This window comes from Ruegeria sp. TASC047 (assembly GCF_059612445.1).
Genome location: NZ_JBXWQP010000058.1, coordinates 1 through 44,916, shown reverse-complemented (window position 1 = coordinate 44,916; position 44,916 = coordinate 1). Strand labels below are relative to the sequence as shown.

The window sequence follows — 44,916 nt, the reverse complement described above, 5'->3', positions numbered from 1 at the left end:
CCAAACGCATGTTCAATACCATGCATCTGCAAAACCTTAACAAAGGCCTCTTCCGTCGTCATCTTCATAGGGGTGTTTCCTTATCTTCAGAACGCCGAAGCGTTGGTAAATTACAGTATTTCGTCTCTGAGGTAATAGCCGACATAGGCTATGCGCTGGCCGAGGCGGCGGAAGGGTGTCAGGATGCCATGGCTGGGCAGCGGGGACGTGAAGATCGGCAGGGCAAAGGCCTTGTCTTTCTTGCCCGCGATCAGCTGTGCCATACGACGCCCGGCCTGAGCCGAGTACATCACGCCGTTGCCGCCGTATCCCATCGCGTAGAACACGCGCTGTTGCGGGTCTGGTTGAAAGATACGCGGCATCATATCGTGGCTGACATCGACCCAGCCCCACCACGAGTAATCGAGGTTGATATCCGTCAACGCCGGGAACTTTCGGGCGAGGCCCTTCTTCAGAAGCTCCAGGTGTTTTTCGTTCTCGGCATCCCGCCCCGTTACCGCGCTGCGGCTGCCGATCTGCATCCGGTTGTCGGGCAATAAACGATAGTAGTGGCGCAAGGTGCGGGTGTCCGTCAGGGGTGATTTGGTCTGAATGCCACACTCATCCAGTTCGGCCTGGGTCAGCGGCCGTGTCACCATCGAGTTTGACAGGATAGGCATCAGGCGGTGCTTTGTGCGCGTGTTCAGGCCCGGTGGGGTATAGCCCGCGGTTGCCAAGGCCACCGTTTTGGCGCGGACGATGCCGCCCGGTGTGCGCAGGTGATGCACGCCGTTTTTCGTCTGCCATCCCATGACCGGACTGCCGGTGTGAATTTTCACCCCCAGACGGCGCGCCATGTTGACGTAGCCGAACGCCAGTTTACCCGCATGGATGCAGGTCCCGTCAGGTTCCCACATGGCACCTGCGGCCTCCATATCGCGCACGTGCTTTTCGTGAAGTTCTTCCCGAGAGAGGATGCGCGAACCATAGCCGAACACGTCGTTGAGCAGCTTGCTCTCTTTCTTGAGGGACGGCATGACCTTGTCGCGATGCGCGATGTAGTAGTGGCCACCCGGTTGGGGGTCGCAATCGATATCGTCGGACGCAATCAGATCGTTGAACAGCTGAAACGCTTCTGTGACCTCGGTATGCATGCGCTTGGCCACGTCCGTTCCCCACCGTTCGATCCATTGCGACCGCTTGAGCCGCCCGGATGAAATCTGGGCCTGCCCGCCGTTACGGGTGGAGCAGCCCCAGGAGACGGTATTTGCTTCTAAAACAACGGCTTGAATGCCATGTTCCTTGGCAAGATGGATGGCGGTGGACAGGCCGGTATACCCCGATCCGATCACCACCACATCTGCATCCATATCGCTGGACACAGGTCCATCATCGGCCGGAGGTGTTCCGGCCGTTCCAATCCAATATGTGGGCGCGTGGTCGCGATTGTGACCCGGACCCGCATCAATGATCGGGTCATATTTGGGGTCATAGCTGGCCTTGGGCCAGTGACGCGGGATGCTGTTATCCACCATTCTTGTTTTTCTCCGAGGCTGCGCGCAGGGCGGCGGATCAGGCTTTGAACATTGGGCGCGTTTTGCGAAGCGCCTGTTTTACAACGATTTTACCGTCACGAACCGTGAACAGATCCGCACCTTCAGCTTCGATCCGCATACCGTTTGCATCGGTTCCCGAGAAGGTCCACTCGGACACCGCACGATCACCGTGGACAAAATGGCTGTGATGATCCCAATGGGCGTCTTTCATGCCTGCCCAGACGCCCGAAAACGCAGCGGCGATGGCTTCGGCACCTTCAACCTTGTTGCCGTATTTTTCGTCACCGGCCACGGTGTAGAACACGCAGTCGTCGGCGAAGTGGGTCATCACCCCGTCGATGTCGTGGCGGTTAAACGCGTCAAACGTATCCGCCAGGTCCTGCGCGGTCAGGGTTTTGTTCATTTTGTACTTCCTTGTCAGTGGGGTTGTTACATTTCGTCCGGGTTCGGAACGATCAGTGTCGGGATCCTCGAGCGCCGCAAAACGCGTTTTGCGACCGTGCCCAGAAAGGTGTGCGAAAAGCCGTGATCATGCGCGCCCAGCACGATCAGATCACAGCCCAGTTCGACCGAGCGGCGCAGGATCACTTCTGCCGGATGGCCATCAGTCACCTCGACCGAGGTAACCTGATCGCGAATTTTCCCGTCGTCGCCGTCGAACTGAGCCCAGAACTTGGCTTGCCGTTCGGCCAGAACCTTGCGCACCATCTCGTGACGACGCTCAATCGCGGTCTTGCGGGTCTCTTCGTTCATGATGAATATTTCCATCGTGATCTTGGCATCCTCCGACAGGGGTTCATTCACATGCAGCACGTGAATCTCCGCCCCGGTGGCCTGCGCGATGCTGGCGGCATGGCGCATGGCGTGACCCGAGTTTTCGGACAGGTCGGTGGCAAACAGGATGTTGGTGACCATCTGTTTCATGTCGTCATCCTTTCAGATCAGTAGCCAAACAGCCGTGGGAGCCACAGCGACAGTTCAGGGAAGAAGGCGATAACGAAGATCGCCACCGTGTTTGCAGCCGCAAAAGGCAGCGCGCGCAGCGAGATCTGTTCGATCGAGATGTTCGAGATACCGGATGCGATGAACAGGTTCTCACCCAGCGGCGGGGTCTGGAACCCGATGCCCAGCGTACAGACCATCACCACGCCAAAATGGATCGGGTCAATACCCACCGAATAGGCCACCGGCAGCATCACCGGAACAAGGATCAGGATGGTGGCCAGTGTTTCCATGAACATGCCGACGAACAGCAGGAAGAAGATGATCAGCGCCCAGATCACATAGAGGTTGTCGGTAAAGCTGAGCATCCCTTCTGCGATGATTGCCGGGATCTGGTTTTCCACCAGTAGACGACCAAACACCGTTGCTGTGAACAGGATCAACAGAACGCGGCCGGTCAGCCATGTGGTGGCTTCAAGCGACTGGAACAGCGACTGCCAGGTCAGTTCGCGATAGATGACAACACCCACGAACAGGGTGTAGAAGATCGCGACGATTGCAGCCTCGGTCGGGGTGAAAAAGCCGGTATAGATACCGCCCAGGATCACCAGCGGAGCCATCAGCGACCAGAACCCGCGATACATCTCGCACCCGACATTGCGGATCGACCAGCCCTCGGCGACGCCTTTGTAGCCGCGCTTTTTCGACATGAAATAGTTAAGGATCAGCAGGCTTGTGGCGATCAGGAAGGCGGGTACGAACCCGGCAATGAACAGTTTCGAAATCGAAACCGACTGGAAGGTGCCGAATTTCTCGACCGCTTCAGGCGGCGGGGCCATACCGAGCGCGGCAATGCCGAAGATCACCATCGGGATGGAGGGAGGAATGATAATCCCGAGGCCGCCAGAGGACGCAGTGATCGCCGAGGCATAGCCGCGCTCATAGCCGCGGTCGATCATTGCCGGGATCATCAGCATCCCAACAGCCGCGGTTGTTGCCGGGCCCGAGCCCGAGATGGCACCAAAGAACAGACAGGCCATGACCGTTGCGGCCGAAATACCACCGGTAAAGGGACCGGCCAGACTTTCGGCAACGTTGATCAGGCGTTTTGAGATACCGGCAGCCTCCATCAGGGCCCCGGCAAGGATAAAGGCTGGCAGCGCCATCAGCGGGAACGAGCCCACGGATGTAAAGGCGATCTGCACGAACTTGATCGGATTGTCGCCCAGATAGAGAAACGAGATCAGCGACGCGACACCCAGCGCCACCGTGATCGGCGCGCCAATGAGCAGCAAGAACAGAAATGATCCAAACAGGACCGTGACGATTTCGGATTCCATGGTTACCCCTCCCGGTCTCAGTGGTCTTTGGCCGCTTCGGCAGCGGCCTTGATCTCGTCCAGATCGATCTGGTCGGGATCGTGAATGTCCTCGCCTTTGACAAGGCGGCGGTAATTCACCTGAATGATGCGGAAGGTCATCAGCGCAAATGCGATGGGCAGCACCATGTAGATATACTTCATCTCGATGCCCAGTGTCTGGGATTTCCAGAACTTGTTCATCTTGTTGAAAACAAAGTCTGTCGCCAGATAGAGGAAGTAGACATTGAAGAAGAGCCAGAAGAGATCGGCAAAGGCTTCGACATATTTGATCGACCCGTCAGGCAGGAATTTGAACTGGAACGTCACGCGGTTATGCGCCCCTTTCAGGGCGGCGTAACTTGCACCGAAATAGACAAACCATACGAACATGTAGACCGAGAGTTCTTCGATCCAGCTGACCGAAAAGCCGAAGACTTCGCGCGCGATGATCTGCACGAACAAAAGGCAGACAAAGCCGGATAAGAGTATCCGGCAGATGACACTTTCTATGTTGTCCAGAAATTTCCAGAACATGTGGTTTCACTCCTCCCTGAGATGAGAAGAGCGCCGTGGCGCTCTTCCCGGTATCGCTCTGCGGCGATTATTGCTGCACCGGCTCGCGGCCGATGGCTTCCAGAACGGTGTTCAGCTTTTCGACGCCACCGATGGAGTCGTAGAACTGGGGCCATACGGCACCTGTCGCCAGTTCGATGAACTCGGCTTCGTCGTTTTCGGGATCGATGATCTCCATGCCTTTGGCGGTCAGCTCTTCCTTGATGGCGGCCTCGGAATCCCGCAGGAATTGTGCGGATGCCAGGGTGGCTTCTTGTCCTGCTTCAAGGAGGATTGCCTGATCTTCTGCGGACAGGTCCTGGAAGACCGCTTCTGAAACGATCAGCGGTTCAATCGAGAAGATGTAGCGCAGGTTGGTGACGTGGTCCTGAACCTCGTAGAACTTCATCGCGTTGATGGTCAGGTAAGGGTTGTCCTGCCCGTCGACCACCTTGGTTTGCAGACCGGTGAAGGTTTCCGACCAGGCCATCGGCGTCGGGTTGATACCCCATGCCTTGTAGGTTTCGATCATGATCTCGTTCTTGGGAACGCGGATGACCAGATCCTGAAGGTCAGCAACCGATTTGACCGGTTTTTTCGAGTTGGTCAGGCGGCGGAAACCGGTATAGGTCCAGCCGATGATGCGCACGCCGGCATCACGGATGGTGTTTTCGACCAGTTCCTGACCGATTGGGCCCTGGGTCAGCTTTTCGGCATCTTCCAGGCTGAGGATCACGTAAGGCAGCGTGAAAACACCGACCGAAGGCGAGAACGGCGTGATGTTGTTGATCGCCAGCAGAGACATATCCAGCGTGCCGATCGCCGCCTCGTTCACGGTGTCCTGTTCGGACCCCAGCTGACCGTTCAGGAACAGCGTTGCGGTATGTGCACCGCCCGACTTCTCTTCCAGCGCCTTGACGAAGGCGATGCCCAGAGCTTCCTGTGCGCTTCCTGCGCTATCGCCCACTGCGATCTTGAAGTTCTTCGCATCAGCCGTGCCCGCAACCATCAGTGCAGCAACGGAAACGGCGGCGCTGATGGTGCCGAGCTTTTTGATAAATGACATGGATGTCCTCCCATTTGTCGTGTTTCGAGGTGCGCGATGGCCTGGGGAGAAGGTGGCCAGTCCGATTCTGCCTCGGCCACAAGAGGCTATCTTGCCAACATGGTTTCGTCGTTGTTAATATTTGCGTGAAAGGTTTCACAAATGTCGAACTTTTAATATGAGACAGAACCCACTGGCCACCCGCATCGGGGACACGGACATCCGCCTTCTTCGGGTTTTCAAAACCGTTGCGGAAAGCGGAGGGTTTTCAGCGGCGGAAAATGAGCTCAACATCGGGAAATCAACAATCTCGAAACACATATCGGATCTGGAGCTTCGGCTGGATTTGAAGCTGTGCAACCGTGGCCCGGCGGGTTTTTCCCTGACTGAAGACGGCGAAAAAGTGCTGGCCGCGACAGAAGACCTGCTGATTTCGGTTTCTCAGTTCAGAACCGAAGTCAACGAGATCAAGCAGCAACTGGCAGGAAGTATCCGCGTGGCGTTGTTCGATCAGTGTACCACGAACCCAGAAGCGCGCCTTGCCCGCGCCATTCACAGGTTCAACGAAGCCGCCCCTGCCATCCAGATCGAGTTGTCGATCGAACCGCCCAACGTCATTGAGACCATGGTTATCAGCGGGCAGCTGGATGTCGGGATCATCGCCCTGCACCGCCCCTCGGCAAGCCTGCATTATGCGCCACTTTATGGGGAAAACATGTTTCTGTATTGCGGCCAGGACAATCCGTTGTTCAGCCAGTCCGCTGACACGCTGAGTTTGCGGGACATTCAGGCGTACAACTATGCGGGTCTGAACGTGAACTCGCCCAACCTGATCTATGGCCAGCAACTGGGGTTTCGGCGCGCTGCCAAAGTGCAGAACGAACAGGCCCTTGCAACACTTATTCTGTCAGGTAGCTATCTGGGCTTTCTTCCGGACCATCTGGCGCAGGAATTTGTTGATAAGGGGCTAATGAGGCAGGTGATGCCGCAGGAAATCAAATACAGAACGCGCTTTGCGGCGGTGACACGAAAACAGCCGGATCCGACACGCGCGGCCAAGCTGTTTCTGGAAACCCTGCTGAGCGTTCATTCCGAGACGCCTTGAACCCGGCCTCGCCGCCTGTTTGCGCGTGGCACCCCGCAAGAGGATTTGTTCACCGAAGGCATGCGCCAACCGGGTGCGCGCGGCCACGCTTGTCCTGTCCACTTGGGCGTAAGGCATGAGGAAAATGGGTCCAAAACGTCTGATTGAAAACAAGTTTGACTTGGCAATTCCAGTTTGATTTCAATCAGCAAAGACCATCACCTCTTGCCCCCAGATAACCGGAGAGCCGCATGTCATCCGACCCTGTAGCCGCCTTGCGCACTCAAACCGATCACGAGGCGCTATCATGAGCCGCGATGCCTTGCTGCAACCTTATCAGCTAAAGCACCTGACGCTGAAGAACCGGATCATGACGACCAGTCACGAACCCGCCTATCCCGAAGATGGGATGCCGACGGAACGCTATCGTGCTTATCACGAGGTGCGGGCCAAAGCGGGGGTTGCGATGACCATGACGGCGGGGTCGGCCGTTGTCAGCCGCGACAGCCCGCCTGCGTTCAACAATATCCTGGCCTACAAGGACGAGGTTGTCCGCTGGATGGCGGAGCTGACGGAAGCCTGCCATGCCCATGGCTGTGCGGTGATGATCCAGCTGACCCATCTTGGGCGGCGCACGGGCTGGAACAAGGGTGACTGGCTGCCATCCCTTTCGCCGTCGCACGACCGGGAACCGGCGCACCGGGCCTTTGCCAAGAAGATGGAAGATTTCGACATCGCGCGGATTGTGACCGATTACGCCGATGCTGCCGAACGGATGCAGGCCGCCGGGCTGGATGGAATTGAATTGCAGGCCTATGGCCATCTGATCGATCAGTTCTGGTCGCCGATGACCAATCGGATGGACGCGCCTTTTGGGGGCAATCTGGACAACCGGTTGCGCTTTGGCTTCATGGTTCTGGATGCAATCCGCGACCGCGTCGGGCGCGATTTCATCATAGGGGTCCGTTACACCGCCGACGAGGTGGAAAAGGGCGGCATCACCGAAGCGGAAGGGCTGGAGATTGCCCGAAGGCTGCGTGACAGTGGTCAGGTCGATTTCCTGAACATTATTCGCGGGCGTATTCACACTGACCCGGCCATGACGGACGTGATCCCGGTTCAGGGCATGAAAAGCGCGCCCCATCTGGATTTCGCCGGGCGCGTGAGGGTCGAGGTTGGGATGCCGACCTTTCACGCCGCGCGCATTCCCGATGTGGCAACGGCGCGGCATGCGGTGGCCTCGGGCCTGCTGGATATGGTCGGCATGACCCGCGCACATATGGCCGATCCGATGATCGTTGCCAAAATCCGGACCGGACGGGAAGATGACATCCGGCCTTGCGTTGGCGCCACCTATTGTCTTGACCGCATTTATCAGGCGGGTGAGGCGCTGTGCATCCACAACCCGGCCACCGGGCGCGAGCTGTCTATGCCGCATGTGATCCCCGCCGCTGAATCGCGCCGCCGCGCGGTGATTGTGGGCGCAGGCCCCGGCGGACTTGAGGCGGCGCGGGTTGCGGCCGAGCGCGGGCATGACGTCACGGTTCTTGAGGCCGCCCCCGAACCCGGCGGTCAGGTGCGGCTGACCGCGCAATCCCGACGTCGGGCCGAGATGATCGGGATCATCGACTGGCGCATGGCCCAATGCGCGGCGCGCGACGTTACGTTTCGGTTCAACACCTTTGCGGACGCCGATGCTGTAACCGCGCTTGCGCCGGACATGGTGGTAATCGCAACCGGCGGGTTGCCCGAGGTGACGGTTCTGGAAACGGGTAACGATCTGGCGGTTACTGCCTGGGATATCCTGACCGGTGATGTGCGCCCCGGCGACAATGTCCTTATCTATGACGATGCGGGGGATCACCCGGCCCTGATGGCGGCTGAGGCTATCGCACAAGCGGGCGGGCGGGTAGAAATCATGACCCGCGACCGAAGTTTTGCCCCCGAAATCATGGGAATGAACCTGGTGCCCTACATGCGGGCCCTGCAAAAGACCGGAGCCGTGTTCACAGTCGCCCGGACGCTGAAATCACTGGTGCGATCAGGCAATCAGCTGGAGGCAGCCATTGGAACGGATTACTCGGACCTGACAGAAAAGCGCCTGTATGATCAGGTGGTTGTCAATCAGGGTGTTTTGCCGCTGGATGATCTGTACTTCGACCTGAAACCGCTGTCGCGCAACCTGGGCGCCGTGGATTATGAAGCGCTGGTTGGCGGGTCCCGCCCCGTGTTTCCGCAATCTGTCCCAGAGGCCGGGTTTGATCTGTACCGGATCGGAGATGCCGTTTCATCACGTAACACGCATGCCGCCATTTATGATGCGCTGCGCTTGGGGCTTCGGTGGTGAGATCATTGAAGCACACCACAAGCAGCCTTTCACCTGACAGTCAGTCAAAGGACCGGACATGAGCAACACAGAGGTCATCGAAACCGTTTGGATTCCCATGTCGGACGGCGCAAAACTTGCGGCCCGGCTTTGGCTGCCCGGATCGGCGCGAACAACGCCCGTTCCCTGTGTTCTGGAATACATCCCCTATCGCCGCCGGGATCGCACCCGGATGCGGGATGAAAGCATGCATCCGCATTTCGCCGCGGCAGGCTATGCGTCGATCCGGGTGGATATCCGCGGTTATGGTGACAGCGACGGGATTCCCGAAGACGAGTATTCGCATCAGGAGATTCAGGATGGGCACGACATCATCCAGTGGATTGCCGATCAGGACTGGTGCGACGGAAATGTCGGAATGTTTGGCAAAAGCTGGGGGGCGTATAACGCCTTTCAGGTGGCCGCGACCCGCCCACCAGCGCTGAAGGCGATTGCGCCGGTGATGGGAACGGATGACCGCTGGCGCGAGGATATTCACTTTTACGGCGGCTGTCTGGCCAATGACAATTTCTGGTGGGGCTCGATCATGCAGCTGTACAATGCCATGCCGCCCGACCCCGAGATCGTGGGCGCGAATCGCTGGATCGACATGTGGCGTGCACGGTTGGAGGGGGGCGAATTCTGGCCCGCCAAGTGGCTGGAACATCAGACCCATGATGACATGTGGCGGCGCGGCTCGATCTGCGAAAACTATGCGGATGTCGATGTGCCGGTGTATTTCTTTGGCGGATGGATGGACCTGTATCGCGACACGCCGTTCCGCATCGCGGAACACCTGAGCGGGCCGGTCAAGATCCTGATGGGCCCCTGGGCGCATCTGTATCCGCAAGAAGGGGTGCCGGGCCCCCGGGTCGATTTCGTCGGCGAGGTAATCCGGTTCTGGGACCATTGGCTGAAGGGGATCGACACCGGCCTGATGAACGAGCCGCCCTTGCGGTTTTTCCTGCAAGACAGTGCCGCCCCGTCCGGGACACATGTGCACCGCGAGGGGCGGTGGATCGAAGAGCCGAGCTGGCCGTCGCCAAATGTCAAGGACCAGCGCTTGTGGCTGAATGACGGAACGCTGGACGCCTTCGCCGGGTCGGGCGGAGAGATGTCGGTTTGTTCGCCACAGTATTTCGGGGCCGCAGCGGGCGACATGTGTTCCTTTGCAATACCCGGAGATATGGCAGCAGATTGCCGGATCGAGGCCGCAGGGGCGCTGCAATTCAAAGCAAAGCCCTTGGAAAAGCCCATAGATATTCTGGGCCAGCCCTCGGTAGACCTGACAGTTTCTGCCGATCGGGCGCAGGGCTTTGTTGCGGCCCTGCTGGTGGATGAGGCCCCGGACGGCGCGCAGACATTGATTGCACGCGGGTTCTGCAACCTGACGCACCGGATCAGCGACACTGAACCGACGCCGATTACACCCGGCGAAGACATGCACGTGACTGTCCCGCTTTATGGAACCGGTTATCGGGTATTGGCGGGTCATCGCATCGTTCTGCAAATCGCGTCCGCCTATTGGCCGGTCCTTTGGCCAGCGCCGGAACCTGTGACGCTGACGGTTCAACCCGGCACGTCGCGGCTGATCCTGCCCGTGCGCAACCAGCGAGATGACGCGCCAGCTCCACGCCCGCTGCCCGAACCTCGGGGTTCCGACGTCGCCCCGCGGAAGACGAACGTCCGCTCCGGCTCGATGGAGCGTTCGGTTCACACCGATCTGACCAATGGCGCGGTGACACACAGGTATTTCCTTGACGGGGGTGTCTTTGGGCCGGTGGGCGATATTCGCCTTGACGATATCGGCACGGTGCTGAGCGATATGTCGGATCGACGCTACACCATCCAGCCGGGTGATCCGTTGTCGGCAGTGGCCACAATGGAGCAAACCGCCGGATTCGACCGCGAAGGGTGGTCAACCAAGATCTGGACCTGTTCCGAACAAAGGGCGACAGCGACCGAATTTCACCTGACCGCGCGCCTAAAGGCGTGGTCGGGTGACGATCTGATCTTTGAGGACGAACAGTCTTATGTCATCCCCCGCAACGGGATGTAGGCGCAGAATGGTTTACAGACCTGCCCGTCTTGAGGTGTGTGGGTTCACAGGATCGAAACTGTTCAGGGCGCTCATCCGGGGACAACTTGCATCAATCGGAACCGATCTTTGAGCGAGATTGCAAAATCCTGTAGCAAGGGCGCAAGAAAGCAGGATGAAGGAGTGTTGCCATGACGAGTTTTTCCGAAAACCTGCGCGCCCTGCGGCATGAGTTTCACCGTAACCCCGAGCTTGGCTTTCAGGAGGACTGGACCAAGGCCCGGATCGCCGATCACTTGAGAAGCCTTGGCATCGAGGTGCATGAAGGTGTCGGCGTTGTTGGTGTTCTGCGCGCGGGCCATGGCAACCGGTCCATCGGTCTGCGCGCGGATTTCGACGCGCTGCCCATTACCGAAGCCAACAGCTTTGCCTACAAGTCTCGGAACCCGGGCGTGATGCATGCCTGCGGCCATGACGGCCATACGACGATGCTGCTGGGCGCGGCCGAGCTTTTGGCCAGGGATCAGGGCTTTGACGGCACCGTTGTCTTCCTGTTCCAGCCCAATGAGGAGCACGGGCTGGGCGCGCGGGCGATGATTGAGGAAGGCGTCCTGCGGGATTTTCCGATTGACGAAGTCTATGGCGCGCACAATCTGCCGGGCGAACCCGTTGGACGGGTTTCAACCCGCGCCGGTGTCATTTGTTGCAGCGAAAGCCTATTCGAGATCACCATCACCGGTCAGGGCGGCCATGCCTCGATGCCCCATGTCGGGCGCGAGACAATCACGCCCGCAGCAGAGCTTGTTCTGGCCTTGCAAACCATCGTTTCGCGAAAGCTTGCCCCATTGTCTGGCGCGGTCGTTTCCGTGACCGAGTTCATCACCGATGGGCAGCGCAACGTCCTGCCGGGTCGAACAGTGTTGAAAGGGGACGCACGGGCGGTGTCCCCCGATGACCGCGCGCGGATTGAAAACCATATGCGGCAGATCGCGGCGGGCGTGGCGGAAAGCCATGGTGTCGCGGTGACGGTGGAATTCCGGACCGAATTCATCGAGGCAATCAACGATGCCGACGCCGCAACCCATGTGGTTTCAGCAGCAAAAACGCTGGGCCTTGAGGTTGACGGCGACCGGACCGCCATGTCGTTTTCCGAGGATTTCGCGGAATTTGCGGCTGCGGTTCCGGGGTGTTTTCTGCTGATCGGCAATGGAACCGAGGGGTCGAATGGCCGCCCCCTGCACGCGGACGATTATGATTTCAACGACGCGCTGCTGCCATTGGGGGCAAACCTGTGGGCCGAACTGGTGCGGCAACGTCTGCCAGTGACCACCTGACTGCGCAGAACGATCCGTGGATGTTTCGGATCGCTTCCTCTGGTCGCCTCAAACATTCGCCCACGGATGCCGGACTTTTCCAGAATGATCAGCGTGCAGCTTCGGTGGACACGCGTGCCGAACCCGACCATTCAGCACCGGATGCGCCGGTCAGGAACCCATCGCTTAGCCTTATACCGGGATCGTCCGTGCGCAGGGCATGTTCCAGATCGCCCCGGTCAAGTTGCCCATCCAGCCGCTGTCGGTAGAGCGCGCAGAGCCTTGGGAACCCCTGAGATTGTGGCGACAGGCGCAGGGCCGAGACGCCCGCGCTTTGCAGCAACTCGATCTGATGATCCGTGCAGGCATAGCTGTCTGACAGGGTCTGCACGCCGTTCATGGCCATGAACGGCTGTCCATCCCCGGTCAGCACGTCCAGCCCGTCTGGATCGTTTTCGCAGGCAAACTGGCAGTTGTCTTTGCTGCGCCCATGCAGGCGCGCGTGGTAACACCGGCCGGAGATGGCCAACGGCAGGCGACCGTGGCCCCAAACCTCGACCGCGACACCCAAACTGGCGGCGGCCTGTGCCAGAACCCTGACCGAGGCGATTGGCAGTTCCGGCGGCAGGCATATGCGACGCGCCCCGCGTGACGCCAGCCATGCCAATGTGCCTTCGTTATAGACATTGATCAGCGGTCCGACATCGAAATCGGTGTTTTCGGGCAGATGCGCCAGCGCGGTCAGATCGTTGATCTCGACCGTGACCCCCAGATCCGCCAGATCGGTGGTCAGCTTGCGTTCACGCCTGAGCGTCACCAGTGCAAGACTGGTCAGCGCAACCTGTTTGCCAGCCTCAACCAGCCGGGCAATCGCGTCGGGGATCCGGTCCTGATAGAACGGCAGGCGCTTGGAGCAAACCAGCTCACCCAGCACGATGCGGTCGACGGGGGTTTGGGCCAGATCTTCGTAAAAGGATGTCCAGTTCTCGGCAGGCCAGAAAAACTGGTTGGGGCCAACGGTCAGTTCCATCGCGCTATCTCCAGGTTTTTTTGTAGGCGCCGGTTGTCATGGCCTGGCCTTCGGACAAACGGGCCAGCATCCCCTCGGGCAGAGGGCGTCCGGCCTCAAGCGCGTCGACAGCGGCGCGGAAATTCCGAACCACCTGCGCGACGTAGGATTTCGAACGCTGGCGCCCTTCGATCTTCAGCGCGGTAACACCGGCCTTCTGCAATTGCGGGATCAGCCGTTCCGCGTTCAGGCTGACGGGGTCTTCGAACAGGTGGCCCGTCTTTTCACCTGCGGAAAAGCACCCTTTGCACAATGTCGGATAAGGTGCAGGCTGGTTTCGTTCGACCCGGTGGATCAGGTAGCCACCCAGGCGGGTGTTCAACGCGCCCTTGTCGTTCTGGTATTCAACATGGCTGGCGGGCGAACAGACGCCATTCATGTTCGGAGACAGCCCTGTGGCATAAGAGGACAGCGAACAGCGGCCTTCGGCCATCACACAGAGCCCGCCGAACACAAAAACCTCGGTCTCGACTTCTGTTTCGGCGTTGATGGCGGCGATTTCGGGAACCGACAGCACGCGCGGCAGGACCACGCGTTTGACGCCGAAGGTTTCGGAATAGAAGTTGATCACATCGGCATTTGCGGCTGCGGCCTGCACGGACAGGTGCCTGCGCAGCCCCGGATGATTGCACGCGGCATAATCCAGCAACCCAATATCGGCGAGGATCACGGCATCCACGCCGCAGGTTTCCGCATCGGCCACGGCGCGGTGCCAGATTGCTTCGTTGCCGGCGCGGGGAAACGTGTTGATCGCAACCAGCACCCTGGCCCCGTGGTCATGGGCAAAGGCAACGCCCGCGCGCATTTCGGCCCGGTCAAAGTTCAGACCGGGAAAGTTGCGCGCATTGGTTTCATCATTGAAGCCGCAATAGACCGTATGCGCCCCGGCCTTGACGGCTGCGCGCAAAGCGGCGGGCGTTCCTGCCGGGCAGACGATTTCCATTACCATAGTACAGCGTCTTCCGGTCGGGTCAGGTACAGGCCGGTTCGACGTTCCACCAACGCGATGAGCTGCTTGAGCGGGCGCGCAAGCGGGCCGGAGAGGGCTGCGGCCTCGTGCGCGAGGTCCAGTTCCGCGTCGTCGATTGCATTGCGCAGCGCCAGCGCCGCAGCCGTATCGCCCTCGATCACCAGATCACGTGAGAAGAACAGCGCATCGCCGTCAAACGCGCCGTGAACCAGCCCAAGAAGGGCCGCCAGAGGGCCGGAAATACGCGCAACCCCTGTCCCGCCGCGCCGGGTCAGTGTCACCTTTGGGGCACCGCCATTCGGATCAAGCAGCAGGACAACAGGCAAATCCGTCGGATCAAGAACGAAAACTGATCTTCCGTATGCGCCAAGCCGTTGAAACATTTCCGGGTTTTTCTTTGCCAACTGGCGCGTGAAGACCGTCAGCGACAGTGACAAGGGGGCAAGCGGCGCTATCCGAAGCATCGCCGCCAAAGCCGCGGGGCAGCGCGGTATCGTGTTCTCAGGAACGGGCAACGAGACCTCCTGCTGTCTCAACATTGTGACCTTGGATGCCTTCCTAGGGCGATCGCGTCAGGGGTGACTTGACGGTTGTCAATTCGACCCCTCGCTTTCGTTGCTAGAGGGTGGACACCACCGTCGGAGCAGCCCCATTCGCACCCTGCCGCAATATCCCAGCCTACGGCATTTCCTGAAATGGTGCGAGGACACCGGACAGTTCAGGCGCATCCCTGATCCGGTTTCCGTACGCCATCAGATGACCGCTGTTCACCGCGCCGTGCTTGAGGCGGGCGGACCGGTTCTGCAATTTGACCACCCGACAGACGTGTCCACTGATCGGCTCGATACCCCGGTCGTCGTCAACCTGTTCGGAACGGCAGAGCGGGTTGCCGCCGGGCTGGGTGTCACACCCGACGGGCTGGACGATCTGGGCGCCTTTCTGGCCGCGCTGCGGGCCCCGACGCCGCCGGACGGGGTGCGGGACGCGCTGGCCAGATGGCCGATGCTGAAGGCGGCCCTGTCGACCCGGCCGAAACTGGTCAGAACTGCCCCGGTTCAAAGCGTCTGCCACAGCGGGGCGGATGTGGACCTGACAGCGCTGCCGGTCCAGACGCACTGGCCCGGTGATGTCGGGCCGCTGATCACATGGCCCGTGGTCCTTACCCGGCCCTACGGCAGCGATCCCAACGCGGCGCAAGGCTATAACGCGGGGGTTTACCGCATTCAGGTGCTGGACCGGAACCGTGTCATCATGCGCTGGCTGCCCCATCGCGGCGGCGCGGCGCATCACCGAAGCTGGGCGAGGTGCGCCGAAAAGATGCCCGTCGCCATTGTGCTGGGCGCAAACCCCGCGACTTTGTTGTCGGCGGCCCTGCCGCTGCCAGAGGCGGTATCCGAGCTGACATTTGCCGGTGCCCTGAACCAGAAGCGCCCACATCTGATCCCGGCCAGAACCATCTCCCTGCTGGTCCCTGCAGATGCCGAGATTGTTCTGGAAGGTTGGGTTTCACCAAGCGGAACCGCCCCCGAGGGGCCTTTTGGGGATCATACCGGCTATTACAACCCGGCTGAACCCTTTCCGGTGATGCAGGTCAGCGCTGTCACCCATCGGGACACGCCACTGTATCTTTCGACCTATACCGGGCGGCCACCGGACGAGCCGTCGATCATTGGCGAGGTGTTCAACCGCCTGGCCCTGCCGACCATCCGCGCGCAGATCCCCGAAATCCACGATCTTTGGTTGCCGCCCGCCGCCTGTTCCTATCGTATGGCAATCGTTGCCATCGACAAACGATATCCGGGGCAGGCCCGGCGCGTGATGATGGCCCTGTGGGGAATGCTGCCGCAATTCAGCTATACGAAAATGATCATCGCGGTCGATGCCGATATCGACCCGCGAAACTGGGAGGATATTGCCTGGGCGCTTGCCACACGCATGGACCCGGGCCGGGATGTGATGGTACTGGACAGGACACCTATGGATTATCTGGATTTTGCATCGCCCGAACCCGGTCTGGCCGGAAAAGTCGGCATAGACGCCACGACGAAACTGGGCAGTGAAACGCTGCGGGAATGGGGGACGGTGATGCGCACTGCGGATGCCGATCACGCCTTTGCGGAAGACCTTGTAAACCGATTGATGCCGGAGCTGAGAGCATGACAAACGCCCGTGTTGTTTTGGGGGTATCCGGTGCGTCGGGAGCGGCGTTGAGCCTTGCCGTGGCCCGGTGTCTGGCGTCATCGGATATCGAGACCGATCTTGTGGTCAGCGCAGCCGGGATGCGGACACTTGCGCAGGAATGCGGCCCGGACGCTTTGCCAAACCTGCGGCAACTGGTGACGCGGCATCACCCGAGCGCCGATATCGGTGCCAGCATTGCGTCCGGGTCGGTTCCGGTATCCGGCATGATCGTTGCGCCCTGTTCCATGCGAACGCTTGCCGCGATTGCGCATGGGCTGGACGATAACCTGCTGACGCGCGCCGCCAGTGTTCAGCTCAAGGAACGCAGGCCGTTGGTTTTACTGACACGCGAAGCACCGCTGACGCTGGCCCATTTGCGCAACATGACGGCGGCGGCAGAAATGGGGGCCATCATCCTGCCCCCGGTTCCTGCGTTTTATCTGAAGCCCGACACCCTGATGGATATCGTGTCCCAGATCGCTGTTCGCGCGGTGGACTGCCTGCGCATTTGTGACCCGGTGGCGCAAGAGTGGCGCCCGCAATGCGCTGGTGGGTGAGTTCGGACGCCTCCGGCGGGAGTATTTGGAAAAAGATGAAGTCGCCTGAAGTGCCGAGACGAGACATCTTTTGGAGCGTCTTATTGGCCTTGCCTGCCTGTAGACGGGTTTTGAGCGTTAACACCGCAGTCTGGCGCCTGTCGGGTCAAACGGCGCCTCGGCCAGTACGCGCGCCTTGTGCGGTTTGCCGATGACCTGAATGACCACCTCATCGCCCGGCTGTGCCGTGTTTGGGTTGCGGAACCCCAGCGCCAGCGATTTCCCGACCGAGTGACCGAACGCCCCCGACGTGACACGACCCACGGGCGCGCCGTCGGGGGTAAAGATCGGCTCACCCCCGGTTGCGTCGGCATCTTCGGTCACATCCAGTTCGAAGACGGACAGCACCTCGCGCGCGGGGTTGTCCTTGACGGACAGATAGGCGTCTTTGTGCAGGAAATCCTTGTCCAGCTTGATCAGACCTGCCAGCCCGACCTCTTGCGGCCAGTATTCCTGAGAATACTCTCGACCCCACGAGCCATAGCCCTTTTCGATCCGCAGCGCCCCCAGCGCGCGCCCGCCCACCGGACCGCCACCACAGTCTTTGGCGGCCTTAAGCAGGGCGGTGTAGAGCGCCACCTGATCCCCCTCGGCGCAGTGCAATTCCCAGCCCAGATCGCCGGTAAAGCTGACCCGGATGGCCACGCATTCGACGCCGGCGACCGTGATTTTCTGTGATCGCATGAAGCGGAACGCCTCGTTCGACAGATCGGCATTGGTCAGGCGTGCCAGCGCTTCGCGTGACCTGGGGCCTGCGATGTTGAACCCTGCGATGCGGTCGGTGGCGACCTCAAGCGTGGTGCCCTCGGGCATTTCCACCATTTGAAAGAAGCGCTGATGATAGCGTTCGGCCATGCCCGACCCGATCATCATGTATTCATCCTCGGCCAGCTTGGTGATGGTGAAATCGCCCGCCACGCCACCGCGAACCGAGATCAGCGGCGTCAGGCAGCTGCGCCCCACTTCGGTGGGCACCCGATTGGCCACCAGACGGTCCAGCCAGTCATGGGCACCGGGGCCCTTGATCACGTAATTGGCGAAGTTCGAAATGTCGATCACGCCCACGCTGTCGCGCAGCATTTGCACCTCTCGGCCCACGGACTCCCACCAGTTCTGGCGGGTAAAGCCGGTGGTCTCTTCCACCTCGGGTTCATTGGCGAACCAGAGCGGATGTTCCCAGCCGCAATTGAGGCCAAAGACGCAGCCCATCTGCTTCTGCATCTCATAGGCGGGGCGCACACGGGCCGGACGGCCTGCGCTGCGTTCCTCGTTGGGGAAATGGATCTTGAAGCGGTGGGTGTAGGCATCCTGAACACGGGCCTTGGTGAATGCCTTGTCGGCCCAGTCGCCAAACCGAGCCAGATCCCAGGCGAACATGTCATATTGCGGCTCGCCCTCGATCATCCATTGCGCCGCCAGCAGGCCCAACCCCCCGGATTGCGAGAAACCGGGGATCAGGCCGCCGCAGAGGAAATAGTTCTTCAGCTCGGGCACCGGCCCCCACAGCATGTTGGCGTCGGGCGACCAGATCATCGGCCCGTTGATCACGCGTTTCACCCCGGCGGTCGCCGCAACCGGCACGCGTTCGGTGGCGCGGATCACGTTTTCCATGATCCGGTCCAGATCGTCGGGGAACAGATCATGGGCAAAATCCAGCGGCGTGCCGTCTTCGGCCCAGAATTTCATATCTTTCTCATAAGCTCCGATCAGAAGGCCGTTGCCCTCTTGCCGGAAGTAATATTCGCCGTCGCGGTCAGCGATCGAGGGCAGACGGCGCCCCAGGCTGGCGACTTCGTCGATGCTTTCGGTCACGAAATACTGATGCTCGGTCGGTTGCAGCGGCAGGGTCAGACCCGCCAGCGCCGCCACCTCGCGCCCCCAGAGACCGGCGGCGTTGACAACCCACTGGGTGTGAATGTCGCCTTTTGGCGTGCGCACGATCCAGCTGCCGTCGGGTTGTTGTTCGGTTCCCGTCACCGGGCAGAACCGTTCGATGGTGGCCCCCATGGCGCGGGCCCCGGCGGCATAGGCGTGCGGCACTCCCGACGGGTCGACATTGCCGCCATCGGGTTCATACATGATGCAGCGGGTGTCATCGAACTGCGCCAGCGGGTGCAGTTCCTTGGCTTCTTCACGGCTGACTTCGTAGAAGTTCAGACCATAAAACCGGGCTTTCGCCTCTTGCAGGCGCAGCTGGTGCTCACGCTCTTCGGTCTGGGCCAGATAGAGCGAGCCGGGCTGGAATACGCCGCAGCTTTGGCCGGTTTCCTGTTCCAGCTGTTTATACAGATTCATCGTATAGTGCTGGATGCGGGTGATGTTGTTGTTGTCGTGCAGCCCGTGGATATTCGCCGCTGCGTGCCAGGTCGAGCCGGAGGTCAACTCGTTCCGTTCCAGCAGGACAACGTCGGTCCAGCCAAGCTTGGCCAGATGGTACAGGATCGAACAGCCGGCAAGGCCCCCTCCGATCACGACAGCTTGTGCATGGGTTTTCATGAGTGCTTGTCCCTTGGTCCGCCGCAGCTCAGGCGGCGATTTCTTTCATGACAGCCAGAAATCTGGCGACTTCGCCGATCGAGTTGTAGTGGCACATCGAGACCCGGACGCAGGCGTCATAACCCAGCGGCGTCAATATGTTGCCAGAGTAATGGTCGGCCTTGCGCAAATGGGTGCGAATACCCTCATCGTTCAGCCGTTTGACGACATCCGCCGAGGCCACGCCCTGAACGCACAGCGATACCAGCCCTTCGCGTGCGGGGTTGTCGGCACCGCCCAGAATGGAGACCTTCTCCATCTCGGCCAGACCGCTCAGGTTGCCGGTGCCGTGGATCATCGCGTCGGTCAGTGCCTTTTCCTGCGCGTGGATGGCTTCGCCCGCTGCCAGAAATCTGGCACGCCGGTCGGTGGCGTCGCTGACCTGACTGCCAAGCCATTCGAAATAAGACACAACGTCGGATATGGTCGCATAGGCCCCGGTATCGCGCGTGCCCATTTCCCAGTTATCTGCCGGACCGTCCAAAAGGGCATTGTGCTCAAGCCGCGTCAGCTGGTCGGAAATCCACGCAACGCCGTAGCCATGGCGCGAAAACACCTTGTAGGGCGAGATCACGTAGCCGTCGACGTCATACGCGCTGAGATCGATCCGGCCATGGGCGGCGTGCTGGATGCCATCGACAATGATGAAACAGTCTGGCGCCACGGCGCGGATCGCCTGTGAAACAGCGGCCACATCGACGCCCATGCCTGTCACCGGTGAGGTGTGCAGGATTGTCGCCACTTTGGTGTCGGGGGTGACGGCCGCGGCATAGGCGTCGGCAGTCACGGTGCCGGTATCGTCATCGTGGGGCACCAGCACATGGGTCTGCCCGGCAATACGGGCCCAGCGATCACAGGCTGACCGTGTGGCGGGGTGTTCCAGTGTCGACCCCAGCACAATCCCCGGACCGGTTCCCAGACAGGCGTTCATGATCAGCCGGAACAAAAGTTCGGTGCCGCTTTCACCGACAAAAAACTGACCACCGGGTGCATTCATGAAATCCCGCATATCGGCCTTGGCCGCGTTGATCGTGGCTACCAGCGCATGAGACCCCGGATTGTCGCGCCCTTGATTGTCGGGGATTGCGGCGTGACGTGCCGAGCTGTCCAGCACGGATTTCAGTGTCAAAGCCCCGCCGGCGTTTTCGAAAAATATCCGCTCGCCTTGTTCGGGGCAGTGATCGATCTGGGCAAAACGGTCGCGGATCTGGTTCAGCAGATTTTCCGAAATTTGGTTCATGAAAAGCGGCACCTTTGTATTTTTTGAACGTATGATGTTTCAGACAAGCCTAAGATGGTTTCCCCGCGGGGCAGGCCAAATTTCCCGTGACTGTGCAGCTGGTTCAACATGTGCTTCAATCCCGATCGGCCCTTATTCCGACTATGGCGTAGAGGGCGCGGTATCTTGTTCTTTTGCGACGTAAATACAGTCACGTCTGCGACACGGCGCGTTGGGTGGGCTGGAATACCCGCCCCATATGCCGGTGCGCATCCGCCTTTGATGCGGGCAGCCGACCGGGGCGGGTTCCATGCTTTTGCCTGACCCAAGGCTATAGCAGATCAAACAACCGCCCCGGAACAGTCCCGTGCCTTGGCAGGTCAAGCGCCCGCATCAGGGCAAACATCATGGCCTGATTGGACGTCACAACAGGTTTATCAAGGGCCGCTTCGATCCGGTCTATGGCCTCGACTGCGCGCATGTCGGTGCAGCTGAGTATGATGGCCTCGGCCTTTGGGTGGTCGGCCTGCATGGCAAGGTCGAAAACCTCGTCCGGGGTCAGTTCGCCCTGCCCGTAATTGCCCAGCTCGCGGCCGATATCGGCGCAATTCACCGTTGTGATCCGGTTCTGCGTCAGAAAATCCATGGCCTGCGTGTTGATCTCGCCCAGATAGGGCGAAGAAAAACCGACCCGGGACAGGTCGAGCGCATGGATCGCAGCAACAAGCGCCCCAGCGGCGGTAATACACACGGCCCCCGACGCGGCCCTGATGTCCTGCGCCAGCTGGTGGTCAAAGGACGGGCCATGGGTCAGCGTGGCCGAGGTACAGCCATAGAGCACCACATCGGGCCGAACGCCCGAGATCATCTTGAGGTCGTGGCTGATATCCGAGGCCCCCAGACCCGCCATCTGATCCGATCCGGGGATCTCATCCACGTCATAGCCACCCATTCGCTGAAAATGCACCGTCGTGTCCGGGCAGCGCATCAGCATCATGTCAGCTTCGAGATTGGTGTTGGTAAAGGGCACAAGCACCCCGATTTTGGCCCGTGTCCGGGTTTCAAAGGTCATGACGTCACCTCTTTCAGAACAGTCAGGCAGCGCTCCATCACTGCCGTGTCGCAGATCGTGGCGCGCAGGCAATCCGCGAGGCCATAGCCGCCCATTCCGCGCATGAGTAAACCCGCTTTGCGCAACGCGGCATCCGCTTTTTGCGCCGTCGCGGCATCGGCAAAGCGGATCAGGACAAAATTGGTGTGGCTGCGCGGAACAGATAATCCCAGCGCCCGGCACCCATCGGCAAAGCCATCCCGGATGGCGGCGGTTCTGGCAACCGTGTCGCGCATGTGGGGCTGATCCTGCATCGCTGCCGTTGCCATGGCCTGAGAGAGGGTCGATACGTTGTTGGGGTTGAGCAGCTTTCGCAGCTCAATCGCGACCTCTGACGGGAAAAGACCCCATCCCACGCGCGCGCCCGCCAGACCGTAAGCCTTTGAGAAGGTGCGTATGACCACGGTATCCCCACGTGCAACGAGGGCAAAGATTTCAGCCGGGTCGTGATCGCGATCGGCGAATTCGGCATAGGCCTGATCGACCACCAGCAGCACGTTCCCGGGCAGGGTGTTGCGCACGCGGATGATCTCGGCATTCGGGATCAGGGTGCCGGTCGGGTTGCCGGGGTTGCAGACAAAGACGATCCGGGTTTCAGGTGTGACAGCGGCCAGAATGTCATCGACCGAGACGGTCAGATCAACCTCGCGCGCTTTCACATAGTCTGCCCGCACCTGCGCCGTGGCTGAGGCCACATAGGCATAGCCGTAATCCGTGCCCAATACATGGTCGCCCGGCCCTGAATAGGCGCGGATCAGGCAGCCGATCAACTCCATCGATCCGGCACCGCACAGGATGTTGTCGGCTGACACTGCATGCACCTGAGCGATGGCGGCGCGCAGGTCCGACCAGTCGGGATCGGGATAAAGCGGCATCCGGTGCAATGCCGCCTGCCCCGCCGCAATTGCGGCAGGGCTGACCGGGAAAGCGCTTTCATTCTGGGCCAGAGATACAGTGTCCGGCGCGCCCAGATCGGCCAGCGCATAGGCCGCCATGGCACGAATGTGATCAACTGCGCGGATCATGAGGCACCCCCATAGGCTTTGGCCCCTCCTTCTGTGACCAGCCCGCGCCTGAGGTCCAGCGCCAGCGCCTCTGGGTTGCGCGCGGCCGGATCGCCAAAGCCGCCGCCGCCGGGGGTATCGAAGATCAGGTAATCGCCGCTTTCCACGCGCAGCTCGCCCTTGCCCGGAATATCACCGCCGCCATCGCGGAACCGGATACGTCCCGGTGCGCCGGGCAGGCCGCCCATGCGGCCCAGAGCCGGAAATTTCAGACGTTCGACCGACAGGAAGACGATGAAGGGGGCATCGTTGGCAGACGTCATCTCGATCCGCTGACCCAATCCTCCCCTGTACTGACCCGCGCCGCCCGAGTCGGGCAACAATTCGCGTCGCCACATGATCACCGGGGCGACACTTTCGGTTATCTCGACCTGCGAGCCGAACACCCCCGAAGGGTAGGCTGTCGCGGACAGGCCATCCGCGTGGGGTCGCGCCCCGGTGCCGCCATTGTGAACGGGTTCGATGGCAAATTCGCGCCCGCCATTCGACGCCACTTCGGGAGCGTGGCGCATTGGCAGGTCGAACATGCACGAGGCCCCTTCGGCAGGCACCTGTTCGGGCAGCGCCTGATGCAGGCAGCCCAGAACCAGATCCGGTGTGACCTGCCCCAGCGTATGCCGCATGGCCACTGGCACCGGATGCTGGGCGTTCAGGATGCAACCCTTGGGGCCTTCCACCGTGAATGGTTCCAACGAGCCTGCGTTGTTCGGGATATCCGGCCCGACGATGCAACGCAGGGCAAAGACCGTATAGGCGGTCGCATAGTTCAAAGGCACGTTGATGCCCTTTTTCGAACACCCGGACGTGCCCGTGAAATCGACATGCATCCCGTCTTTGGTCACGGTGAGCGTCGCGTGCAGCTCCAGCTCGGCTTCATAGCCGTCCATGTGCAGCACGTTTTTGTAAACGCCTTCGGGCACCTCGGCGATGGCCTGCAACGCGCCTTTGCGCGAGGTGTCGATGATATAGGTGCCAAGCCTGTCCAGATCTTCGATCCCGAACTCCTCCATCATCGCGACAAGGCGGTTCACCCCGGCCTCACAACAGGCGATCAGGGCGTAGATGTCGCCCTCATTGGCCACTGGCTCGCGAGAGTTGGCGTGGATGATATCCATCAGCAGCGCATTGGGCGTTCCGGCCTCGACCAGTTTGCAAGGCGGGATCAGCAGGCCTTCGTCATAGATGTCCGAGCCTTCAGGTCCCATACCCAGACCGCCCAGATCCACCAGATGCGAGGTGCAGGAGGTAAAGCCCACCACCTTGCCGTCCTTGAACGCGGGCATCATCAGCAGGAAGTCGTTCAGATGCCCCGAGGCCAGCCACGGGTCGTTTGTCATGTAGATGTCGCCGGGGCGCATGTCCTGCACCGCGAAACGGGCGCGCAGGTGCAGCACGGCCTCGGCCATGGTGTTGATATGGCCCGGTGTTCCGGTCACGGCCTGCGCCAGCATCCGGCCATTCACGTCGAATATCCCGGCGGAAATGTCACCGCATTCACGCACGATGGGCGAAAAAGCTGCGCGGATCAGGGTCTGGCCCTGTTCTTCGACCACAGCCAGCAGACGGTTCCACATCACTTGCAGGCGGGCGGGGGACAGATCAGCGGTCATCTTGCGCCTCCTTTCTGGTCCTGTATCAGGACAAGGTTGCCGATTGCGTCCATCTGGGCCGAGAAATCGGCGGAAACGAGTGTGGTTGTTTGTGGTTCATGGATCAGCGCGGGGCCTGCCACATGGTCACCGGGGCGCATATCGGCGCGGGCGAGAAAGGCGGCCTGTTTTACCGTGCCATCCAGATCACAGGTGATGGGGCGCGTCTGCGTGACCTGAAATTCGGTTTTGCCCGGCGTTTCCAACACCGTGGGCACCGCTTTGTCCGGGGTGGCAACGCGAACGGCCCAATTGAGGATCTCGATCTTCATCCCCGGCACAGGGCGTGAGAATTGTTTGCGGTATTCTTCTTCGAATGCGGCAGTCAGCGGGGCGATATCCCGGCGTGTGAGGGCGCGGTCCGGCAAGGTAATCTCGATCTCATGCCCTTGCCCGCTATAGCGCATAAAGGCGGTGCGCAGGGTTTCGGTGGGTGCATCCCCTGCCCCTTGGGCGACGACCTCTTTTGCTTCGGCAATCATCGTATCAAACAGGGCGTTCACCCCGTCCATGTCCATGCTGTCGAGCAGGGAATAGCGCGAGCGGACGATTTCGAAAGATACCGGGGCAAACAGGAACCCAACCGCCGAACCGACACCGGGATTGGGCGGGATCACGATACGCGACACCCCGGCGGACCGGGCGACGCGGGTGGCATGCAGCGGCCCGTTGCCACCAAAGGCAATCATGGTGCGCGGGCCAAGGTCCTTGCCGCTTTCGACCGCATGCATCCGCCCGGCGCTGGCCATGCTTTCGACAACGATGCGGCTGACCCCATCTGCCGCACCTGTTGCATCCAGCCCCAGTTTGTCCCCGATCACACGTCTCAGGGCGGCCTTTGCCCCATCGGGGTCAAGCTGGATATGCCCCTCGGCAAAAGTGTCGGGCACGATATAGCCCAGAGTGATGTCGCTGTCGGTCACGGTCGGATCGATGCCGCCGCGCATGAAAGCGACCGGCCCGGGCTCCGAGCCTGCCGATTTTGGCCCGACCGTCAGACGCCCGAGACGGTCAACACCCGCGATCGAACCGCCACCAGCACCGATTTCAATCATCTCGATCACCGGAATGCGCACCGGCATTCCCGACCCCTTGATGAACCGCGCCGCGCGGGCGATTTCGAATGAGCGCGAGGTCTGGGGGCGCGCCTTGTCGATCAGGCAGAGCTTGGCGGTGGTGCCGCCCACATCGAAAGACAGGACCTGATCCAACCCGGCACGCGCCGCGATGCGAGCGGCTAGAATGGCCCCTCCGGCGGGGCCGGATTCCACCAGACGAATGGGGAAACGCGTGGCGGTGCCGATCGTGCACATACCGCCGCCTGCCGTCATCATCAGGATCGGACAGGTTACGCCCTCGGCCGTGAACTGATCCACAAACCGGGTCAGATAGTTTTCCATCAACGGTTGAATATAGGCGTTGGCCACAGTGGTGCAGAGCCGGTCAAATTCACGCGCTTCGGGGCTGACATCGGACGAGATCGAGACGGTCAAGCCGGGGCGGTGTCGCGCCAGAAGATCGCGCAAGCGCCGTTCGTGGGTCGGGTTGGCGTAAGAGTGCATCAGGCAGATGGCCACCGCCTCGGCCCCGCTGGCGTCAATCTCGGCCAGCAACCGGTCTACTTTCCCTTCATCCAGTTCAATCAGCACCTTGCCTTCTGCCGACATTCGTTCGCATATGGTCAACGAGCGTTCGCGCGGCACCAGCATGTCCGGCTTTTCAAGGTTGATGTCGTATTGGGAATACCGACGCTCGTACCCGATATCGAGAATATCGCGGAACCCTTCGGTGCAGACTGTGGTCACGACCGCCCCGCGCCGTTCGATCAGCGCGTTGGTCGCCAGAGTTGTTCCATGAATGAACCCGGTGACATCCTTCAGAGACTGGCCAGCCTGCGCCATGACGCGCCGTGCGCCCTCCAGTGCGCCTTCTGCCGGGTTCTGGTGGGTGGTCAGGGTTTTGGTGGAGGCAAGTATCGTCTCATCACCCGAGACGAGGACCGTGTCGGTAAAAGTGCCGCCAATATCAATGGCGAGGCGCAGAGCGGTTGTCATGAGGTATTCCGTTGTCGTCTGAAAGCAGGCAGGCAGAACGGCCCCGCAGGGCGGTTACCGGCGCGTCGCGACCAGATCACAGCCGGTCGCACGGCGATCCAGACGGGTGGGAATACACTGACAGGTCATACAGTTTTGTCCCCTACTGCGCCCCACTTCACTAGCTGGTTTACGACAGATTGGCCCGCAAGCGACACATTTGTCGCCGCAGAGGGTTCTGCCCTGAACCTGCCTGGGGTCAGTCTAAGGGTGCTTTAGGTGAACCGTTTCGCCGGTTTGCAGGGCCTGCTGCGCCGCCAAGCCCATTCTTACAGCCCACAGACCGTCCTGCACTGTCACATCCGGTTCGGCCTTGTGCCCGCGCACCAGATCCAGAAACCCCTTGTGCTGATAATAGGTCGAGCCGTTGTGGTCACCGGCAGCCAGCAAGCGGGGATCGACAGGGATATCCTGCGATATTGGCCCCTTGGGGTCCCGCGGGCTGACGATGACCTGCGGCACGGGCGGTGTTCCCAGATGGTCGGGCCAGAACCGTCCCGGCCCCGGCACCAGAGCCTCGACCTTGGCGTTGGGCCCGATGGCCGAAATCTCCTCCTGATAACGGGCGCCTTCGGCGAACATGCACAGCTCGAGCATCGCGCGCGTGCCATTGGCGAAATCAACCAGAACATAGCCGTGATCCAGTATATCAGGTGTTTCGCCCCCATAGGTTTCGTCCAGATGGTTCACCGCCTGCCCGCCGCTTGCGGTGATCCGCACCGGGTCGGATTGCAGGATCAGCCGCATCAGATCGAAGAAGTGGCAACATTTCTCGACAAAGGTGCCGCCGGTGTTGCGGTTGAACCGGTTCCAGTCGCCGACTTTGCGCAGAAATGGAAAGCGATGTTCCCGGATCGACAGCATCCTGACCCCGCCAGTGTCCCCTATCTTGTCGATCAGGGTCGCGATGGGCGGCATATAGCGGTATTCCATTGCGACCCAGATCGGGTGTGGATAGTCGCGCTGAACCTTCTCTAGCCTTGCGGCGTCCTGGGGGTTGGTGAACAGGGGCTTTTCCACCAATAGCGGCAAAGGGCGCGATTGCGCGATTTCACAGATCTGGTCGACATGCAGGTGATTTGGGCTGGCTATGACAAGGCAATCTAGGTCTTCGATATCCAACACCTCTTGCACCGAGCGTGCCATAACCGCCCCCGTCGCAATCGCCTGTGCGGCTTTTGCCATCCCGGGATCGGGTTCGAATATCGCCGCGACACGCGTGCCGTCCAGCAGGGCGATGTTATGCAGGTGTTCCTGCCCCATCATGCCACATCCGATCAGCCCGTAATTGATGGTCCGGGTCATGCGCGTTTCCTTTTACTTCAGACGTTGGACATAGGTGGCCCGGTCCGGGTCGAACCAGGTCTTTGAAAATTCGGCAGGTTCGGCCTTGTCCGACCAGCTGAACCGTTCGATATAGCCCACCGTTTCACCGGCGGCTTTGGTGAACGCCGCGGGCGTCCAATCGGGCAGCTGGCCAATCGATACGCGATCTTCGGCCCGTGATATCCAGAAGCCCAGCTGGTGCTGATAATAGCGGTAGAGCGAGTCCGACAGCAGGCTTCGCTTGATCAGGCCGGCTGATTCGTCCAGCCAGATTTCCTCCACCGCGATGATTGTGTCATTCAGATAGCGCATCCGACGTACGCGCGATCCGGTGTCTGAAGTGCCAAAACCGGGCAGATCGGAAGGTTTCTTCAGATGATCGACCGACAGGATATCCGCACGCGGCAACCCGCCCCCTTGGGGCAGTTCCAGCCGGAACATCGCGTAGACACTGTTCTGAGTTCCGGTCTCGCGGATGTAATTTCCTGACCCCTGAATACGCTCCAACATGCCTTTTTTCTCAAGCTCAGCGAGCGATTTTCGCAGCGTGCCGACCGACACGCTCAGCTCGGCCGCCATGTCGCGTTCTGGGGGCAAACGCTCACCGTCGATCAGACGACCCGCGGCGACATCGCGGATCAGCAGCTCGGCGATCTGAACATAGATGGGCAGCGCATTGGGATTTCGGTTGCTGAGGGGCATTTCAGGCGCTTCATTAGGTCGCAGAAAAAATTGATACACTATTGATCTACATCAATGCGGTTGCTACGCAAGAGGAAAGTAAAAGATGTACGGAGCGTGAATCATATGACCATCGTCCCCATCACATCCCCTGATCTGGATGCGGCCGAGGTTTCGTGGTTCGCGGCCTTATGTTCGGACGATTATCAGTTTCTGGGTGTGCCCGACGGTGATCTGCGGTCCAGCTGGGAGCATTGCTCGGGCATCGTGAAAGAGGCCGAGGCGCAGGGGTTCCGCAACATCCTGTGCCCGTCATCATATCAGGTTGGGCAGGACACGCTGAGCTTTGTCGCCGGTTGTGCGCCGATCACGCAAAAGATCAACCTGCTGGCCGCCGTGCGCTGCGGCGAGATGCAGCCGATCATGCTGGCCCGCACGATCGCAACGCTGGATCACATGCTGAAGGGGCGGCTGACCGTCAACATCATTTCATCCGATTTTCCCGGCGAAAAGGCCGACAGTGCCTATCGCTATCAACGCTCACGCGAAGTGGTCGAGATCCTGAAACAGGCCTGGACGCAGGAGGAGATCAACCATGCGGGCGAGGTCTACAACTTTACAGGTCTGACAACCGACCCGGCGCGGCCCTATCAGACTGGCGGGCCGCTGCTGTATTTCGGCGGTTATTCGCCGGCGGCGCTGGAGCTGTGCGGCGAGCATTGTGACGTCTATTTGATGTGGCCGGAAACCAGGGATCAACTGGCCGAGCGAATGAAAGCTGTGCACGCGGTTGCCGAAAGCTATGACCGTACGCTGGATTACGGCCTGAGGGTTCACATGATCGTTCGCGATACTGAGGCCGAGGCGCAGGAATACGCGGATTACATCGTTTCAAAACTGGATGACGACTATGGCCGCGCGATCCGCGAGCGTGCGTTGGATGCGACCTCGCTGGGTGTGGCGCATCAGGCCAAGAACCGCGATCTGGCGGATGAGTATGGCTATGTGGAACCCGGTCTGTGGACAGGTGTCGGCCGCGCCCGTTCGGGCTGTGGTGCGGCACTGGTGGGATCAACCGATCAGGTCATGTCAAAGATCGAAGACTACCGGAAGATGGGCATTCGCGCCTTCATCTTCTCGGGTTATCCGCACATGGATGAGGCCAAGCATTTCGGTGCTCGTGTGATGCCGCATCTGAAAACATGCTCGCTGCCCGAAGCGTACGGGCGTGTGCCCAAGACACCCCCGGCCACGCCGCTGGGCAATGGAGTGCGCCGCTGATGCAACGTGTGAAACTATCCCCGACGCTGGAAATGAGCCGCCTTGTCTATGGCATGTGGCGGCTGGGTGACGATAGCGACACCTCGGCAGGGCATGTCGAGGCCAAGATTCAAGCCTGTCTTGATCAGGGCATCACCACCTTCGATCAGGCCGACATATATGGCGGATACGCGGCCGAAGCCGTTCTGGGCAACGCCTTGCGCGCCAATCCCGGCCTGCGCCAAAAGATGGAGATCGTCACCAAATGTGACATCGTCGCGCCCGTGGGGCGGCATTCCGATGCGAAGGTCAAATACTATGACACCTCGCGCGCGCATATCCTGAAGTCCATCGACACGTCCCTGTCGGAGATGGCCATCGACCACATCGATCTGTTGCTGATCCACCGCCCTGATCCGTTCATGGACCACCACGAAACCGGGGCAGCACTGGATGAGGCTGTCGCCAGCGGCAAGGTGGGCGCGGTTGGTGTTTCGAACTTCCGTCCGTGGGACTGGACCCTGCTGCAATCGGCGATGAAAACCCGGCTGGTCACCAACCAGATCGAGATCTCACTGGGCGAGATCACCCCTTTCACCAACGGAGATCTGGCGTTTCACCAACAGCACGGGCACCACCTTATGGCGTGGTCGCCGCTGGGGGGTGGGCTGTTGATGGCCGGAAACCCGCCCGTTGGGGTTGTCGCTGATGAAATCGCAGAAGAGTTCGGTGTAGACCGGGCCGCTGTGGCCGTGGCCTTCCTGCTGGCTCATCCGGCGGGCATTCTGCCGGTTCTGGGCACCAACAACTTGAACCGTATCAAACGCATCTCGGACGCGCTGAAAGTCACAATTGATCGCGAAACCTGGTTCCGCCTGTACGAGGCGGCGCTGGGGCATGAGGTAGCATAATGAACGCAATCTCAAGGAACATGACCCACACTTTTGTGCCACACAAGGACGACACCCGGACCCTACGGGATGCTTTTGGGCGGTTCGCAACCGGCGTTACCATTGTGACATGCGACAGCGGTGACGGCCCGATCTGCATCACGGCCAACAGCTTTTCTTCACTGTCGCTGGACCCGCCACTGATCATGTGGGCCGGTGACCGCAACTCGCGCCGGTTCCCCTATTTTCGCGCGGCACGGCATTTCACAGTGCATGTGTTATCGTCAGCGCAGGCCGAGCTGTGTTTTGGCTGCTCGAAAGATGCCCATGCCCTGCGCGACATCCGGCATGAGCGCTGTGCAAACGGCACCCCGCTGCTGTCGGATTGCCTGGCACGATTTGAATGCGAACAACATGCCTATCACGACGCGGGCGATCACGTGATCGTGGTGGGCAAAGTCCTGAAGGCCAGCATGAGCGACGGCGACGCGTTGACGTTCTACGCCGGGAAAATGGGCCAATTCGCGCAGCACTAAGCGCGATCTGACGACCGCGGGACACACCTGCGGCTGAACAAGGGAGGATCCGCATGGGCGGACTGGTATCGGTGCTTGCGCCGATAGCATTTGTGAACGAAACCGTGCTGCGTCTGGGCCGCGCGGTTGGCGTTGTTGCGATTTCATTCATGGTCATCGCAATCCTGATTCAGGTGTTCTTCCGATACGTTCTGGGCAACGCCCTACCTTGGCCGGATGAGGCCGCGCGGTTCTGCATGTTGTGGATGACCGGGTTGATGGCACCGACGGCCTTTCGGCGCGGCGGTTTTGTAGCTATCGACATGCTGCAACGGTTTTTGCCGCGAATGCTCGGCCTGTCGCTCAATCTGTTCCTCCTGCTGATCTCGCTGGCCGTGCTTTTGGTTGCGGTCAAAATCGGCTGGTCCGAGGTCACCGGCTTTGGCGGCAGGTTCGCCACCGCCGCCCTGTACCTGCCGACATCGCTTGGGTTTGACGAGTGGTATCGCATTCCGCGCAGCTGGATGATGGCTTCGCTGCTGGTGGGCATCATTCTGCTGATCTCGGTCAATATCGAGCTTATCCTGCGTTCCATGGTCACCTTGCTTGGCGGCGCGCATCTTTTGCCGGACATTCCCGACGCAGCGGTGGGGGCCGAATAGATGCTGATCTGGTTCCTGCCCACTTTCCTGATTTTCCTGTTGATCGGCCTGCCGGTTTTTTTCGCGCTTCTGGCGGCGCCCGGCATCCTGCTGTGGCTGAACGGACAGACGAACGACATCACCCTGCTTTATCGCAATGTCTACAACGGCATGGACAGCTTTCCACTGATGGCCATCCCGTTCTTCATGCTGGCCGGTGAAATGATGAACCGTGGCGGCATTACCATCCGCCTTGTCGAATTCAGCCAGGCCCTGATGGGCCATCTGCGCGGCGGGCTGGCGCATGTAAATGTGCTGAGCTCGATCCTGTTCGCGGGCCTTTCGGGGTCTGCGGTGGCTGACACATCCGCCCTGGGGTCGATGCTGATCCCGGCGATGGAAAAACAGGGCTATACCCGAAAATTCGCCGCCGCCATCACAGCCGCGAGTTCGGTGATCGGGCCGATCATCCCACCCTCAGGCATTATGATTATCTATGCCTATGTCATGGGCGAAAGCGTGGCCGCCTTGTTTCTTGCAGGCATCGTGCCCGGAATCATGGTGGGTGTCGGCCTGATGGTGATGATCAAGTTCATGGCCGACAAGTACGACTTTCCCGTCGCCAGTCGGAAATACACATGGGATGAGCGGCGCAAAGCCAGCCTCAAGGCGTTCTTCCCGCTGATGACGCCTGTGATCATTCTGGGCGGCATTCTGGGGGGCATCTTTACCCCGACCGAAGCCGCGGCAGTCGCCGTAGGCTACGCCTTTATCATCGGGTTTTTTGTTCTGCGCACACTGACCCTGAGGGAAATTCCCGACGTTCTGAGCAATGCAGGTATGACGTCGGCCGTAGTGCTGCTGCTGGTTGGCGCAGCAATGGCGTTCAAGACCGTGGTCAGCCTGAGCCATGCCCCGGAACAATTGGCCTCGTTGATCCTCAGCCTGTCGGAAAATCCGCTGATCCTGTTGTTCCTGATCAACCTGTTGTTGTTCATCGTTGGCATGTTTCTGGACGCAGGCCCTGCGATCATCATCCTTGGGCCTATCCTTGGCCCGATTTTCACCAGTCTCGGTGTAGACCCGATCCATTTCGCCATCATCATGAGCGTCAATCTGACCGTCGGCCTTGCCACGCCCCCCATGGGGCTGGTGCTGTTCGTGGCCGCCGCCGTGTCGCGGGAGCGGGTCGAGACAATCGCCAGGGCGATCCTGCCGTTTCTGGCGGTCGAAATCATCGTGATCTTTCTGATCACCTACATCCCCGCACTATCCATGACGATCCCGAGGATAACGGGATTTGCAAACTGACTGAGTATCACAGGGAGGAAACGCATGCTCGGAAACTTCATAAAAACAGCGGCGATTGCCACATCGCTTGTGGCCGCGTCTGCAGTCGCGGCGACGGCTGCGGACTACACGCTGCGCGCCACAGCCAATTCGAACGAAAATGACGAGGATTACGACGGTCTGATCGTTTTCAAGAACTATGTCGAGGCGGCGTCGAACGGCGCCATCGAGGTTGAGTTGTTCATCGGCACCCAACTGTGTTCGAACGGTGCTGAATGCCTGCAGGGCGTGGCGGATGGCACCATCGATATCTATATCTCTACCTCGGGCGGGGCGTCGGGCATCTTTCCTTATGTGCAGGTTCTGGACCTGCCCTATCTGATGGCCGATGACCGGATCGCCGAGCATGTTCTGTCGGGCGATTTCACCCGCACCATGCGCGACATGGCGCTTGAGGATTCCGGAGGCGCGATCCGCCTGATGACCATCGGCAACACCGGTGGCTGGCGCAACTTCGCCAACACAAAACACCGCGTCGCAGAGCCTGCCGACATGGAAGGTCTGAAAATCCGCACCGTTGTCGCCGACCTGCCGCAGGAACTGGTCAAGGCACTGGGCGCGTCACCTACACCGATCCCGTGGCCGGAACTCTTCACCAGCTTCCAGACCGGCGTTGTCGAGGGGTCAAAGAACGGCATCACCGACATCATGGGCATGAAGTTCCCGGATGCCGGCCTGCAGTATGTCACCCTGGACGGGCACGCCTATATGGGTGCGCTGTGGTGGATGAACAACACCAAGTTCCAGGCGATGCCGGAAGATATGCGCCGGGTCGTTGTCGATGGGTTCTACGCCCTGCAACAGGCCACCTTTGCCTCGCCCAAGCGCAAGTCGATCCAGGCGTATGAGGACTTCGTCGCAGGTGGCGGCGACCTGTATGTCCCGACGCCCGAGCAGAAGGCAGCGTTCAAAGCTGCGGCTTCGCCTGTCTATGACTGGTTCCAGACCAATGTTGCCCGTGGTGATGAAATCTTTGCCGCGCTGACCGAAGCGGTCGCGGCGGCTGAGGCGGACGTGAACGCCTCGCGCAATGCGGACCTGAACTAAACGGATGGGTCGGGCCTTGTGGCCCGGCCCTTATCGAAACGGGTACATCCACCCTTTGTAGTCGTTGACCAGAACATGCGCCTTCTCGATCTGCTCCGGCGACATTTTCTTGATCACTTCCTCAAGGCTGATCGCCGCATCGGGATCGCCACCAATGGCGCTGAGCGTGTACCACATATAGGCCCGCACCAGATCGGGCGCGGGCATTCCCAGACCCAGTTCATAGTACCAGCCGACCCCCGACTGCGCCCCTGGATGCCCCTTCATCGAGGCACGCAGATACCATTCAAACGCCCTTTCATGGTCCTGCTCGACCCCAAGACCCAGCCCGTACATCACACCGATCAGTTCCTCGGCCTCGGCATTGCCCGACCGGGCGGCGGGCAGCAGTTCCGCGCGCGCGGCTTCAAACTCTCCGGCCTCCATCATATCACGTGCCTGTTCCAGCTCAGCCAGAGCCGGGGTCGCAAGAAAACAAAGGGTAAAGAGAAACTGGCGCATTGGGCGATTGTCCTCGTTTGGGCGGGGGCCGCGGTGGCGCAGGACCTGCCGCGCCCGCTGACGGATGATGACTTTATCCCATTTGATATGGAACAGGCCGCTATCGGTCATCAACTGTTTTACGATCCGATCCTGTCAGGCAATCAGAACATTTCATGCGCTCATTGCCACCACCCCGATTTCGGCACCTCTGACGGGTTGTCCCTGGGGATCGGTGAAGGCGGACAGGGTCTTGGCCCGGACCGCACGCCGGGTACCGGCGCGGACAGGATCCGCAAACGCATTCCCCGAAATGCGCCGGGGTTGTGGAACCTCGGGGCAAAGGACATCCATACCGTTTTCCACGATGGCCGCCTGAGCATCTCGGACCTCTATGGCAACGGGTTCAATTCGCCAGCACAGGAATGGCTGCCCGGCGGATTGAACTCGCTTCTGGCGGCGCAGGCTTTATTCCCGCTGACCGCGCAATTCGAGATGGCCGGTAATGTCGCTGAAAATCAGGTGACCGGCGCGGTTCACGACAGGATTGACAAGGGCTGGCCGATCCTTGCCAAACGCGTGCGGACCGATCCGCGCTATGGCCCAGCCATAGTCGCGGCTTTTGACGATATCGAGACCACCGAAGACATCACGATCACCCAGATCGCCAACGCGCTGGCGGCCTTCATGGCCATTGAATGGCGCAGCACCGACAGCCCATTCGACCAGTACTTGGCCGGGGACAAGGATGCGCTGTCAGACATCCAGAAAGACGGGATGAACCTGTTTTATGGCAATGCGCGATGCGCGACCTGCCATGCGGGTCCGTTGATGTCGGACCAAGAGTTTCACGCGCTGGGTTTGCCCCCTTTCGGGCCGGGCCGGACCCGGCAATGGGACCCATACGCGCGGGACGTTGGCCGGATGGCGGAAAGCAACCGTGCGGAAGACGCCTATCGCTTTCGCACGCCGATGCTGCGCAATGTCGCCCTGACTGCGCCTTATGGACATAACGGCGCTTTTGCGGATCTCGAAAGCATGATCCGTCACCATCTTGACCCACAGACCAGCCTTGCCAAATGGAAACCCGACATGGCTGCGTTGCCCAAGGTCCCCTGGTTGCAAGAGGTGGATTTCGTGGTGTGGGACGACCGGTTCGAGATGGAACGCCAGCGCAGCAGGATCGACATTGTGCCAATGACGCTTTCGGATGCGGAAATCGCCGCCCTGGTCGCATTTCTGCATTCCTTGACGGGCACCGGCGTTGGCTCTCCTCCTTTCGGGGTGCCGGCCGATTTCAACCCCTGATGGCGGTCACGCCATAATGCCAATTATTCCGGCATAATGTCGGATAAGTCGATCACTTCGTCAAATTGCGGCCTATGAAATGTCTGGCCAGCCCTGCACCATAATATCAGGAACAGAAATTTACGGAGACGTTGATGTCCTGGAATATTTGCGTAATCGGGGCTGGCAAGATCGGTCAGATGATCGCGACGCTGCTGAGGGCCTCGCCAAACTATACAGTAACTGTGGCCGACCATGACCTGAAAGCATTGGGTGAAATCACAAGGCTTGGGATTGGAACAAAGCAGATTGATGCCCGGGATGCAGACAATCTGGCAAAGGAACTGACCGGGTTTAACGCCGTGGTTTCAGCGGCACCATTCTTTCTTACCCCAAACATTGCCAAGGCCGCCAAAGAGGCGGGCGCGCATTATTTTGACCTAACCGAAGACGTTGCGGCCACCGAGGCCGTACGCCAGCTGGCCGAAGGCAGTGAGACGGCTTTCATGCCGCAATGTGGTCTGGCACCTGGTTTTGTGGGTATCTCCGGAGCCGCGCTTGCAGCGGAGTTTGATGAGCTGGACAGCCTGCATATGCGGGTGGGCGCGCTGCCGCTTTATCCGACCAATGCGCTGAAGTACAATCTGACCTGGTCGACCGATGGGTTGATCAACGAGTACTGCAATCCCTGCGACGCCATTGTGAACGGCAAACTGGTCAAGACCGCGCCGCTGGAAGATTACGAGATTCTGGGTCATGATGGCGTGGAATACGAATGCTTCAACACCTCGGGCGGGTTGGGCACGCTGCCGGAAACGCTGGAAGGCAAGGCGCGGGCCGTGTCTTATCGCACGATCCGGTATCCCGGCCATTGTGAAATCCTGAAACTGCTGCTGCACGATCTGGGGCTGGAACGCCGCCGTGATCTGCTGAAAGAAATCTTCGAGACCGCCCTGCCCCGCACTGATCAGGACGTTGTGCTGGTCTATTGCACGGCCAAGGGCATGATCAACGGCGTTCTGCGCGAGAAATCTCTGATCAACAAGAGCTTTTCCCGCACCATCAACGGACAGGTCTGGAGTGCCATTCAGGTCACCACAGCTGCGGGTATTCTGGGCGTTGTTGACCTGATGCGCACCGGCACGCTGCCTTCGAAAGGGTTCGTCCGGCAGGAACAGGTCAAACTGAACGACTTCCTGAATACAGAATTTGGCCAGCTGTATCGTGCTGGTGACGTGACCCGGCAGAACAAGGCGGCCTGAGATATGAAAGACATCGTAATGACAGCCCAAACCACGCTTGCAAATCTGGATCTGACAGATGCCGCATTGAAGGGCGGCACTCTGAAGGTGACGTCGCCGATTGACGGCAGCCTGCTGGCCGATGTGCATGAAACGCCGGCCACCGAAATGGACGCGATCATTGCCCGCGCCAAAAACGCGTTCAAGGCGTGGCGCGTTGTGCCGGCCCCACGTCGGGGCGAGCTGATCCGCCTGCTGGGCGAAGAGCTGCGTGCGGCCAAGGACGATCTGGGCGCGCTTGTCAGCTGGGAGGCCGGCAAGATCACATCCGAAGGTCTGGGCGAAGTGCAGGAGATGATCGACATCTGCGACTTTGCCGTTGGTCTGTCGCGTCAGCTTTATGGTCTGACCATCGCGTCGGAACGCCCAGGTCACCGGATGATGGAAACCTGGCATCCGGCGGGCCCGGTCGGGGTGATCTCGGCCTTCAATTTCCCGGTTGCGGTCTGGTCGTGGAATGCCGCTTTGGCACTGGTCTGTGGCGATCCGGTGATCTGGAAACCGTCCGAGAAGACCCCGCTGACGGCGATGGCCTGCCAGAAGATCTTTGAACGCGCGCTGGTGCGGTTTGGCGATGCCCCCGAAGGGTTGCTTCAGGTCCTGATCGGTGGCGCGGAGTTGGGCGAGGCGCTGGTGGCCAGCGAAGATGTTCCGATCATCTCGGCCACGGGTTCGACACGTATGGGTCGTGCGGTTGCGCCCATTGTTGCGGCACGCTTTGGCAAATGCATTCTGGAACTGGGCGGAAACAACGCGATGATCGTCGGCCCTTCAGCGGATCTGGAAATGGCCGTGCGCGCCATTGTCTTCTCGGCCGTTGGGACCGCCGGTCAGCGTTGCACCACGCTGCGCCGTCTGATCGTGCACAACTCGATCCGTGAGGAACTGGTGGGCCGCCTGAAAAAGGCTTATGCCGGTCTGGCCATCGGCAATCCGCTGTCTGAGGGCACGTTGATCGGGCCACTGGTGGATGAGGCATCGGGTGCCGCCATGACATCCGCACTGGAGGCCGCACGGGCCGAAGGCGGCACCGTGTTTGGTGGGGAACGTGTGACCGAAGGGCTTCCTGCGGGTGTCTATATGCAGCCCGCAATCGTCGAAATGCCCGGCCAAAGCGCGGTCGTGAAAACCGAAACTTTCGCGCCGATCCTTTATGTCATGGGCTACGACGACTTTGACGAAGCGATCCAGCTTCAAAACGATGTGCCGCAAGGGCTGTCATCCTGTGTGTTCACACTGAACATGCGCGAGGCCGAGCAGTTTCTGACTGCGGCGGGGTCGGATTGCGGTATTGCCAACGTCAACATCGGTCCCTCGGGCGCCGAGATCGGTGGCGCATTCGGTGGCGAAAAGGAAACCGGCGGCGGACGCGAAAGCGGCTCGGACGCGTGGAAAGCCTATATGCGCCGCCAGACCAACACCGTGAACTACTCGGCAGAGCTCCCGCTGGCGCAGGGTGTCAAATTCGACATCTGAACCAGCGCGCAAACTGACGGGCAATCTGATCCCCCCGGAGCCTTGATGTTTCGGGGGGATCGCTTTTGCCGTGCAGGGTTTGGCACTGGCAGGCTGAAGCAGGCACAAAACCGGTGGTTCTTGACGAAATCCCTGCCGTGCGGCATGTGATGTCGCTGGGGGGGGAACGGCATGTCCGATAAGGTCAGATGGCCCGACACGGCATGTATGAACAGGTTAAGCGTCCGCGTGGCCCCGATAGCTGGCTGCTTTTATACCGGAAGGTAAGTAAGATATGTGCCCTGCACCCGTTGATGCAGAGACCCCGCGCGGGTTCATCATCCCGATCGGCGGCGGCGAAGACCGCGTTAAGGAAATGCAGATTCACCGCAAGTTCGTTGAGCTGTCTGGTGGTCCTGATGCCGATATTGTCGTGATCCCGACGGCCTCGATGCTGGAAGAGACCGGACCGGATTACAATCGCATCTTTTCCGAGCTGGGTGCGGGCAAGGTCGAATTTCTGCCCATCTCGCGGCGCGCCGATTGCGACAATCCCGATTTTGCCGAGATGCTGGACCGCGCTACAGGGATATTCATGACCGGCGGCAACCAGCTGCGGCTGTCGGCGATTCTGGGTGGCACGCTTGTGGCGCAGAAAATTCGCCGCCGGAATGCGGCCGGTGTGCCGGTTGCCGGCACTTCGGCCGGGGCGTCGATCATGTCCGAACACATGGTGGCCGGGGGCAGCAGCAACTCGGCTCCGGCTGAGGGCAATATCACGCTGGCTCCGGGCATGGGTTTGACCAACGCCGTCATCATCGACCAGCACTTCACACAGCGCAATCGGCTGGGACGTTTGCTAACCGCTTCATCTTTCAACCCTTTTTTGATCGGACTGGGTATCGACGAAGACACGGCAGCCTTCATCGGACCCGATAATGTCCTTGAAGTCGTGGGCAGCGGATCGGTTACCGTCGTGGACGCCAGTCATCTGACCCATTCATCGATGTGGGACGCGCGCCGCGGCGAAGCACTGAGCCTGCTTGGACTTCGGCTTGACGTTCTGGGCGAAGGGTGCCGTTATGATCTGACGGCTCGCCAGGCTTTTCCGCCGGATGAGCATTTGGCGTTCTGCACATTGCCGGACATGTCCGGTCAAGAGGCCGCCAGCGGGGGGATAACAAAAAGCTAACCAACGGGGAGCCTCATGAAAATAATCTCGACCAATGTCTTTGTCGGCCCGAATGTCTGGGCAAGTTTTCCGGTCATTCGCCACGTCATCGATCTGGGTGTTCTGGAAGAGTGGCCCTCGGCAAAAATTGGTTCCGAGTTTATTGACGCCTTGATCAAGGCGCTTCCCGGTCTGGCGGAACACGGCTGTTCCTATCGCGAACCCGGCGGCTTCATCCGCCGCCTGCGCGAGGATGAAGGCACCTGGCTGGGACATGTGCTGGAACATTGCGCTATCGAAGTGCAGAACGTGGCCGGATCCGACGTTACCTTTGGCCGTACGCGCGGCACAGGTGAGCCGGGCCAGTACAATATGGTCTATGAATACCGCCAGCGCGACGTCGGTCTGGATGCGGGCAATCTGGCGATGCGGTTGCTGATGCATCTGCTGCCGCAATCCCTGAAAGATCAGGTGGACTACGAATTCGACCCGGACTTTAACTGGGATGAAGAACTGCGCAGCTTTGTTCTGCGGGCGCAACGCAAGGAATTTGGCCCATCGACCGGATCGCTGGTCAAGGCGGCGCAGGAACGCGACATTCCTTGGATCAGGCTGAATTCCGGCTCGCTTGTGCAATTTGGACACGGCAAGTTTCAGAAACGCATTCAGGCGACAATTACGTCCGAGACCAAGCATATCTCGGTCGAGATATCCTGTGACAAGGAAGACACCCATAATCTGCTGAACGATCTTGGCCTGCCGGTTCCGCAGCAGCGCATGGTCTATTCGGCCCGCGAGGCCGTACGCGCGGCAGCCCGGATCGGGTTTCCGGTGGTGGTCAAACCGTTGGACGCCAACCATGGGCGCGGCGTTTCGATCAATCTGAATTCCGATGCTGAGGTCGAGGCGGGTTTTGCCGAGGCCAAGGAGCATTCGCGCAGCCGCGCCATTCTGGTCGAGAGCTTCATCACCGGCTTTGATCACCGGATGCTGGTCGTGAACGACAAGCTGGTTGCGGTGGCCAAACGCGTCCCCGGCCATGTAATAGGCGACGGAACCCATACGATTGCCGAACTGGTCGACATCGTGAACCAGGACCCACGCCGGGGCATCGGGCACGAAAAAGTGCTGACCAGGCTTGAGCTGGACAATCAGGCTAACCGCCTGATGGAGAATGCGGGCGTGACGGAAGACACTGTCTTGCCCGAGGGTGAGGTTTTCTATCTGCGCTCGACCGCGAACCTGTCAACCGGTGGCACCGCCATCGATCTGACCGACGTGGTGCATCCCGACAACCGCGACATGGCCGAACGCGCCATCATGGCGGTCGGGCTGGATGTGGGCGGTGTCGATTTCCTGATCGACGATATTACCAAATCCTACAAGGATATCGGTGGCGCGATTGTCGAAGTAAATGCGGCCCCCGGTTTCCGGATGCATGTGGCCCCGTCCGAAGGTCAGCCGCGCGATGTGGCGGGCAAGGTCATCGACATGCTGTTCCCTGCCAATGAACAGACCCGCATCCCGATTGCAGCAATCACCGGCACCAACGGAAAGACGACAACGTCGCGGATGCTGGGTCATATCATGAAAACCAGTGGCAAGATCGTTGGCATGACCTCGACCGACGGCGTCTATGTGGATGGCAAGCTGAGCGTCAAGGGGGACATGACCGGCCCGAAATCGGCACAGATCGTCCTGCGTGATCCGATGGTCGATTTTGCAGTTATGGAAACCGCGCGGGGCGGGCTGGTTCGCTCGGGTCTGGGCTATCAACGCTCGAACGTGGCGGCCTGTCTGAACGTCTCGGCAGATCATCTGGGCCTGGGCGGGATCAATACGGTCGAGGAGCTGGCCGTCGTCAAACGGGTGGTGGTGGAAAGCGCAACCGATACGGCCGTTCTGAACGCTGACGACATCAATTGTCTGAAGATGGCCGATTACGCCGGGGCGGATCAGATCTTCTATGTCACGACCAACCCCGGTCACAGTCTGGTCAAGGAACATATCAAGACAGGGGGCAAGGCCATCGTGCTGGAAAAAGGCATGAATGGCGACATGCTGACCATCTATGACAAAGGGCTTCACATCCCGGTTCTGTGGTCGCATCTGATCCCCGCCACGCTTGAGGGCAAGGCGATCTTCAACGTGCAAAACGCCATGGTCGCAGCGGCGATGGCCTATAGCTTTGGGGTCGATCTGGACAATATCCGGCATGGTCTGCGCACTTTCGACACCAGTTATTTCCAGGCACCGGGGCGGATGAATGTCTATGATGAACATCCCTTCAAGGTGATCCTTGATTACGGCCACAACCCTGCCGCGCTGAAGGCGCTGGCCGCTTTGGCCGATCAGTTGGAGGTCAAGGGCCGCAGGCTGTGCGTTGTTGCGATGCCCGGTGATCGGCGCGATGAAGACATTGTTGATGGGGCCGCAGCGCTGGCCGGGCATTTTGACCACTTCATCTGCAAGGCCGATGACCGCCGCCGGGGTCGCGGGCATGACGAGGTGCCGCAAATGATGCGGCAGGCCCTGATCGATTGCGGGACGCCGGATGAGGCAATCTCGATCATCCCGGATGAGGTTGAGGCCGTGACCACAGCGCTGGAGATGGCGGCACCGGGCGATCTGCTGGTTATCTTCGGAGATGACACCACACGCTGCTGGAAACAGATCATCTACTTCAATTCCGATGGCGAAACCTCTGAAACCGAAGCGACACCCAAGACCAGCCCCGCCGACACCACGTTCGAAGACATGTTCGACAGCGACCAGAACCTGATCCGTGACGAACGCGGCGTAAGACTGGCGCGTGAAATCAGCGAAGACGCGGATTGAGCGGAGGTACCGGAATGGACCGGATCGAAGAGCTTGAAACCGCGCTGACCATCGAAAGCGCGACCGCTGATCATATTCAGGTGGATGACGCGCGGCGACTGACCGGCCCCGGCCTGTTATGGGATCACCCCGGCGCGGTGATGGATGTGTTTTTCACTGTTATCGACCCCGCGCAGGTCATTGCAGTGTGGGAAAAACACGCCCGGCGCGTTCTGGATGCGCTTGGCTGGCAGGATCAGGCGCTGACCCACCGTACCTTTACCGGAGGCGTCAATCTGGCAATCTCGGCACCGATGGATCAGCTTTATTCCGCGATCTTTGCGGCTCAGACCGCCTGGCATTTCTGCGCGGCAGAGTTGCTGGAGACCACGCCGGGCGATTTTGATCAGATGATCCGGGACGTCAAAGGCGTCATGGCGAAGGAGGCCAATCCTGCGCTGATCGCCCTGATCGCGGCAGCCGACGCGCATGGTGTGGATATCCTTTGCGACGATGATGAGATTTCCATCGGGCATGGAACCGGCAGCCAAACCTGGCCTGTCGACGCGTTGCCCGCCCCGGATGACGTGGACTGGCCCGCCTTTCACAACATCCCCGTCGCCTTCATCACCGGAACCAACGGCAAGACCACCACGACCCGGTTGCTGGAGGCGATCGCCCGCGCCTCGGGCAAGGTCGCAGGGCTGACCTCGACCGAGATTGTGCGGGTGGGTGACGATATTCTGGATCGCGGCGATTATTCTGGCCCCGGCGGAGGGCGGATGTTGCTGCGCGACAAGCGGCTTGAAATCGGATGCCTTGAAGTGGCCCGTGGGGGTATCCTGCGCCGCGGCCTGCCGACGCGTGCCGCTATGGCCGCCACTGTCACCAACGTGGCGAACGATCATCTGGGGCAATACGGCGTCAACACGGTGCCCGAGCTGGCTCAGGCGAAATTCGCCGTGCACCGGACACTGACCAAGGGCGGCGTTCTGGCCCTGAATGCCGATGATCCTTTTGTCCGTGCCGAAGCCGAAAACACGGCGGCGAATATCTGGTGGTTTTCACTGGATGCCGGGAATGATCTGATCCGTCGGGCGCGCGACGCGGGAACATGCTGCGCCTATGTTTCGCTGGGCAATATCGTCTTTTTCGACGGCCGGTCCGAGCATACTGTCATTGCCGTGTCCGACGTGCCCCTGACCATGGGCGGGGTCGCGAAATACAACATCCTGAACGCTCTGGCGGCTATGTGCCTTGCGCTGGCTTTGAAACTGCCGCTTGAAGCGGTTCGGCATGGGTTGGCCGGGTTCAAACCGGATGCCAAGGACAATCCGGGTCGCTGCAACGAATTCCAGCACAACGGCGCTCAGGTTTTCGTGGATTTCGCGCATAATCCGCATTCGATTTCTGCCGTGTGCGATGCGCTGTCGGCCCTGCCGGCAAAACGGCGGTTCATCATGCTCAGCCATGCCGGAGACCGCTCGGACCAGGACATTCGCGACGTCACCGCAACCGCCTTGAATTTCCAACCCGACGTGGTCGTTGCTGCTGAACTGGAAGGGTATCTACGGGGCCGCGCTTTGGGAGAGATACCGGACCTGATTGAAAAGTCGGCTCTGGAACAAGGGTATGACAAGACCCAGATCCAAAGGGCCGCATCCCCGTCCGAGGCCGCCGCGATGATCCTGAAACAGGTGGAACCGGGCGATCTAGCACTGCTGCTGGTTCTGTCGGAACGCGACGCCGTGCTTGAGATGCTGGACCAGCAGGTGACGTAGTGGGGTGAGGGAGCAGGAAGGCAGCGAGCCGCCATCTCCGGCTGCGGTCATCTAAGCAGCAAATTGCGCAACACCCTTGCATTGAAACCCAGCCTGACAATACTCGCCCAACACAGGCAACAGACGGTTGAGGTTAGGTGTTATGGAGATTGAGCAGACGGGGTTGTCGGGTGTGTTGGTTATTCGCCCGCAG

36 protein-coding genes are annotated in these 44,916 nt (G+C 60.2%); 18 read left to right on the top strand and 18 right to left on the bottom strand.

Features of this window, described 5'->3' with window-relative positions:
- Positions 1–110: 110 nt before the first annotated feature.
- From AC2FLO_RS21420 to AC2FLO_RS21395, 6 genes are all read right to left on the bottom strand, one after another.
- Entirely contained in the window at positions 111–1,514 is a 1,404-nt protein-coding gene (locus tag AC2FLO_RS21420; protein WP_496754774.1) for an NAD(P)/FAD-dependent oxidoreductase, read from the bottom strand.
- A 37-nt stretch (positions 1,515–1,551) separates the two neighbouring features.
- Positions 1,552–1,938: a nuclear transport factor 2 family protein gene (locus AC2FLO_RS21415; protein WP_209507924.1), complete on the bottom strand. Its 387-nt coding sequence runs from the start codon at positions 1,936–1,938 to the stop codon at positions 1,552–1,554.
- A 26-nt stretch (positions 1,939–1,964) separates the two neighbouring features.
- Entirely contained in the window at positions 1,965–2,459 is a 495-nt protein-coding gene (locus AC2FLO_RS21410; RefSeq protein WP_209507926.1) for a universal stress protein, read from the bottom strand.
- Positions 2,460–2,476: 17 nt separating this feature from the next.
- Entirely contained in the window at positions 2,477–3,817 is a 1,341-nt protein-coding gene (locus tag AC2FLO_RS21405; RefSeq protein WP_267366013.1) for a TRAP transporter large permease, read from the bottom strand.
- Positions 3,818–3,834: 17 nt separating this feature from the next.
- Positions 3,835–4,371: a TRAP transporter small permease gene (locus AC2FLO_RS21400; RefSeq protein WP_480477503.1), complete on the bottom strand. Its 537-nt coding sequence runs from the start codon at positions 4,369–4,371 to the stop codon at positions 3,835–3,837.
- A gap of 67 nt (positions 4,372–4,438) precedes the next feature.
- Positions 4,439–5,455 (bottom strand): TRAP transporter substrate-binding protein, encoded by a 1,017-nt coding sequence (locus AC2FLO_RS21395; protein ID WP_267366014.1) that lies wholly within the window; start codon positions 5,453–5,455, stop codon positions 4,439–4,441.
- A 157-nt stretch (positions 5,456–5,612) separates the two neighbouring features.
- Between AC2FLO_RS21395 and AC2FLO_RS21390 the strand changes: the two genes are divergently transcribed.
- From AC2FLO_RS21390 to AC2FLO_RS21375, 4 genes are all read left to right on the top strand, one after another.
- On the top strand, positions 5,613–6,539 hold the full coding sequence (locus AC2FLO_RS21390; RefSeq protein WP_496754770.1) for a LysR family transcriptional regulator: 927 nt from the start codon (positions 5,613–5,615) through the stop codon (positions 6,537–6,539).
- Between the two features lie 286 nt (positions 6,540–6,825).
- Positions 6,826–8,865, top strand: coding sequence for an oxidoreductase (locus AC2FLO_RS21385; RefSeq protein ID WP_496754768.1), 2,040 nt, complete (start codon positions 6,826–6,828; stop codon positions 8,863–8,865).
- A 58-nt stretch (positions 8,866–8,923) separates the two neighbouring features.
- Positions 8,924–10,942: a CocE/NonD family hydrolase gene (locus AC2FLO_RS21380; RefSeq protein ID WP_496754766.1), complete on the top strand. Its 2,019-nt coding sequence runs from the start codon at positions 8,924–8,926 to the stop codon at positions 10,940–10,942.
- Positions 10,943–11,112: 170 nt separating this feature from the next.
- A complete protein-coding gene (locus AC2FLO_RS21375) occupies positions 11,113–12,255 on the top strand; it encodes an amidohydrolase (RefSeq protein WP_496754764.1) in 1,143 nt (380 codons plus the stop codon).
- A gap of 88 nt (positions 12,256–12,343) precedes the next feature.
- On the opposite strand, the gene ubiV is transcribed toward AC2FLO_RS21375, so the two are convergent.
- From ubiV to ubiT, 3 genes are read right to left on the bottom strand one after another with little or no spacing between them, the layout of a single operon-like run.
- Complete coding sequence (gene ubiV, locus AC2FLO_RS21370; RefSeq protein WP_496754762.1) at positions 12,344–13,264, bottom strand: ubiquinone anaerobic biosynthesis protein UbiV; 921 nt, start codon at positions 13,262–13,264, stop codon at positions 12,344–12,346.
- Positions 13,265–13,268: 4 nt separating this feature from the next.
- Positions 13,269–14,246 carry a ubiquinone anaerobic biosynthesis protein UbiU gene (gene ubiU / locus AC2FLO_RS21365; RefSeq protein ID WP_480588926.1) on the bottom strand — a complete coding sequence of 326 codons (978 nt, stop codon included), beginning with the start codon at positions 14,244–14,246 and terminating at the stop codon, positions 13,269–13,271.
- Positions 14,246–14,788, bottom strand: coding sequence for a ubiquinone anaerobic biosynthesis accessory factor UbiT (gene ubiT, locus AC2FLO_RS21360; RefSeq protein ID WP_496754760.1), 543 nt, complete (start codon positions 14,786–14,788; stop codon positions 14,246–14,248). Before ubiT ends, ubiU begins: the two co-directional genes overlap by 1 nt.
- 136 nt (positions 14,789–14,924) lie before the next feature.
- Here ubiT and AC2FLO_RS21355 point away from each other — a divergent pair, with 136 nt between their 5' ends.
- Both AC2FLO_RS21355 and AC2FLO_RS21350 read left to right on the top strand, forming a co-directional pair.
- Positions 14,925–16,433 carry a UbiD family decarboxylase gene (locus AC2FLO_RS21355; protein ID WP_496754776.1) on the top strand — a complete coding sequence of 503 codons (1,509 nt, stop codon included), beginning with the start codon at positions 14,925–14,927 and terminating at the stop codon, positions 16,431–16,433.
- Positions 16,430–17,011: a UbiX family flavin prenyltransferase gene (locus AC2FLO_RS21350; protein ID WP_496754758.1), complete on the top strand. Its 582-nt coding sequence runs from the start codon at positions 16,430–16,432 to the stop codon at positions 17,009–17,011. Before AC2FLO_RS21355 ends, AC2FLO_RS21350 begins: the two co-directional genes overlap by 4 nt.
- A 117-nt stretch (positions 17,012–17,128) precedes the next feature.
- Here the strand turns inward: AC2FLO_RS21350 and AC2FLO_RS21345 are convergent, their stop codons facing one another.
- The 8 genes from AC2FLO_RS21345 to AC2FLO_RS21310 all read right to left on the bottom strand — a co-directional run bounded on the left by AC2FLO_RS21345 (position 17,129) and on the right by AC2FLO_RS21310 (position 28,749).
- Positions 17,129–19,546, bottom strand: coding sequence for a GcvT family protein (locus tag AC2FLO_RS21345; protein ID WP_496754757.1), 2,418 nt, complete (start codon positions 19,544–19,546; stop codon positions 17,129–17,131).
- Positions 19,547–19,574: 28 nt separating this feature from the next.
- Positions 19,575–20,825 (bottom strand): aminotransferase class V-fold PLP-dependent enzyme, encoded by a 1,251-nt coding sequence (locus tag AC2FLO_RS21340; RefSeq protein WP_496754755.1) that lies wholly within the window; start codon positions 20,823–20,825, stop codon positions 19,575–19,577.
- 310 nt (positions 20,826–21,135) lie between these two features.
- Positions 21,136–21,876, bottom strand: a complete 741-nt coding sequence (locus AC2FLO_RS21335) for a maleate cis-trans isomerase family protein (protein WP_480588898.1) — start codon at positions 21,874–21,876, stop codon at positions 21,136–21,138.
- Positions 21,873–22,940 (bottom strand): pyridoxal phosphate-dependent aminotransferase, encoded by a 1,068-nt coding sequence (locus AC2FLO_RS21330; RefSeq protein WP_496754753.1) that lies wholly within the window; start codon positions 22,938–22,940, stop codon positions 21,873–21,875. Before AC2FLO_RS21330 ends, AC2FLO_RS21335 begins: the two co-directional genes overlap by 4 nt.
- A complete protein-coding gene (locus AC2FLO_RS21325) occupies positions 22,937–24,589 on the bottom strand; it encodes a hydantoinase B/oxoprolinase family protein (RefSeq protein ID WP_496754751.1) in 1,653 nt (550 codons plus the stop codon). The genes AC2FLO_RS21330 and AC2FLO_RS21325 overlap by 4 nt, the downstream gene beginning before the upstream one ends.
- A complete protein-coding gene (locus AC2FLO_RS21320) occupies positions 24,586–26,682 on the bottom strand; it encodes a hydantoinase/oxoprolinase family protein (protein ID WP_496754750.1) in 2,097 nt (698 codons plus the stop codon). Before AC2FLO_RS21320 ends, AC2FLO_RS21325 begins: the two co-directional genes overlap by 4 nt.
- A 243-nt stretch (positions 26,683–26,925) precedes the next feature.
- The gene (locus tag AC2FLO_RS21315) at positions 26,926–28,026 is read right to left on the bottom strand and encodes a Gfo/Idh/MocA family protein (RefSeq protein WP_496754748.1); all 1,101 of its coding nucleotides are present in this window, start codon (positions 28,024–28,026) and stop codon (positions 26,926–26,928) included.
- A 12-nt stretch (positions 28,027–28,038) separates the two neighbouring features.
- On the bottom strand, positions 28,039–28,749 hold the full coding sequence (locus AC2FLO_RS21310) for a GntR family transcriptional regulator (protein WP_496754746.1): 711 nt from the start codon (positions 28,747–28,749) through the stop codon (positions 28,039–28,041).
- A 105-nt stretch (positions 28,750–28,854) separates the two neighbouring features.
- On the opposite strand from AC2FLO_RS21310, the gene AC2FLO_RS21305 reads away from it, so the two are divergent.
- The 6 genes from AC2FLO_RS21305 to AC2FLO_RS21280 are packed head-to-tail and all read left to right on the top strand — an operon-like array spanning position 28,855 to position 34,431.
- Complete coding sequence (locus AC2FLO_RS21305) at positions 28,855–30,009, top strand: LLM class flavin-dependent oxidoreductase (RefSeq protein WP_496754744.1); 1,155 nt, start codon at positions 28,855–28,857, stop codon at positions 30,007–30,009.
- The gene (locus tag AC2FLO_RS21300; protein ID WP_480588879.1) at positions 30,009–30,899 is read left to right on the top strand and encodes an aldo/keto reductase; all 891 of its coding nucleotides are present in this window, start codon (positions 30,009–30,011) and stop codon (positions 30,897–30,899) included. The genes AC2FLO_RS21305 and AC2FLO_RS21300 overlap by 1 nt, the downstream gene beginning before the upstream one ends.
- Positions 30,899–31,414, top strand: a complete 516-nt coding sequence (locus tag AC2FLO_RS21295; RefSeq protein WP_480477541.1) for a flavin reductase family protein — start codon at positions 30,899–30,901, stop codon at positions 31,412–31,414. The genes AC2FLO_RS21300 and AC2FLO_RS21295 overlap by 1 nt, the downstream gene beginning before the upstream one ends.
- Positions 31,415–31,467: 53 nt before the next feature.
- Positions 31,468–32,055, top strand: a complete 588-nt coding sequence (locus tag AC2FLO_RS21290; protein WP_496754742.1) for a TRAP transporter small permease — start codon at positions 31,468–31,470, stop codon at positions 32,053–32,055.
- Entirely contained in the window at positions 32,056–33,345 is a 1,290-nt protein-coding gene (locus AC2FLO_RS21285) for a TRAP transporter large permease (RefSeq protein ID WP_496754740.1), read from the top strand.
- A gap of 24 nt (positions 33,346–33,369) precedes the next feature.
- On the top strand, positions 33,370–34,431 hold the full coding sequence (locus AC2FLO_RS21280) for a TRAP transporter substrate-binding protein (protein WP_496754738.1): 1,062 nt from the start codon (positions 33,370–33,372) through the stop codon (positions 34,429–34,431).
- A 30-nt stretch (positions 34,432–34,461) separates the two neighbouring features.
- On the opposite strand, the gene AC2FLO_RS21275 is transcribed toward AC2FLO_RS21280, so the two are convergent.
- The gene (locus AC2FLO_RS21275) at positions 34,462–34,932 is read right to left on the bottom strand and encodes a tetratricopeptide repeat protein (protein WP_267365609.1); all 471 of its coding nucleotides are present in this window, start codon (positions 34,930–34,932) and stop codon (positions 34,462–34,464) included.
- Positions 34,933–34,965: 33 nt separating this feature from the next.
- On the opposite strand from AC2FLO_RS21275, the gene AC2FLO_RS21270 reads away from it, so the two are divergent.
- From AC2FLO_RS21270 to AC2FLO_RS21245, 6 genes are all read left to right on the top strand, one after another.
- Positions 34,966–36,219 carry a cytochrome-c peroxidase gene (locus tag AC2FLO_RS21270; RefSeq protein WP_496754736.1) on the top strand — a complete coding sequence of 418 codons (1,254 nt, stop codon included), beginning with the start codon at positions 34,966–34,968 and terminating at the stop codon, positions 36,217–36,219.
- Between the two features lie 134 nt (positions 36,220–36,353).
- A complete protein-coding gene (locus AC2FLO_RS21265) occupies positions 36,354–37,460 on the top strand; it encodes a saccharopine dehydrogenase family protein (RefSeq protein WP_496754734.1) in 1,107 nt (368 codons plus the stop codon).
- 3 nt (positions 37,461–37,463) lie between these two features.
- A complete protein-coding gene (gene amaB, locus AC2FLO_RS21260; protein ID WP_496754732.1) occupies positions 37,464–38,975 on the top strand; it encodes an L-piperidine-6-carboxylate dehydrogenase in 1,512 nt (503 codons plus the stop codon).
- A 274-nt stretch (positions 38,976–39,249) separates the two neighbouring features.
- A complete protein-coding gene (locus tag AC2FLO_RS21255) occupies positions 39,250–40,146 on the top strand; it encodes a cyanophycinase (RefSeq protein ID WP_480588861.1) in 897 nt (298 codons plus the stop codon).
- 15 nt (positions 40,147–40,161) lie between these two features.
- On the top strand, positions 40,162–42,963 hold the full coding sequence (cphA, locus tag AC2FLO_RS21250) for a cyanophycin synthetase (protein WP_496754730.1): 2,802 nt from the start codon (positions 40,162–40,164) through the stop codon (positions 42,961–42,963).
- A gap of 14 nt (positions 42,964–42,977) precedes the next feature.
- Complete coding sequence (locus AC2FLO_RS21245) at positions 42,978–44,723, top strand: Mur ligase family protein (protein ID WP_496754729.1); 1,746 nt, start codon at positions 42,978–42,980, stop codon at positions 44,721–44,723.
- Positions 44,724–44,916: the final 193 nt, after the last annotated feature.

Excerpts from the sequence above, each read along its gene's own strand:
- AC2FLO_RS21420 (WP_496754774.1), bottom strand. The coding sequence starts at position 1,514 with ATGGTGGATAACAGCATCCCGCGTCACTGGCCCAAGGCCAGCTATGAC.
- AC2FLO_RS21415 (WP_209507924.1), bottom strand. The coding sequence starts at position 1,938 with ATGAACAAAACCCTGACCGCGCAGGACCTGGCGGATACGTTTGACGCG.
- AC2FLO_RS21410 (WP_209507926.1), bottom strand. The coding sequence starts at position 2,459 with ATGAAACAGATGGTCACCAACATCCTGTTTGCCACCGACCTGTCCGAA.
- AC2FLO_RS21405 (WP_267366013.1), bottom strand. The coding sequence starts at position 3,817 with ATGGAATCCGAAATCGTCACGGTCCTGTTTGGATCATTTCTGTTCTTG.
- AC2FLO_RS21400 (WP_480477503.1), bottom strand. The coding sequence starts at position 4,371 with ATGTTCTGGAAATTTCTGGACAACATAGAAAGTGTCATCTGCCGGATA.
- AC2FLO_RS21395 (WP_267366014.1), bottom strand. The coding sequence starts at position 5,455 with ATGTCATTTATCAAAAAGCTCGGCACCATCAGCGCCGCCGTTTCCGTT.
- AC2FLO_RS21390 (WP_496754770.1), top strand. The coding sequence starts at position 5,613 with ATGAGACAGAACCCACTGGCCACCCGCATCGGGGACACGGACATCCGC.
- AC2FLO_RS21385 (WP_496754768.1), top strand. The coding sequence starts at position 6,826 with ATGAGCCGCGATGCCTTGCTGCAACCTTATCAGCTAAAGCACCTGACG.
- AC2FLO_RS21380 (WP_496754766.1), top strand. The coding sequence starts at position 8,924 with ATGAGCAACACAGAGGTCATCGAAACCGTTTGGATTCCCATGTCGGAC.
- AC2FLO_RS21375 (WP_496754764.1), top strand. The coding sequence starts at position 11,113 with ATGACGAGTTTTTCCGAAAACCTGCGCGCCCTGCGGCATGAGTTTCAC.
- ubiV (WP_496754762.1), bottom strand. The coding sequence starts at position 13,264 with ATGGAACTGACCGTTGGCCCCAACCAGTTTTTCTGGCCTGCCGAGAAC.
- ubiU (WP_480588926.1), bottom strand. The coding sequence starts at position 14,246 with ATGGAAATCGTCTGCCCGGCAGGAACGCCCGCCGCTTTGCGCGCAGCC.
- AC2FLO_RS21350 (WP_496754758.1), top strand. The coding sequence starts at position 16,430 with ATGACAAACGCCCGTGTTGTTTTGGGGGTATCCGGTGCGTCGGGAGCG.
- AC2FLO_RS21345 (WP_496754757.1), bottom strand. The coding sequence starts at position 19,546 with ATGAAAACCCATGCACAAGCTGTCGTGATCGGAGGGGGCCTTGCCGGC.
- AC2FLO_RS21340 (WP_496754755.1), bottom strand. The coding sequence starts at position 20,825 with ATGAACCAAATTTCGGAAAATCTGCTGAACCAGATCCGCGACCGTTTT.
- AC2FLO_RS21335 (WP_480588898.1), bottom strand. The coding sequence starts at position 21,876 with ATGACCTTTGAAACCCGGACACGGGCCAAAATCGGGGTGCTTGTGCCC.
- AC2FLO_RS21330 (WP_496754753.1), bottom strand. The coding sequence starts at position 22,940 with ATGATCCGCGCAGTTGATCACATTCGTGCCATGGCGGCCTATGCGCTG.
- AC2FLO_RS21325 (WP_496754751.1), bottom strand. The coding sequence starts at position 24,589 with ATGACCGCTGATCTGTCCCCCGCCCGCCTGCAAGTGATGTGGAACCGT.
- AC2FLO_RS21320 (WP_496754750.1), bottom strand. The coding sequence starts at position 26,682 with ATGACAACCGCTCTGCGCCTCGCCATTGATATTGGCGGCACTTTTACC.
- AC2FLO_RS21315 (WP_496754748.1), bottom strand. The coding sequence starts at position 28,026 with ATGACCCGGACCATCAATTACGGGCTGATCGGATGTGGCATGATGGGG.
- AC2FLO_RS21310 (WP_496754746.1), bottom strand. The coding sequence starts at position 28,749 with ATGCCCCTCAGCAACCGAAATCCCAATGCGCTGCCCATCTATGTTCAG.
- AC2FLO_RS21305 (WP_496754744.1), top strand. The coding sequence starts at position 28,855 with ATGACCATCGTCCCCATCACATCCCCTGATCTGGATGCGGCCGAGGTT.
- AC2FLO_RS21300 (WP_480588879.1), top strand. The coding sequence starts at position 30,009 with ATGCAACGTGTGAAACTATCCCCGACGCTGGAAATGAGCCGCCTTGTC.
- AC2FLO_RS21295 (WP_480477541.1), top strand. The coding sequence starts at position 30,899 with ATGAACGCAATCTCAAGGAACATGACCCACACTTTTGTGCCACACAAG.
- AC2FLO_RS21290 (WP_496754742.1), top strand. The coding sequence starts at position 31,468 with ATGGGCGGACTGGTATCGGTGCTTGCGCCGATAGCATTTGTGAACGAA.
- AC2FLO_RS21285 (WP_496754740.1), top strand. The coding sequence starts at position 32,056 with ATGCTGATCTGGTTCCTGCCCACTTTCCTGATTTTCCTGTTGATCGGC.
- AC2FLO_RS21280 (WP_496754738.1), top strand. The coding sequence starts at position 33,370 with ATGCTCGGAAACTTCATAAAAACAGCGGCGATTGCCACATCGCTTGTG.
- AC2FLO_RS21275 (WP_267365609.1), bottom strand. The coding sequence starts at position 34,932 with ATGCGCCAGTTTCTCTTTACCCTTTGTTTTCTTGCGACCCCGGCTCTG.
- AC2FLO_RS21265 (WP_496754734.1), top strand. The coding sequence starts at position 36,354 with ATGTCCTGGAATATTTGCGTAATCGGGGCTGGCAAGATCGGTCAGATG.
- amaB (WP_496754732.1), top strand. The coding sequence starts at position 37,464 with ATGAAAGACATCGTAATGACAGCCCAAACCACGCTTGCAAATCTGGAT.
- AC2FLO_RS21255 (WP_480588861.1), top strand. The coding sequence starts at position 39,250 with ATGTGCCCTGCACCCGTTGATGCAGAGACCCCGCGCGGGTTCATCATC.
- cphA (WP_496754730.1), top strand. The coding sequence starts at position 40,162 with ATGAAAATAATCTCGACCAATGTCTTTGTCGGCCCGAATGTCTGGGCA.
- AC2FLO_RS21245 (WP_496754729.1), top strand. The coding sequence starts at position 42,978 with ATGGACCGGATCGAAGAGCTTGAAACCGCGCTGACCATCGAAAGCGCG.